The organism is Legionella norrlandica (assembly GCF_000770585.1).
Lineage (GTDB): Bacteria > Pseudomonadota > Gammaproteobacteria > Legionellales > Legionellaceae > Legionella > Legionella norrlandica.
Window position 1 is genome coordinate 1 of the sequence record NZ_JNCF01000019.1, and the last position, 52,410, is coordinate 52,410.

The window sequence follows — 52,410 nt, forward strand, 5'->3', positions numbered from 1 at the left end:
TCGGTCCAACAAGCAGCTTGAACTAATGCGTCGCCATCACGTTGGTGATATTGTATTGGTTGAAGAGCTCGAAGGAATCGGTTCCAATTGGATTGTAACTGATAGAGATCTGGTAGTAGAAGTCATGGCTTTAGGTGTTAATCCTGAAGCGTTAGCCGTTCGAGATATAGTTACTCGCTCCGTCTTAGTAGCTAGGGAAGATGATAGCCTCATTGGCTCTTTAGAATTAATGAAAGAAAAGGGCATTCGTCGTTTGCCTGTTGTAGATAATCATCATGTACTAATTGGCATCATTACTATGGATGATATAACAGAGTTGTTGGCAGAAATGTTGCACAAGGTAGTAGGGGTTGTTGATAATCAACAAAAAGTTGAAAAACAGCAGCGAGTTTGATGATTCATGAGGGGAATTCCTCTTTCATCGGAGTCTATTTTTTGGGGTCTCAATATTGTTTAAAAGAGATGTCAATAAAATGAAGGCTATACGAGCTTTTTTCGCTGTAGCATTACCGCAATCCATTCAGAAAAATATCTGGAGTGTTTTGGAACCCCTGCGGAATGCGACACCAGCTAATCTCATCAGATGGACAACCCCCACGTATTTCCATATTACCCTGCAATTTTTACAAAGGCTGGAAATAGATCATATACAAGCTTTAACGGATGGAGTGCATAAGGTATTTAAAAATAAAAATAAGTTTTATCTTGAATTGGGCACGTTAGAGTGGTTTCCTGCATCTAAAAAACCAAGGCTTATTTCTTTATCTGTAGGACCGCAAGATATCTTAAGAGACTTATCAGCAGGGATAGGGCAAGTGATTAGTGGATTAAATTATCCTGTGGAATCTCGACCCTTTCGAGGGCATTTGACTATTGGCCGAGTAGTGAATCACAACGTAATGCTTCAACAGTTGCTTCCTATGGAGTTACCCATTATTCCACCAGTTCTTATAGAGGAATTCTATTTGATTGAAAGCAAGCCGGGTAAGGAAGGAAGCAATTACTTTCCTCTAGCACAGTTTCCCTTACAATAACGTGGCTTGGATTAGGCAAAATCGTAATCTGGAAGTAGCTGCTCAAGCCTGGGCGCCTACGCATGAAAATTTAAATTGAATTTAATCTGGCTATATTTTCTGCATCCCGCGATATGTTCGTGGGATGCAGAATTGAGCAATGTCGCTAGATTCCTTGGAGAAACCGCGGAACGTAGAAGACAAATTTTTTTTTCACGCGTAGGCCTTGTGATTTGGAGTAGAAGCAATTGTTTCTTCCAACTTTTTAACCTTACTCCCACTGTCAGTGCAGCTAAAGAAAGTGTAATTACAAGTCATTCGCTTATTAATTAAAATAGCAGCAAGATAACCTACCCCAAGCAAAAGCACACCTAAGGTGACATTAGCCAGAATATATTTCCATTCCTCACGATGTTGGTTTAAAACCTTTTTTGATTTATCAATATGCACTTTAGTGTTTATTTTAAACGACTCTAAAGCTTTTGTTTCGTCCGGTTCCTTATTATCGAGGTAATTTTTTATCTCAGTATGAAGATTAATAGCGAGGATATTAGCTGCGTTATAGGCATCTTCTTCTTTCCTTGCTTTTAATTCTTTAGCTTTTTGTTCGATTAGTGTTATGTGCTGAAAAATGGGAGCTATTCTTTCCATGCGAGCAATGTATATCCCTTTTTGTTGCTGTAAAGCTGCTTCATAGCGTTTTTCAGCTTCTTTGTTTTGAGAAATTATAGATTGCAACTGGTTTATATTGAATTGTTGTTGTCTGATCTTCTCTTGCAAAATCTGAATTTCTTCTCGCATTCTGTTTTGAGCGAACTGCATTTCTTCATTATCTTCTATAGAGACTTTAATGAGTTCTTCTCTCAATTCCCTGACGGTTTGCTCTTTTTCACTTAACGCTTGTTGTAATTGCTCCAATTGGTCAGTTAATTGACTTAACTTCTTTTTAAGATCTTGAGTGTTATTTCTATTAAGGGAGTTTTCTTCACTTAAAATGTGTTTTTGGTTGCTAAGCTCCCGATTGTCGGAGAGGAGTTGTTGTAATCTTCCATTTAAATCTTCTAATTCTCTTGTTTGTTTTTGTACAAGCTCCTGTAGAACAGGGATTTGTTGGGATGGTTGACTTAGCGAATGGATGCGCATGTCTTTTTCTTGTAGGTTTCCCTGAAGTGTCTTTAATTGCGATTGTAATTTTTCAATTTCCTTGGTAAGAGAAGCAATCGAGAGTTGAGCAGAGGATGTCTCATGCTCACTAGTTTTGACTTTCCTTTGCAGATCCTGATTTTTTTCTTCTTTTTCTAATAGTTGTTGTTCTAATTGCTGAATTTTTGAAAGTTTTTCTTCAAGCTGCTGGCTGAGTGTGTTGATCTGTTTTGCTAGATGAGAGCGAACCTCTTCTGACTTTCCAGTGACTTGCTGGAGTTTTTCTTGCAGGGATGAAAGGGAAGACTCAGCTAAGGATTTTTCTTGAGTGACTTGTTTAGTCGTTTTTTGTAATTCCTCTAATTCCTCTGTTTGCTTTTGTACAAGTTCCTGAAGAGAAGAAATCTGTTGAGATGTCTGATTTAGCAAATATTTACTTATCTCAGACTCTTGCAGTTTTTCTTGAAGTTGTTTTAATTGGAATTTCAAATTTTTGACTTCTTCAGCCAGAGACGTAGTTAAATGTGTAGCAAAAGATTTTTCAGATTCACTGGTTTTGATTTTTTCTTGCAGTTCGTGATTTCTTTTTTCTTTTTCTGATAACTTTTGCTCTAATTGCTGAATTTTTATAAGTTTTTCTTCAAGCTGCTGGTTAACTGTGCTTATCTGGGTTGTTAGATAAGAGCGAGTCTGTTCTGATTCTTCAGTTAATTGTTGAAATTCTTTTCGCAAGGACGAAAGAGAGGATTCGGCCAAAGATTTTTCTTGAGTGATTTGAGTGATCGTTTTTTGTAGTTCCTCTAATTCTTTTGTTTGTGTTTGTACAAGTTTCTGAAGTACATTAGTTTGTCGGGATGATTGACTTAGCAAATAATTATTTATATTGGCTTGTTGTAGTTCTCCCTGAAGTTCCTTTAATTGTGCTTGTAATTTTTCGAGTTCCTTTTCAAGGGAATCAGCAGAATTTTGGGCAAGGGACTTTGCATCTTCACTTAATTTAGCTTTTCTTTGCAGTTCTTGGTTTTCTTTTTCATTTTCTGCTATTTGTTGTTCTAATTGCTGAATTTGTAGAAGTTTTTCTTCAAGCTGCAGGCTGAGCGAGTCAACCTGTTGGGTCAGGCGAGAATGAGTTGTCTTTGAATTTTGGGTTAATTGTTGCAACTCTTGCTCACTTAGCTCTGCTCTTTTTTGTTGTTCTTGATATTTTTCTGATATTTCTTTAGATTGTAAAAGTAATTCGGAGATTTCTGCTGTTCGTTGTTGCAGTAGTTGCTTGAGATCAATTATAGTCTCCTCCATTTCAGAAGTTCTTCTGGTGGAAAATTGTAATAATTGATGCCATTCGTTGATTTTGGCAATTTTGGCACTTGGATTATCCATCCTTCCTTTAAATACATCACTTGCAAAGGCCAGTTCGATGCGTTCCCATAGTTTGTTATTGCTCAGAATGCGTTCAATTAAAGGAGACGGTGTGGATTCGCTCAGCTCTTCCAAACAAATGGTTGCAAGTTGATACCCGCTCATTTTGTTCAACTCTTCTTCTGGTATAGGATAGAAGAAAGAACTTTCTTGATTAGGTAGGACGTTCTCAAGAGAGGGTTCAGTTAATGCGCCTAAATTGCGTTCTGCCTCTTGGAAAGCGCCTAACTGTACTTTTAATGATTTTATATTCTCGCTCACTGCATCATCCATACCAAATGCTTGAGCTTGTTTTATTACTTTAAGGGTATTAATAATGCCATTGCCTAAAGTCAACAAGGTTTGGGCTTTAACCCAAACGGAGTCTTGATGTTCCCGAGAGTAAAGTTGACAAGGCTTTTCAAAAGCAGCAAAGCGGGATAAATTTAAAGTCATGGGATCTATTGAAAATAGATGACGTAATACAACGCTTTCTTTATAGAATGGAACAAAAGCATGCCCATGAATCGCTTCACCACCACTATGGTCGTAAGGAGTAAACATATTTACATTGATCGATTCTTTGTTTTCCCAAATGTTGTTGGTTTCCCAGGTGGCGGCTAATTGATTGACGTAAAGATTAAATTGTGCACTTAACTTAGATAAATCCAATGAGTTGCCATCAAAAGGCGAATTTTCGATCATCGGAGTTTTTAGGATATCTGACCATTGCTTTACAGTTTCAGAGAAAGGCATTGAGGATTCAGTAGGTAATGTTAAGGGTTTTATTTCTATAATACTCTGATACATATTTTCGGATGGGGATATGTCTTTTAAAAGAGAAATTTTCCCTAAACGATCTTCTAATAGTTTTGCCATTTCAGCAGCGAATATCGCACAATGGCCTTCAGGGCCAAAAGTAATGCTTCCAAAGGAATCCATACACATATATTTCGCCAGTCTCTTTTGGGTTTCTTCGCTTATCATGTCAGTAGGGATGTTTTTGAGAGCGCTAGTTACAATTTCAGTCAGTAACTCATGATTTAGCTTGGATTGTAACTGCTGAGCTTTTTCGGCCATGGCAGGAAATAGGCCATTGATTTTTTTATAATTAAGAAAATAATCTTTGGTCAGTTTTTTGTAATTGAGCAATCCACGATTTTCATAAGCATAAAGGAGATTGTCGTTATTCTGGTGATGGGCAAAATAACGGAAGGCATCTCCCCAGTCTATTCGTCCAAATTGCTTGTTTTTTTCTTTTTCGCTGTCTTTAAGAACAACAATATTACCACTGTGAACGCTATGAGCCCCTAATAATAAAGAAAACATAAGGCCATAGAAAGACCGAAGTATTTGTTTTGTTTGGTAATTTCAGTGTAATAGCTTGGGCCAAATAAGGTTTCTTTCACTTCATCCCGGTCCTTGCCATCACTATAGCTTGTCCCAATAAGCTTATGTAATTCATCAAAAGAAACTAAGGGTTGTATCAGGCCATAGGAACCTTCTTTAAATTGAATAACATCAGCACAAATTAAGGAAGGGAAATAACGCTCATCAATTAATCCCCGTTTCATGAATTCTCTTAATAGCAAACCTGCAAATAATTCAGTAAATAATTCGCGTTGATCAGCTGGTTTTTTTATAAAAAATTCTTGACCAGTACCATCGGTGGTTCTGTAAAAACCGTCTACGTCGCTTTTATTTTTTCCGCCTTGCTTTTCTTTAAATCGAACTATCTCTTTACCTTGATAAATTAACATGTGTATTGATCCAAAATTAAACTTTACGTAATTATATCAATCAAAAACTAAAAAAACATTAAGAAAACATTAAGAAAACATTAAGAAAACCTTAAGAATTTTTTTGAGACTTGGGTTTGTATTGTGCGCTAATTCTTGCTTTGGTGGTTGTTTTTTTACGTCTCATTAAATAATAAAGACTGACAGCGCTAAAATAAGGAAATCCCAAGAGGGTAATAATATGTTTTATTGAGTTCGTTGTTGCCATATCAATAATTAATCCGGCTATAAAAAATAGCTGGAAAGCGCGATTTTTAGCAAAGTCAGGTATGAAAGGTTGGAACATTTTTAATCCATTAAATTTTATGTTAATTACACAGCCATTTATTTTCTGCAATAATGGAATAGACTTCATTATCACCAATTACAATATGATCGAGCAGACGAACATCTACTAATTCCAGGGCATTTCGGATGCGCTCTGTAATTTCTATATCTTGCTGACTGGCATCCGATACACCGGAAGGATGATTATGAGCCAAAATTAAAGCAGCAGCATTTAACTGGAGTACGCGTTCTACTATAGGTCTTGGGTGTACTGATGCTGAGTTTATAGTGCCAAAAAATAATTCCTCATAAGCGATGATACGATGTTGATTATCTAGAAAAAGAGCAGCGAAAGTTTCATTTTTGTAGTCTCTTAAGCGCCTTTTTAAGAAAATATAAGTCTGTTTGCTATTGGATAGCTGGATTTCCTTTTGCAAATGAATAAAATCACTACGACGGCATATTTCTTTTGCTGCTTGCAGTTGAGCATAACGCGCCGTACCCAATCCCTGGATTGATTTAAAATTTCGGAGATCAGCGTTAAGGATGTTACGTAAATTTCCCAAGTGCTTAGTTAGTTCGTAGGCTAATTGCAAACAAGATTTTTTATTGCTGCCAGAGCTTATAAAAACCGCTAATAGTTCAGTGTCAGAAAGGTTGTGTACTCCATTAGTGAGTAGTTTTTCGCGCAGGTCTAGCTGTCGCGCTGATTGGACAAATGTCATTTTGTATTCCTTTTATATTCCTTTATTGCGAAGTTTATGCTTTGATCAAGGTTATTCTTATCAAAAATGATTAGTCATGCAAGATTTTATTAATAAAAAAATTCTTCTTGGTGTTTGTGGTGGCATTGCTGCTTATAAATCAGCTCATCTGATTAGAGAATTGACTTATTTAGGTGCTGAGGTAAGGGTTGTCATGACTCAGGCGGCCCAACAATTCATTAGTCCTTTATTGTTGCAAGCATTATCAGGTCATGAAGTGAGAACGGATTTATTTGATACTCAGGCAGAACGAGCTATGGGACACATTGAATTAGCAAGATGGGCTGACTATTTATTAATTGCCCCTGCTTCAGCAAATTGTCTTGCTAAAATGGCGCAAGGTATTGCGGATGATTTACTTTCAACATTGTATCTTGTTGCAGAAACACCTGTTATCGTTTGTCCTGCCATGAATCGAAGTATGTGGGCACATCCAGCCACCAAGGCAAATTGTGAGCTATTAAAAGAAAGAAGTGTGATTTTTGTTGGTCCTGAAGAAGGTTCGCAGGCTTGTGGAGAGCATGGGTTAGGACGTGTTAGTGAGGCGGATCAGATTATTAATACTTTGCGATTACTGGATGTTAATCAATTATTATCAGGGAAAAGAATCGTGATTACTGCAGGCCCTACTCGCGAATTGATTGATCCAGTTCGCTATTTAAGTAATTACAGTTCTGGGAAGATGGGGTATGCAATGGCTGAAGCTGCAGTGATGGCAGGAGCGCAAGTCACATTAATTAGTGGTCCATGTAATTTGTCTGCTTTTGCGGGTATTGAGCTCATAAGGGTAGAATCAGCTCAATCCATGCTGGATGAGGTAAAAAAGCATTTAAAAAAAGGGGACCTGTTTATCGGTGCTGCTGCTGTGGCAGATTATCGAGTGGAAACACCTGCCTCAGAAAAAATGAAGAAAAGTGAGCATTCTGAATTAACGCTAAAGCTGATGAAGAATACTGATATTCTTTCTGAGGTGGCTGAAAGTGGTAAAGCTTCCTTCGTTGTTGGATTTGCAGCAGAGACAACAGATCTTATTCATTATGCGAAAGAAAAAATGAAGAATAAGAAACTTGATATGATAGTTGCAAACCAAGTGGGCAAAGGGATAGGCTTCGAAAATGATGTAAATCAAGTGACAGTAATCACAAAAAATAAACAGATAGAGTTGCCATTAGCTCATAAAACTCGTTTGGCGGGGCAAATTATTGCAATCCTTGCTGCAACTCTGCAAAATAGTGCCCGTTAGAATTACTAAGGGTCATTATGCATCAAGTTATTCAGCTAAAAATTCTCGATTCAAGGATTGGCGAGGCTATTCCTCTACCTGCTTATGCTACAGATGGAGCTGCGGGCCTTGATTTACGCGCATGTATTTCGGAGCCTATGCAGGTTGCACCTCAGCAAACTGTCTTGTTGCCTACCGGTATTTCTATTTATATTGCTGATCCAAAAATGGCAGCTGTAATTTTACCAAGATCAGGTTTGGGTCATAAAAATGGTATCGTTTTGGGTAATTTAGTGGGATTAATCGACTCGGATTATCAGGGAGAGCTCAAAATTTCCTGTTGGAACCGGAGTCAAGAGCCTTTTATAATTAACCCAGGGGATCGCATTGCACAATTGGTTTTCATTCCTGTCGTCCAGGCTACTTTTGAAGTAGTGAATCAATTTACAGAAAGTTCTAGGGGTGATGGTGGCTTTGGCAGCTCTGGGAGGAATTAAATGATCTATCAACAAAAACAAATTCCTCGCTTTGTTTTTCGTGCCTATGATATTAGAGGGATTATAGGTAAAGATTTGGATGAAAATTCTTTTTATTGTATAGGATTAGCAATTGCTTGTTATTTACAACAATTAAATCGTCAACAAATCTTTGTAGCTCGTGATGGACGTCTAACCAGTTTTGCTTTAGCTACTGCTTTAAAAAAAGGCTTATTGGATGGCGGAATAAACGTGGTTGATCTGGGGGCTGTGGCCACACCTGTTATGTATTATGCAACCCATACTCGTGGAATAGATTCTGGCTTGATGATTACTGGAAGCCATAATCCGGCTGACTATAATGGTATTAAGTTAGTATTAGCAGGTAAAACATTAACCCAGGAAGACATTGACGTACTTTATAGTTTGCTTGGTGAAAGCAAGCAACCATCCATTTCTGGTGAAGAAACGACTCTGGATGTGATAGAGGATTATATTCAACGTATCGTCAGTGATATCAAACTGAAACGTCCTTTAAAAGTAGTTATTGATTGTGGAAATGGTATAGCTGGCCCAATTATTCCTAGGGTGATTTCGGAATTAGGTTGTGAGGTTATTCCGTTGTATTGCGATGTGGATGGTCGCTTTCCCAACCATCACCCAGATCCCTCAATAGAAGCAAATTTGGTTGATTTAAAAGCCGCTGTCATAAATCATCAAGCAGACATTGGCCTGGGTTTCGATGGGGATGCCGATAGGCTTGGTTTAATTACTAATAAAGGAGAAGTGATTTGGCCTGATCGCTTAATGATGTTCTACTCAAGAGAAGTTTTAAGCCGCAATCCAGGATCTACTATAGTTTTTGATGTGAAGTGCTCAAGCCATTTGGCGAAGGAGATTCATACAGCTGGGGGGGTTGCGAAAATGTGTCCAACCGGTCATTCTATAGTGAAAGCAGTCATGAAAAAAGAACAGGCTATTTTAGCTGGTGAGATGAGTGGACATCTTTTTTTTAAAGATCGTTGGTATGGTTTTGATGATGCTTTGTACAGTGCATGTCGCTTATTGGAAATAATTAGTTCATCTCATTTGACAGTAAGTGAACAATTTGAATTAATTCCTAATAGTATAAATACCCCTGAAATAAAAATAGCTATTACTGATGAAGAAAAATTTCATTTTATTAGACGCTTTAGTGAAGTAGCTGATTTTCCAGATGGGAGGATTTTGGATATTGACGGTTTGCGCGTTGAATTTCCTAACGGCTGGGGCTTGTTACGAGCTTCTAATACTACCCCCTGTTTGGTTGCCCGCTTTGAAGCAAAAGATAAAGATAGTTTAGAGCAAATTCAGGGTTTATTTAGAAAGCAAATTCTATTATTGAATTCGGAATTAGATTTGCCTTTTTAAGTGTTATCTACGCCTGGTTACTAGATGCCAAACCTAGCATAGAATCTTGGCCTATTACGACTCAGGCAGCTTTCCATGTATAGGAGTAGGTCAAAATACCCCAACCGATTCCAGGCGATTCCAGTTTATGAAGTTGATTTTTGAATAGCGTATAGCATGATTTCCAGGACTTGCTTATTTTGGGTACGGCCCGGTATGTTTTCTTTTTCTACAAGCTGAAATTGATATTTATGTATTAATTCTTCGATATATTCAGGTAGATGGCTAAAGCGAGCGCTACTTTCCAATTTCCATGGTGTTGCAGCACTTATCTCAGTTGTGAAAATAAAAAAACCTTTTTGATTGAGTCGTTGTTGTAAATAGTTAAAAATATTTTCCAGATCCCCAAAATAAGGTAAAACATCGGCAGCAACTGCCAAGTCATAATATTTATTATCTTTCTTTAAAAAATCAATTAACTCGGAGCATACCAATAAATCATAAATACCCTTTTCTTTGGCTCGGGCGATCATTTTTTCCGATATATCAACTCCAGTTAAGTGCTTGCTTATTTCACGAAGCACCGTACCAGTTAGCCCTGTACCGCAACCTAAGTCGAGAACATTATTAACCTGCAATAGCTGAAATCGATGAACCAGACGGCCAATGTGGTGTGGAATAGTATAGTGTAATTGTCCTTGCATGTGTTGGTCATAATATAGAGCATAATTATTAAATAAATTTTGGGCATATTGCTCTGTGGTATCAGTGCAGGTTTCACCGGTAATTGCATTCAACATATGTTGACTGACCTTATCTTGAGGGTTAATTGCCAAAGCTTGTTTAAGGTAGTCACGCGCTGTATCGCGTTTCTCCATTCTTAAATAAATAGCAGCCAGGTTATTTAAGGAAGGGGCGTGATCTTTTTGTAAATGCAAGATTTGTTCAAATAAAATTATGGCTTCATTGAGATGCCCTAAAGCCATTTGAGCCACTCCAGAGTTATATAAGTACTCTATGTTATTGGGCTCTTTTTTAAGCAACACATCGTAGTGCATCAGAGCATTTTCAAATCTGTCATGATGCATAAATGTGGCAGCCAAATTATTGCGTGCGTCTATGTCCTCATTATCCAACGCTAAAGCCTTTGTGAAATAGTCAACTGCCAGTTGATTTTGCTCTCTTTTTAAGGCAACTACGCCCAAATTAATTAAGGATTGAACATGTTCACGATCATGTTCTAGTACTTTACGGAATGCTTGCTCTGCCTCTATGAGTAAGTTGTCTTCTAAATATAAAATACCTAAATAAAATTGTGCTTCGATGTGGTTGGGATTTAAGACAATCACATTATTAAATTGTGTTTTTGCAGCCGATAATTGGTTATTTTGAAGTAATAGTAGACCTAAATTAAAGTGTGCAGCACTAAAGTCAGGTTCTATATTCACCGCGGTAGCATAATGGTGCAATGCTTTTAGGTAATTGTTTTGCAGAGCATGGATGGTTGCCAAATTGTTATGTGCTTGAGCATATTTTGGGTTGATTTCAATCGCTTGTTGATAATATTTGATTGCTTCTTCCAATTGACCGCTTTTTTTATAGGCATTAGCAAGATTATTTAATAGTGCTGTGTCTTTGGAATTGAGCGTGCGAGCTTGCAAAAAATACAATATCGCATTTTCCATATCGCCAAGTTGAGCGTAGGTTAAGCCAAGAAAATGTAAACTGTCTATATGTTTCGGTGACCGGCTCAATATTTTTTCATACAAACTAATAGCTTGGGGAAGCTGGCCTTCGTATTGCAGTTTATAAGCTTGAGCAAAAAGAGTTTCTATTTCACCGTTCATATCGATCTGGAAGTAAAGCGCGTAATTGGCCTAAAGCTTTTGCGCGATGACTAATTCTATTTTTAATTTTAGCAGGTAATTCGGCAGCTGTGCATTGATATTCATTAACATAAAAGATGGGATCATAACCAAAGCCGTTTGTCCCGGACGGTTGTGTGCTAATAGCCCCATGGAATACACCAGTAGCGATTAATGGCGTTGGATCCTTAGCATGTTGTATTAGAGCTATAGCGCAATAGAAATAAGCATGTCTGTGTTCTTGGGGTAAACTAGATATTTTTCTTAATAATAATTGGATATTCTCTTCATCATTCGCTTTTATTCCAGCATATCGTGCCGAGTAGATACCTGGTTCTCCATTTAAAGCAGGCACCACCAAGCCAGAATCATCTGCCAAAGCAGGCTTATTAGCCAAAGCACTCACATGACGGGCTTTGAGAATAGCATTTTCTATAAAACTTAAGCCTGTTTCTTCTGCACTGGATATTCCTAATGCAGTTTGAGGAACGCATAAAATAGGTGTAAGTATTTGTTCCAATTCTTTGATTTTTCCAGGGTTGCTAGTAGCTAAAATAATTTCTTTCATTGTATTTCCGTGCTATTAATTTGGGGTGTTTCTTAGCTATTTTAAAATTTATAGGTTAAAATAGATACAATTTTAAATAAATTAAATAAATAATGCCTTTTACTCATCTTTTGTTAGCCTTATTAGTTGTCTTTGTGTGGGGAATTAATTTTATTTTTGTCAAGATTGGTCTTGAGGAAATTCCCCCACTGCTTCTTTGTGCACTGAGATTTCTCTTGGCCAGTATGCCAGCCGTATTGTTTATTAAACCTCCATCCGTGCCTTTCCGGATTATCGCTAGTTATGGCTTAATCATGTTTGGGTTACAGTTTGCTTTGCTTTTTATAGGCTTGCAAGTCGGTATGACTCCTGGGGTAGCGTCTTTGCTAATGCAAGTGCAAGTATTTTTCAGTATGTTTTTTGCAGGAATATTTCTGGGAGAGCAGCCACGAGCTGGACAGTTAATAGGGGCGTTGATTTCTTTCGCAGGCATAGGCGTAGTGGCTTTGCATTTTGATCATAATGTTTCTTTATTGGGTTTCTTAAGCATCCTTGCTTCGGCTGCTTCTTGGGGTTTTGGAAACCTTATTACAAAAAAAATTAATTCAGCCAATCTGATTGCAGTGATTGTTTGGAGCAGTTTTGTTGCATGTTTACCCATGTTTCTTCTTTCATTACTTTTTGAAGGACCATCAAGCTTGATAACCACTTATCAACACATTACTTGGAAAGGAATCCTTTCTTTATTGTATATCGTTTATATTTCAACATGGGTTGGCTATGGGGTATGGAATTGGTTGATAAGTCGTTACCCTGTTGGCATGATAGTACCTTTTACTTTACTAGTTCCTGTGGTAGGTATTTTGAGTTCTATTCTTATCCTGGGGGAGCCTTTTTATCTTTGGAAACTGGTCGCTGGATTGTTAGTTATTAGCGGGCTGTGTGTTAATTTACTAACTACGCTCTTCTTTCCAGCCAAAACTCAGCAACCTGAGGCGGTTTAGTGTGAGTGTTTTGAAAAATGTTTTTTTATGTGCAGATGATTTTGGCCTTAATAATGGCATCACCCTGGGTATTTTAAAGTTAGCTCGGTTACAGCGCTTATCCGCAGTAAGTTGTATAGTCAACGCCAAAGCTTTTCATACTCATGCGAAAGAATTACTCTCTTTAAAAAGTCAGCTCCAAACTGGATTGCATTTTAATCTTACGGAAGGCCATTTGTTATCTACTTCAAATAAACTTTGTTTTGGCTTAAAGGAATTATTAATGAAATCCCAGTTAAGGATTTTAAATACAAAATTAATCTCAGACGAATTTCATGCTCAATTAGATCACTATGTCGCTGTTATGGGCGAGTTACCAGATTTTATTGATGGGCATCAACATATTCATCAATTCCCTGTCATTCGACAGATTATTTTGGATATTTATCAGCAGAAATTAAAAGGGAAAGGGATTGCTATTCGTTCAACGTATCCTTCTATCCGTATTGCCTCTTATCAATCGAAATCGAAGATCCTGGCAATAACAGGCGGTAAAACATTCAGTAGCCAATTAAAAAAAATGAAAATTCCTCATAATCCGTATTTTGGGGGGATTTATGATTTCTCAGAAAGAGCGGATTATAGGTCATTGTTTAGACAATGGTTGCAAGAAGCTCCAAACAATAGCTTAATTATGTGTCATCCAGGTGAAGACGATTTGAGTTGCGACGCTATTGCTGCGGCCCGAACTAAAGAGTTAGATTATTTTTCAAGTGAAGGGTTTATAAAGGATTGTCAAAAATATCAAGTCCATTTAGCGACAGGCCCAAAATCTTGAAAGAATATAATTATATACAGCAACGAGACCCAAAACAAAAATAAGAGAAATAAGATAATTTAATGCTGTATAATGTAGCAGCAGGTAATATAAAGCTTCATTGAGGAGTCCAGCTGATGAGGCGACAAGAAAAAAATGGGGTAAGCTTAGTTGCTTTTCATCTTGCAATTGAGAAAAAGTCAAATAACGGTGCCCAAAATAGCTGATATTAAAGGCAACTAGAAACGCAATAACATTACTGACAATCGGCTGTATATTCAAAAAATGGACTAAATTGAATACTACCAATAAATGAACAAAGGCAGCACCAGCCCCAATTCCTATGAAGTAAATTAACCTATGAGGCAACTTAAGAGTGGCTGTCGTCAAAGCTGGATTCCTCATCAATAATATAATGAGGCCTACCCTTTACCTCATCAAAAACACGCCCTATGTATTCTCCAACTACCCCTATAGCAAATAATTGCAGCCCACCAAAAAAAGTTAACGCTGTAACTATTGTTGCCCAACCAGGAGTTTGAATACCAAAAATTAATGTGCTCAATACAATCCAGGCCGCATAGAGAAGTGCCATGGTGGCTACCCCAATTCCGCCTAATGCGATTAGTCGTAAGGGAAATGCGGTAAACGAAGTAATACCAGTAATAGCTAAATCCAGCAAGGAATAAAAATTCCATTGTGAAGAGCCAGATTTACGCGGTTGTACATCGAATGGAACATCAGTTTGTTTAAAACCAACCCAGCTATATAGTCCTTTCATGAATCGATTGCGCTCGGGAAGCTTTTGTAATGCACTAACAATTTTCCTATCGAGCAGTCTAAAGTCACCAGCGTTTGCAGGGATATTGACCCGGTTTATTTTTGAAGTTAAATGATAAAAAGTTTTGGCGCAAGTTCGCTTTAACCAGGATTCATCAGACCGATTTTGTCTTACTGCATAAACCATATCATAGCCTTCTTCCCATTTGGCTATAAATTGGCTTAACAGTTCCAGTGGATGCTGAAAATCACTATCCAATAGTATGACTGCATCTCCACGTGCGTGATCCAATCCGGCGCTCAATGCTTTTTCTTTACCAAAATTTCTACTAAAACGGATATATCGAATTGGAAATTTTTCTCTTAATTTTTGAATAATTGCAAAGGTATTATCATGACTTCCATCATCTACCAGCAGTACCTCATAGGGATAAGTCATTCCCTTAAGCGTTTTATCTAGCGCTGCTATAAATTCTGCAATGAGGCTCTCTTCATTGAAAATAGGGACAACGCAAGAGATTAGTTTTTTATGTTTTGCAATTTTAGACATAATGGGCGTATTTGGATACATTCGACATATAACTTTACATTTTACCTCAGATAGGGAAGCGACGTCCATTATATGGAGCCAGGTATCAGGTAAAATAGAGTAACTCCCCTATCAGTAACACGATCTCTAGCATTATGTTAAATATTATCGATGTTGCTTAAAATTACTAACCTTTATTTCATAAAAAGTCATCTCACGATAAACTTATACGATATTTTTTCCGACACGGTAGGGTTGAGATGATGAAAAATAGTGGAGATGAAGTAAACAAAGAGAAAATGGCTGAGCCGGGCCATACTATACCATCTCAACTGGGTAATTTCTCTGTGTTGCCCAGAGACATGTTACTTGAAATTAGCTCATTTCTGAGTAATAAATCCAAAGCCCAATGGTCACAAACTTCACACGGGTTTTATCAATTTTTTAAAAATGACCTAGAAAAAGAGGCGGTTACAGAATTAAATACCCATGTGCTCTTGGGTAATGAAAAAAAGGCCCTGGCTATGATAGCAAGCTGTCCTGAAAGACTCTGTGCCAGAGGCACAGCGGTTGATTACTCAGGCCGCACTTTCAAAAATGTTACCCCTTTTCAGGCCGCCTTACTTTCCCATGATGTCACTTTGTGGAAAAAAATGGAGCCTTATTTTGATGCGCTTCCTGACGGACAGGCAGAAAAAGCGAATCAGTTTAAAGAGCTATTTCCAGAAGGACTACCTAAGCAAGAATCCTATGATTTTAGTACGTTGATTCAAATTATCACCAAAAGTTCCAATGCGGAAACCCGAGCATCACTTGATAAGCCGCTTGACATCACAACCCCCCTTGGACTGGGAATCGATGCCTTTAGAAAAAAATTTACGAAACTCGCGATGGAAGAAACATTTTTTAATCCAATGCACTTAATTAAGGCCTTTAAAGTCTATGATCAGCAATATTCTCAGTGGAATGATAATCAATGTCGTTTATTCTTGTGCCAAGTAATTGGTTATGTACAACGCTTTCTCCCGGCTTGTTACGCCCAGGCTGTTTGTCAGGGTCTTTATCTTGTCGCAGGGGAAAATCAACCATTAAGGCGCTCATTAATATATAATAATTCTTTATTATTCTATCCTCTTTCTTACGAGTCTGGGCTTGGTTTCGATTTAGGCTTAAGCATTGAATGCCCGGGTAACCCCCATATTAGTGTTGGGTGGCTGAACAGCACCATGCTTGAAGAACTGTGTAGAGCAAATACCTCAGAGCTACTTAGACTCGAGCATCGTGTCGGACAGTCCAATACGGACAGTAACGCCTGGGCACCGTGGTCGTGGTGTACGATTTGTTAAGATTTTGAGATATTATCAATTATCTAATGCCTTGATGATAGATGGAATATTTGCAATGAAAGACTCAGGATGGTTTTTGATTTCAGCGGCGTTGTTACTGGGAGTTCGTCATGGTTTTGATTTGGATCATTTGGCAACCATTGATGCGATAACTCGTAGTATTCGCAATAAACGCTCTTTATCGCGTATGGTTGGATTATTGTTTTCATTGGGCCATGGGTTGGTTGTGATTGTTGTGAGTTTGATAATTGGGGGAGGGTTTATTTCTGCTGTTACTCCTGAGTGGTTAAAGGAAGTCGGGGATATTATTTCTATTACTTGTTTATTTTTATTTGGTTTTTTAACTTTATGGAATACCATTAATTATTCTGCACAATCCGATATTCCGATTGGGTTAAAGAAGTATTTATCTCTCAAGTTGACTCGTAACAATATCCATCCCGCGTTAATCCTTTTTATTGGCGCTCTGTTTGCATTATCCTTTGATACGATTAGTCAGGTGGCGCTATTTTCACTTTCTGCGAGCGCGTTATCGGGAGTTCTGTTTTCAGGACTGCTTGGTCTTGCTTTTATGCTGGGTATGATGCTTTCTGATGGACTGAATGGAGTATTTATTGCAAGCTTGATAAGACGTGCAGATGGAACGTCTTTATTCGTCTCGAGGTTAGCGGGATTTATCATTGCCTTTTTTAGTTTAAGTATTGGTATAATCAATTGTTACAAATTATTTTAACGGACCAACAATGCATGAATTATGGTTATGCAGAAGTCTTCTTGCCATTATTGAGGAACAGGCTAATAAGAGGAAATGCCAGAAAGTAAAAAAAATAATATTGGAGGCAGGTCAGTTAGCTGCAATTGATAAGGATGCCTTGAATTTTAGTTTCAGTGTGATAACTCAAGGAACAATTGCCCAAAATGCGGAATTACTATTTATAGAAATACCTGGTGAAGCAAAGTGTCATTCCTGTGAACAAGTTGTCCCAGTCAAACAGTATTATGAGGGATGCCAGGCTTGTGGGCATCATTCTTTAACACTGACACAGGGTAGTGAAGAACTAAAAATAAAATCAATGGTGGTGGAATAATGTGTGGAATATGCGGATGCTCAGAAGAAACTAATCAAACAATAAATCATGAACACCATCATAAACATGCCCATATAGGCGATGAATATTTGATAAATATTGAACAAAATATTTTAGCCAAGAATAATCAATTCGCATTTCATAACCAGCAATATTTCTTTAAGAATAAGATATTAGCTTTAAATTTGATGTCAAGCCCGGGATCTGGAAAGACAACCCTGCTTGCCAAAACAATTTCTGCTTTGAATAAGGAAATTGATATTGCAGTCATAGTAGGCGATCAACAAACTAATTATGATGCTGACATGATTGAATCCAGTGGAGGGCGCGCTTTGCAAATTAATACCGGGAAGGTCTGTCACTTGGATGCGCATAGGGTTAGTCATGGCATAGAAGAGCTTTCCTTAAAAAAGAAATCTCTTTTATTTATTGAGAATGTCGGTAATCTTGTTTGCCCATCATTATTCCATTTAGGAGAACAGTTTAAAGTGGTGCTCCTGTCTGTTACAGAAGGTGAGAATAAGCCGCTTAAATATCCTGATATGTTTCGTTTTGCGGATTTGCTTTTGATAACCAAAACGGATTTGTTACCTTATGTGAATTTTGATTTGGAGTGGTGTCAAGAATATGCTCGCCGTATCAATCCAGATTTAGATATTTTGACTTTGTCGGCAGTAAGTGGCAAGGGATTGGATGAGTGGTATGCTTGGCTGTTAAAAGCCATAGCAACTATTCGCCTCGAGTCCTCTCTCACTTGAGCTTGACGTCTATAGTTTTGCTTAAAAAGACAACAACCAATGAAATTAGAGCGACTGCAGATTAGCATTAAAGGACAAGTGCAAGGAGTTGGTTTTAGGCCATGTGTCTATAGATTAGCTAAGCAAATGGGATTCACTGGCTTTGTGCAAAATAATACATCGGGTGTGTTAATAGAAATCCAAGGTCAATATTTATCTGGATTTATACCGAAACTGAAAGAACAGCTGCCTCCTCTTGCAAAGATTAGTACCATTCAGAGCATTTCACTTCCAATCAATCCTGATGAATATTCTTTTACAATTCTTGATAGTGAACGAGGCAAAGCAGAAACCCTCATTACTCCAGATGTTTGTATTTGTTCAGAATGCCTTAGCGAATTATTTGATCCTCAAAGCCGATATTATCGCTATCCTTTCTTGAATTGTACTCATTGTGGCCCAAGATTTACTATTACCAGAAGTCTTCCCTATGATCGAAGTCAAACTTCAATGAGCCCATTTCCCCTCTGTCAATTTTGCAAGATCGATTATTCAGATCCAGAAAATCGTCGTTATCATGCTCAACCTACTGCTTGCAGTAGTTGTGGCCCACAACTCTCTATGCCGATTAATGAAATTGCAAAAAGTATTATTGGGGGAGAAATAATTGCTTTAAAAGGCTTAGGCGGATATCAATTAATTTGTGATGCTCGCAGTGAGGATGCTGTTCTAACATTGAGAGTAAGAAAAAACCGTGAGGCAAAGCCATTTGCTTTGATGGTTGCCAATATTGCGAGCGCGGAAAAAATTGTCGAAGTGAGTGCCCAGATCAGAACAATACTTGAAAGCAGGGAAAGGCCGATTGTATTGTTAAAAAGGAGAGGGATATTTTCCCATGATGCGATTGCACCTGGGTTAAATCACCTTGGGATCATGCTTCCGTCTACTCCGTTACATTATTTACTATTTAATGCTTTTGCTGGAAATCCTGATTATTACCAATGGTTGGACGAGTTTCACCCTGTGATATTAGTAGTAACGAGCGCCAATATTGGGGGAGAGCCTCTTATCGTTGATGATCAGGAAGCCAAGCAAAAATTAGCTTCCATTGCTGATAAAATCGTTTCCTATAACCGGGAAATTATCACGAGAGCTGATGATTCTGTTATGTGTCCAGCCAATAAAACTTCTCTATTAATACGCCGCTCCCGTGGGTATGTGCCCGAACCACTAAAATTACCTCATGAAATACCTCCTATCTTAGCAGTAGGAGGGCATCTTAAAAATACTTTTTGTATTACACGCAAAGAGGAAGCTTTTGTTTCACAGCATATTGGCAATTTAAATAATAAGAGGACTATTGAGTTTTTTCATGAGTCGTTGGAGCATTTATTGCGATTCCTTGCTGTGAAACCAGAGAGAATCGCTCATGATCTTCATCCAGATTTTTATACCACCCGATTAGCTGAGGAGTATGGGATCCCCGCTGTTGGAGTACAACATCATCATGCGCATCTTGCTTCTGTAGCAGCAGAATATGGCATTCAAAAGCCTGTATTGGGACTAGCTCTGGATGGTTATGGCTATGGTTTCAATGGAGAGGCTTGGGGTGGCGAATTGTTCTTATTAGAGAAAGCTTCCTTTCAGCGAGTTGGACATTTTTTTCCTTTTCCCCAACCTGGTGGAGAAACAGCAGCACGGGAGCCCTGGCGAATGGCAGCTAGTGTTTTATATTGTTTAGGAAGAGGTCATGAGATTTCCCGACGCTTTAAGGAACAGCCTGAATCTCTTTGGATACACCAATTATTAGAAAAGAGGGTAAACTGTCCGCCAACCAGCAGTTGTGGTCGTTTATTTGATGCTGTAAGTGCTCTTTTGGGGGTTCAACTGTTATCTTATTTTGAAGGACAGGCTGCTATGGCATTAGAGAGTAGGGTGACTCAACCCCAAGCCCTACCTAAAGGTTGGATGATAAAAGACGGGGTATTCGATATGCGGCCAACGTTGGAGTTTATACTGGATACCAAGGATCCAGAATTTGGGGCTAATCTATTTCATGGGTCTTTAATAGCAGGTCTTGCTGAATGGATCACGGGAACTTGTCGAGAAAAGAGAATTGACATGATACTATTGAGCGGTGGTTGTTTTTTAAATCAAATTCTGACAGAAGGATTACTGAGTTCATTACTTAAATCAGGGATTCAACCGCTGTTACCCAAATTATTACCCCCGAATGATGGCGGTATTTCATTGGGGCAAGCGTGGATTAGCGGAATAAACTAAAGGATGATTTATGTGCTTAGCTCTGCCAGCGCAAATCGAACAAATTCTGGGAAATAATAGAGCTGTCGTTAATATTGGCGGTATAACCAAAGAAATTTCTACAGTTTTATTAGAGCAAGTTTGTAAAGGGGAATACGTTGTTATTCATGCTGGATTTGCATTAACAAAACTAGATGAAAGGGAGGCTCAAAAAACGTTGAGTTTATTTGCTCGCATGTTAAAGGATAATAAGTGAAATACATAGAGGAATTTCGAAATGGTAGTTACGCTCAGGCCATTGCTAATAAAATTGCTGACGCAGTGGAGCCTGGCAGGCATTACCAGTTTATGGAATTTTGCGGTGGCCATACTCATGCTATTCATCGCTATGGGATTCCCAGTTTGCTCCCCAGTCATGTCGAAATGATTCATGGTCCTGGGTGCCCTGTTTGTGTATTACCTATAGCCAGAATTGATAAAGCCATAAGTCTTGCTTCATCTCCTAAGGTGATATTGTGCAGCTATGCGGATATGTTGCGGGTTCCAGGCACGGGACAAAAAAGTTTATTGACCGCTAAAGCCTCTGGTGCTGATGTCAGGATGATTTATTCTGCAGATGATGCCTTAAAAATTGCTCAGGAAAACCCTGATAGAGAGGTTGTATTCTTCGCCATAGGTTTTGAAACCACAACACCGCCTACTGCTTTTGTTATCAAGCAGGCAAAGAAATTAAACCTCACTAATTTTAGTGTATTTTGTAATCATGTCTTGACTCCTGTAGCCATGGAAAGTTTATTACAGACGAATGAAGTCACATTAGATGGGTTTGTTGGCCCTGCCCATGTCAGTATTGTTATAGGAAGTTACCCTTATGAGCAGGTATGTAATAAATACCAAAAACCTATTGTGATATCAGGGTTTGAGCCTTTGGATGTATTGCATTCTATTCTTATGCTTATTAAACAATTGAATGAGAAGCGTTGTGAAGTAGAAATTCAATATACTCGTGCTGTAAATCGTACAGGGAGTCTCTTATCGCAGGCATTGATGACTGAAGTACTGGAAATATGCGAGAGTTTTGAGTGGCGTGGCTTAGGTTTTATTCCTCACAGTGCATTAAAAATTAGAGAATTTTTTTCCGATTTTGATGCGGAGCAACGTTTTGTATTACCAGAAAGTACATCGCAAGAACATAAACAGTGTCTTTGTGGCGACGTATTAAGAGGGATAAAAAAGCCAATGGATTGCAAATTATTTGCCAAAGCCTGTTCGCCTGAAAGCCCTTTAGGAGCCTGTATGGTGTCGTCTGAGGGGGCTTGCGCTGCCGTATATGCCTATGGAAGAGGGAAAGCTTTATGACGGAAACTCTGATAACTAAGAAATTAAAAGGGCCAAAACTGAATTTCAAAGAAGGAACTATCAATTTGTCCCATGGTAGTGGTGGTCGTTCTATGGCCCAGTTAATTGATCAATTATTTTTAACAGCATTTGATAATGAATGGCTAGCTCAGAGAAATGACCAGGCTTGTTTTGTTGTTCCTTCCGGACGTATGGTGATGGCAACCGATTCCCATGTCATTTCCCCGCTTTTTTTTCCTGGTGGTGATATTGGCTCTTTGTCTATTCATGGAACCATCAATGATATTGCTATGTCAGGAGCTAAGCCTTTGTATTTGACTGCTGGTTTTATTTTGGAAGAAGGCTTTCCTCTTAGTGATTTGCAAAGAATAGTCTATTCGATGGCTCATGCTGCCAGGGAGGCTCACGTCGCTATCATTGCTGGTGATACAAAGGTGGTGGAGAGAGGAAAAGGGGATGGGATTTTTATCACTACCACAGGCGTTGGTATTGTTTCTGAATCAATTAATATTTCTGGTGATCGGGCAAAGCCTGGTGACAAAGTGATCGTCAGCGGATTTGTTGGTGATCATGGAGTGGCAATTATGGCTTATCGCAATAACTTACAATTCCAGACTAATGTGCAATCCGATACGGCATCGTTACATGATCTGGTAGCCTGCATGGTAAAGGCTGTCCCGGAGATCCATTGTTTGCGTGATCCTACTCGCGGAGGTATTGCAATAACGCTAAATGAATTGGCTTTACAATCGAAAGTTGGTTTGGTAATTGATGAAAGTACAATCCCGATTCGTACAGAGGTCGCTAGTGCCTGCGAATTATTAGGTCTGGATCCTCTTTATGTGGCAAATGAAGGTAAATTAATTGCAATTTGCCCATCGGAGAGAGCAAATGAGTTATTAGCGGTTATGAAGGCTCATCCGCAAGGTTTGCATGCTGAGATTATTGGTGAGGTGATTGAAGATCATCGGTATTTTGTTCAGTTGAAAACAAAATTGGGTGGAATGCGCATGGTGGATTGGTTGGCTGGAGAGCAATTACCGAGAATCTGTTAAATCTCGATTATCTGCTCCTTCACGGTCACTTGGATTATAGTGAGTAAACTGAGTATAGTGAGTAAACCGAGCTGCGACCGTTAGGGAGCGGACTTGCAATATAAAAGGATTAGCGGGATGAGTGAAAAGAGAAGCTATTTTCTACCTCATGAGACATTGCAAAATTTAATTGACTCCTTGCAAAATGCTGGTTTTTCCTGCGTGGGACCTCAAGTGCGGGATGGTGCAATAGTTTATGATCTCTTAACTAAGGTAGAGCAATTACCATGGGGAATTCGTGATCACCAATCTCCGGGAGAATATCGCCTAGAGCGCATCCCTGAGCGCAAGGCTTTTGCATTTGCGAATGGTCCTCAAGGAATAAAGCCCCTGTTATTCAAACCGCAAGAAACAGTGTGGCGAGTGGAACGGAATGAAGAAGGAAAATTGTGCTTTGTTCCTCACCAACCTGATGAACCCCCTATTGCCATTATTGGTTCTCGTTCCTGTGATCTGGTAGCCATGAGCATTCAGGATAAGGTTTTTGTAGAGAGTAAAAACCCTGATCCTCGTTATAAAAAAAGACGCGAGCAGTTATTTATAGTCGCAGTGAATTGTACTTATGCTTCTGAAAATTGTTTTTGTGTCTCTGCTGGGACTGGTCCAGAAGTGAGAAGCCCATTCGATATTCTTATGACAGAAATTGAGGGTGGATTTGTGGTGGAAACAGGGAGCGAGAGAGGAAAAGGAATTATTAATCAACTTCACTTAGAAAGTGCTACAAAAACCCAATGTGTTGATGCTGGTAATAATGCCCAACAGGCCGCTTCGTTGCAAAAGAAAAGAATACCTTTAGACAACAAACGTGAATTACGAGATTTACTTTTTTCCAATTTAAATCATTTACGTTGGGATGAGGTGGCTAATCGTTGTTTATCTTGTGGTAATTGTACTTTAGTATGCCCGACCTGTTTTTGTCATAGCGAAATCGAGAAACCAGGGTTAGATGGGGGGGCTAGTGAACATCAAAGAGAGTGGGATTCCTGCTTTACAACAGGACATACCTATTTGAATGGAAAAATTATTCGCGATGACACAAGAAAACAATACAGACAATGGTTAACTCATAAAGTTGGCAGTTGGTTTGATCAATTTGATACCAGCGGCTGTGTAGGTTGTGGCCGTTGCATCACTTGGTGCCCGGTTGGCATTGATATTACTGAAGAGCTGGCAGCTATTTCAGGGGAGTCTAATGTGAGGAAAATAGAAAGTGAATAAGTCAGATCCTGATCCCTATCTGCCAAAAGAAGTTGAAATTGTGAAGCGTACGCAGGAAAGTTCTTCTATTTTTACTCTTCATTTGCGTATTACTGATGAGGAACAACATAAACAATTTCAATTTTATCCCGGTCAATTCAATATGTTATATCTTTATGGGGTAGGTGAAGTCGCTATTTCAATTGTTTCAGATCCCAGAAGAAAGGCTACTCTAAGCCATACTATTCGGGCAGTGGGCCGAGTAACTAAGGCTATGCAGCAACTGCAGGTAGGTGATCGACTTGGCATGCGAGGACCTTTTGGAGTAGGTTGGCCGCTTGAAAAGGTAAAGGGAAAAGATGTCATCGTTTTAACCGGAGGCTTGGGTTGTGCTCCATCAGTTTCTATAATCAACTATGTCATAAGAAGACGAAATCATTATGGTAAGCTAAGTATTTTACAAGGAGTAAAGCACAGCGAAGATTTTATTTTCAGAAAACAATACGCTCAATGGCAAAAATCTCCTCATACTGAGGTTTATATAGCAGCCGATCAAGCGGGCCCTAAATGGCCTTGGAGTGTTGGCTATGTGACCGATATGATTGACAACATTACTATCCAACCAGAAAATTCAGTAGTCATGATGTGTGGACCAGAGATGATGATGAATACCGCGGTGAAAGTATTTACTGAAAAAGGAATTCCTGAGAGTAATATTTATCTCAGTATGGAGAGAAATATGGAGTGTGGCATTGGTCATTGCGGTCATTGTCAGTATGGTGGTTTGTTTGTATGCAAAGATGGCCCCGTCTTTGCTTATACCCAAGTTAAGGAACTGTTCAAAGTGCGAGGGTTTTAGAGTAATGAAACCACGTGTCGCTATATATAAACTAACATCATGTGATGGATGTCAATTAGCCTTTTTAAATTCGGGAGAATCCTTGCTTACCTTATCTAATTTGGTTGAAATAGTTCATTTTGCAGAAGCAGGTATGGTGGATATTGATATCAAAGTAGACATTGCCTTTGTTGAAGGCAGCGTTTCTACACCCGATGAAGTGCATCGCATAAGAAAAATTCGTGAAAACAGTAAATACCTTATTACTATAGGTGCTTGTGCTACGGCCGGTGGTATACAGGCGTTACGCAGTTTTTCAGATTCTGATGAATGGGTAGCAGGTGTTTATGCGTCACCTGATTATATAAAGACACTCACCACGTCTACTGCTATTTCGCATCATGTTAAAGTCGATTGGGAATTATGGGGTTGTCCGGTAAATAGTCGGCAAGTTTTGGAGGCTATTCGTTTTTTATTATTCGCTGCTACTCCCAAAATAAAAAAAGACTCGGAATGCATGGAGTGTAAACGAAAAGGAAATGTTTGTGTATTGGTAACGAAAAAACAACCGTGCATGGGACCAGTAACCCAGACAGGATGTGGTTCTCTTTGCCCTACCGTTGGACGGGGTTGTTATGCTTGTTATGGACCAAAAGAAAATGCCAATGCCAATTCTTTAGGGAGTTGGTTTTTATCTATGGGGTTAAGCAAAGAAGAGGTTGCCAGAAAATTTTTACATATTAACAATCAATCTCCATCGTTTAATAAGGCTGGAAACTATTTTAAAGGTATCAAAATCAGCAATGAATAAAGACATTTCAATTAATGTTCCAATCTTGGCACGAGTGGAAGGAGAGGGCGCTCTTGAACTTTGTATTCGGGATAGCAAAATTGAGACGTTAAGATTAAAAATTTATGAACCACCAAGATTATTTGAAAAATTCCTGGAAGGTCGTAGTTATACCGAAGTGTTAGATTTTGTGGCTCGTATTTGCGGCATATGTCCAGTTGCTTATCAAATGAGTGCCACTCAGGCTATTGAACAGTGTTTCAACATCAGTGTAACGCCATGGGTTCGCAATATGCGTCGTCTCTTTTATTGTGGGGAATGGTTGGAGAGTCACAGTCTGCATGTTCACTTTCTGGCTTTACCTGACTTTTTAGGGTTTCGCTCTGCTCCTGAAATGGCCAAGACATTTCCTGAAGAGGTCAAACGTGGATTGCGTCTTCAATCTTTTGGTAATGACTTGATTAAACTGTTGGGGGGACGTTCTGTCCATCCCGTGGGAGCTTGTGTTGGAGGTTTTTATAAAGCGCCAGCCTACTCGGAAATAAAGGTGCTATTAGAAAAAGCAAAAGAACGAGTTGCCGATTGTGAAGAATTGCTCTATTGGCTTGCAAAACTTTCTTTTCCTGATAATTCCCATGATTTTACTAATGTTTCTCTTTATCATCCTACTGAATACCCTATGAACGAAGGAAGAATTGTATCGAATCGAGGTCTCAACATAAACAAGGAAGAATTTGATTATTATTTTAAAGAACATCAGGTGAGTTATTCTACGGCATTGCATTGCTTATTACAAAATAAACCGTATTTGGTAGGACCTCTTGCTCGCGTTAACAATTGTTTTGGGCATTTACCTGTTCCAATTCATCTTCTTTTACAAGATTTAGGATTGCAATTTCCTTCAAGAAATATGTACTACAGCATCATCGCTCGTGCGATAGAAATATATTATTGTGTTTTGGAAGCCATTCGCATTATGGAACAATATGCATTACCAGAGCATTCTTATCCAGAAATTACACCTCAAGCTGGGGAAGGAATAGGTTGTACTGAAGCTCCCAGAGGAATATTATGGCAACATTATCTATTTGATGAGCATGGACGGGTTTTGACCGCTCGCATTATCCCTCCTACTAGTCAAAATCAGGCACGGATTGAGGAAGATTTGAGGTACTCCTTGGAACAGTTTGGTTTTGAGCAAGATGAGAAAGTCATACGACATTTTAGCGAAATGATTATCCGGAACTACGATCCTTGTATTTCTTGTTCAACTCATTTTTTAGATTTAAAAATCAATAGATTATGAGCTTTATAAAAATTTTAGGTATAGGTTCACCATTCGGTGATGATCAAGTGGGATGGTTGGTTGCTGAAGGGCTAAAAAAGGAATTGGACCTATCCCCGGATATCGATCGAAAAGTAAGCGTGGAATGTCACGATCGCCCTGGTCTGCGTTTAATTGAATTATTAGACTCTCAACAGGTTGTATTTTTAATTGATGCGGTAAAATCAGGGGGCACTATTGGAACTATTCACCATTTAAAAAATAGCGAAATTTATACTCTGAAAAATGCACTATCTACCCATGCTATAGGAGTAGTTCAAGCCTTGCAATTAGCGAATAGTTTAGATGTTTTACCTGAACACATTATTTTATACGGGATCGAGATTGGGGATGCCACTACCTTTCCTTCCACTTTATCAAAGTCAATTGAAAAAACAATTCCTCTGGTTATTGCCCAATTAAAAAGAGAACTAGACTGTTTTCTAGAACACTAAAGATAATAGAGTTCTTTCGAAACTCTACTGCCATGGAGAATTGCTTTGTCGATACGGTGCTCGAATCCTCATGTACTGACGTGTACACTCCGGTTCTCCATTCTGTGCCTCCTCGCACTTCACTCAAAGAAGCGAATTTCGAAAGAGATCTATTAAATTAAATATAGGCAAATGGTTATTGTGCAAAGGTATTGTATGTGCTTTCCTTGATTTTTAAAGCGCCAATGGTTTGATTTCCCCACCGTACTGTAAAGCTCGTTTCATCACTTTACGACCATAAAAATAGCGAGCAATGACATAAGTTACAAATTGATTAACCAATTTAGGTAAAAATGGCATAGGACGTAATACGTCAATAATTAAAACAACTCGATAATCGTCACTGGTATTTCTTACTTCATGTGGCCATGAATCATCGAAAAGTACTGCTTCACCCTCTCTCCATGTATAAGGTTGATTATTAACGAAAATTTGCGGCGGATTATTCTGGGGAACGTGAATTCCTAAATGGTATCTTAAATAACCTATATAAGGGCCTTCATGTAGTGGAATGGACTTCCCTGGTTCTAAAATTGAGAAGAAGGCTTGAATAAGGTGAGGTATTCCTTCCAGTAAATGGCAAAGTGTTGGGCATAGCAAACGAGCTTCTTTGAGTTGATAGCCAAGAAGATAGAGCATAAATACATTCCAGTTTTTTTCAGTAGTATTTGATATCGCTTCTTCCCCAGGATCGATGTCATGATAGCGTGGTAACTCTTTCACGTTAGCTTGTACGTTTTCAAACTCTTTTTTAATGTCTGAAAAATGATGGGTTATCTGATTCAAGGCTGGGAAAGTTTGATCAATATCAAAAAAAACTGGGCGTTGGTTGTATCCCACATACGGCTCATAAAAACGATTCAATTTGTTTTTAAAATAATGATAGTCTACCATTGTTTATTCCTTAGTGTATTTTTAACAATCATTAGGCGCCGAATGTTCGACTATCCTTGAGAAAGCAAGCTATTTTAGAATGAAGTCCCAAGAAATGGAAGTTCAATAGATAAGCCATAATCAACAAATCCTATTTTTCTGCTACAACTGTTGGAAAAATGTGAGCTTCATCATAGAGGAAATGAATATTTTTAAATCCTGCTGATTCGAGTTGTTCTTTGGTTTGTTGGGTTGAACGAAAACATTGGAATTTTGCATTGAGAACATCTGAAAAAATAATTTTTTGTAATGAAAGATCCTCTAAATTGATTTTATTAAGCTTCCATTCACATTGAGGACTTAAGTGGGGTGGGTAAGTTAAAAAACTGGTTACTAATTTCCCGCCTTTTTTGAGAGCGATATAGAATTGCTCATACAGTTTTGTAACCTTATCATTGTCTGGTTCATAAATATTTAACCCATTACTTGAAACGAGATCAAACTCCTCATAAATGTTAAGTGACCAGGCATTACCACAAACAAATTTTGTAAATTGATTTAAATTTTGCTTTTTTGCCAGGGCCTTAGCATCTTCTAGCGTGGCTGGGTCATAATCTATGCCAACTAATAGGATAGTATTGATATCACTAAAATCTAGATAAAGTAATTCTCCTAACATCCCGCAAGGGATACAAGCTAAAGTTGCTCCATGTAATACAGCTTTTTGATTTTCCCGCAAAAAAATCTCAAAACGTTGTTGGGTCGCTAGCATGGTTGGTGCTTTATCCAATATAAAGCGCTCCAAAGAAGATAATGGTTCCCCCTTATTGTTAAGACCGGTTTTTCTTCCAAACCAGGGGTGAGTCAACATGTAATGGGTCCAATATCCATTAATTCCCTGATTCTTTATTAAAAATTGGCCAAAATCAAATTGACTTAATTCTTGAAGGATTCTAAGTTGAGTTTCTACTGTAGTATGCGGTTTATTTCCTTCTTTTTTGATTCTTTCTTCTATTTGCTGCATTGCAGTATCGAGATTGGAGGAAGCGGGGTTATGAGAAATGATTTCATCTTGTTTTGGCATGCAAGTCCTCTTGATAGAATTCTGATTTGGTAGTATCTAAATACTAATTGGCATTATTATACTTAATATTTCTACAGTTCATAGGTTTTATATTATGCTTGAAAGAGTGAAGTTCAATATAAGGAAATGGAATTTTCTTATATCGAACTCCCTAATGAGTTGGTAGGTGTTATATTATCTCGTGAGGGGTTTCTCAAAATGACTATAAATATATCCAGATATTGGGTTTTCCGGGTCAGTAAATTCTGGGTATAATCTGCTCACTGTGTTATGTACTTTTCTTATATCACTTCTGAGTAAGCAACCCCCATTTTTTTCAAACATCTTCTCTGCAGTAAATGCCCTAACTTCATCCTTATAGCTGACTTGTTTTGAGTTTTCACTTTCCTTTTCCTTATCATAAAGTTCTGAGTTTAAAAAATGGCAGATTTCATGGATTAGGGTACTGGCAATTTCTTCAACGCTTTTTTTCGAATGGATATAAATGTATCGGTTATCATAAATAATCCCTTCTAATTCCTGTTCGATTTTGCGGACTGCAGAAGTGGTAGGTGGAAAGGTTTGGGGAAGTGTAATGTTATGCTCTTTTTTCATGTCGTTCTTCATTCTCATATAGTGATCTGGAGTCAGTTGAAAGAATGAGCCTACTGTGACTTGATTAGAATCAAGCGCTTGCACTACTATTTTTGCGACGAAGGATTGGTTCTGTTTAATCAGATGGATTGCTTTATATAATTTTTCTTCAAAATTGTTTTCATCAAAAGCCTGGTTTGTTTCAAAAAAATTGAATCGAGACATTCCTTTTCTCCTATTATCCAGTTTTAATGATTTTCCATACTATTTCATAGTACCTTTTTTCCAATTAGTGAACAATACTGTTTGTAATTTTTCAAAATGACCAGTTTTACCACTGCAATTTTTTAGACTTCCAGCATAATCTGTCCATTGTGTAAAGATAATTCTAATCAATTTGGGACTATACTTAAGGTATCCTTCTATTGATGCAGCGCTTTTGTTTATGAAAGGAATCATATTCAACGAATTTCTTAATTTCGTGGAAAAAACTGAATCTTATGCGATAGTTGATCAAATTATTATGGATAGTCATTTGAAATCTGAAGGTGCCTATACGACTATTGGTACCTATTCGCCAAAAGAGTTGTTTCAATTAGTTAAAGCATTAAGTGAAAAAAATGGCAAATCGGCTTCTATGATTTTACAGGAGTATGGTGAATATTTATTTGAAGTTTTTAGAAAAAAATACCCTCAATTTTTTAGGAGAAAAATATCAGTATTTCAATTCTTAGAGGAGTTGGAAACACGTGTTCATTTCGAAGTAAGGAAATTATATGACCATACCGAGCTGCCTTCTTTCGAGTGTAGGTATCTGAAGCCAACACAATTGGAAATGATTTACACTTCAAGCCGCCCTTTGGCCGATCTTGCAGAAGGCTTAATAAGAGGTTGTATCCATTATCTTAAGGAGAATATCGCTATTGTTCGTGAAAATCTACCTGCAAAAACAGGCTTCAGAGCAAAATTTTTATTGACGAAAGGCAACCCTGATGAGTGATTATGAAGTGTTATTGCGTCATCTTAAAAGAGAGATGCGCGCTCGAAAAGAAGCCGAAGAAATAAGCGAAAAAAAGATATCTCAATTATATCTTCTTAGTTGCCGCTTGGAAGAAAGTTTAAAAGCACAAAAAAGAATAAGTCAAAAATTAAAAGAGAAGACCAGAGCATTGAAACTTCAAGTAGCTAAAACAGAAGAAGAACGTCATGCTAAAAGTACCTTACAAACCATATTAGAAAGTTCCATTTATTATTCAATAATTGCAATTAACTTAAGAGGGGTTATTTTAGTTTGGAATGAAGGAGCTAGACGAAATTATGGTTACGAAGCACATGAATTGGTTAATAAGGAAAATATCCAAATTTTACATACTCCTGAAGACATTCAATCTGGGAAATTAATGAAATTTTTCCAAACTGTGCGCCGAGAGGGTAAGGCAGAAGAGGTATTTCAGAGGGTCCGAAAAGACGGGTCTCGTTTTACTGCTTCGGTTACCATGACCGTGCGTCGCGATTCCAAAGAAAAAAAAATAGGCTATGTTATTATTTCGAAAGATATTACAGAAATTAAAAAATATGAAGAGAAATTGATTAAAAGTAATCAAGAACTGGAAGAGTTTGCTTATATTACTTCACATGATTTAAAAGCGCCATTAAGAGCAATTGTTCAGTTGGCAACCTGGATAGAAGAAGATTGTGGGGATAAGTTGGACGCTGTTTCTAGAAAAAATCTAGCATTACTTAGAGACCGTGCTTACCGTATGAAAGGGATGATAGAAGCTCTCTTGCAATATGCTCGGGTAGACCGGCTTAATGTGGGGTTCGAATGGGTAGATACTAAAGAATTACTTCGAGAAATAGTTGATATTCTCAATCATGATAAGAAATTTATTATTGTAATTCATGAGCCTATGCCTTCATTATTCACTACTAAGATACTGCTAAATCAGGTTTTTTCTAACCTTATTTCTAATAGCATGAAACATCATCATCGAAAAAAAGGAACAATTGAGATTGGAACTCAAGATAAAGGAGCATTTTATGAGTTTTATGTCGCTGATGACGGGCCTGGCATTGAGTCTGAGTATTTTGAAAAAATATTTAAAATATTCCAAACATTACAATCTAAAGATGAATTGGAATCCACTGGCATAGGATTAAGTATTGTAAAAAAAATTGTAGAATCTCAAGGGGGGGATGTTTACGTGCAGTCCGAATTGGGCAAGGGGGCTAAATTTTTATTTACTTGGCCCAAACAGTCTTTCCAATAAAGGATTGGGTCTATAATTAGATTAAAAGATAGAATGTTTTCTTAGGGAGAAATTGCAATGGAATCCACTGCTGAAAAAATTGACATTTTGTACTTGGAAGACGATGAAGTTGACATTCAATCTGCTCAGCGTGCGTTTCAGAAAGTAAGTTCGTCGATTAAGATAGAAGTTGCAAAAAATGGAAATCAAGCATTAGACAAGCTTTATGGACGAAATAATGAAAAGAAAATTCATCCCAAAGTGATTCTTCTTGACATTAATTTGCCTAAAATGAATGGAATAGAGTTCTTAAAAGATTTACGTGCTGATCAGACATTTACCGATATTGAGGTATATGTCCTTACGGCAGCTTATACTAGCCAGGATAAGCTGGCTTTAGAGCCTTTAAATATTCGTGGTCATTTGATTAAGCCTCTTGATTATGGCGAAGCTATCAAGTTGTTTTGGGTATTACAATCCCTATAGGGTTTGTTGACAATTACGCTTCCTAAATTGTTCTAAAATTGCTTTGAGTTGTCTCTTTGGAAGACATGTGAACGCTAGACCCCTGTTGTAATGCCCTCTCTAATGGCTCTTTTAGTCTGGTATCTGCATTAGGGTGTTGTTTTAAATATTCTCGGGCCAAACTATTTAAATCCATATCGTGAGGATTTTCTTTAAGAGCCTTGGCCAATTCATTGACTTTTTCAATTCGCATATGGTTGGTAAATTGCTTATACTCTTTTTTCACTGCGTCCATATCCGCTTTAGTTAGTTTATCAAAACCGCCTACTTCTTTGGCTTTTAAACATAGCATGATGCCTTCAATGTTGGAACGCGAATTGGCTATAGTACAATTATCCTGCTTCTGTCCTTTTTGTTGGATATGATGAATTGGGTCTTTATTGCCTGAGGCCGCTTTAATTTGTGACGTAATTTCATTATGAGAAGTACCTTTAGAGTGCCCATTCATCATGTTATTGATAAATTGAGGAGTGATCGTACTGACCTCATCAACTCGGAATATATGGGTCCCATAATTGTTTGGGTTTGCTCCAAGACCTCGATTAGTATAGACCAAATAACCTGATTTGGAACCAGGACCGTCTGGTACATACGATAATCCCATCGCATGACCTGCGCAGCTTACTGGAATGGTAGTGAGCTTGCCATTTTGGATTCGCTCAGCCAGATCGTGACCAGCTTCAGGGTTTCTTTGTGGAGTGCTGAACTTAAATGCGGATGCCTTATTTGAAAATTGGTATGCGTCAGCAATTTCCTGAAAATTTTTCTTATCCGGATGGGCTCTGGCAAAATGACTAACCGAATCAGTCATCAGTTGGTAGGTTGGTGCTATATGGCCAAATTGGGAGTTAGTCCCATCGGCACTAGTCATTTTTATACCTAGAACCAGGCCAAAATTTTTGACAGGATGGAGCATTTCTTTGGCAGGTGGAGGGGGAGGAAAGCCAAATTCCTTAGCCGCTTTACTGTCCAGGGCAATCTCAAACACCGCTTTTTCCACAGGCCCTACTTTTGCCCCATTATTTAATAAGTGTCTTGCTAAAAAAAAGTCTTGTTTTTGCAATGCCAATTGTAATGGGCTTTGTCCATTCTCATTGACTGCTTGATTAAGTGCAGTTTCTATGTTTTTGTAACCGCTCTCTTGGACAATTTTGCTTAATTGCTCTTTGAATAATCCGGCTTCAAATTTTGAAGCCATAAGCTCACTTAACAAGCGGAAGAATAGCTCGCTATCCGCTTTGGCTTTATTGAGCATCTCCATTTGTAAGGACATTTTTTTCCGTAGTTCTTCAATTTGAGAATGTTCTTTTATAGATTCATTTATTGACTCATTAAATTTTTTTAATATATCTAACGCGCCATTGAGTTTGATAGATCTATCTATGTCAGGTGTATTTAGAGGGGCTGTCGGAGGCGTTAGCATAAACTATCTCTTTAAAGATGAGTATGTATAAAATTATACATAAAACAAAATAATTACACAATAAGTTCATGTAAAAATCATGATTTGCCTATTTAGGGTGTGTTGACAATTGCTCCTCACCCTAAAATTATATGAATTAATAGCATCAATCCTTATTATAGAATAGTTTTGAACCCAAATAGTATGACTTTGCCCTGACTCTTATTTTAAGATTTTAATTGTAAATGGATTTCATTGTAATAGATTTATTTCATTTTATGAAAGTTTTGACCCTAACGCGGTATTATATATTATAAGCATTTTGCTTTTTTGAGTTACAATGTGAAATTTTATTATTGAAGAGATAAGCCAATTGGCCTAATTTTTTTGGAGGCATCAATGAACAAGGACCTGAAGGGTACTCATCAGACAATGGCAGAGTGGTCAGAACTTGGGCAGGTTTCAAATTATGATAATCACTATAATCCTAAGCGATTATATCCTATTCCAGGGCCCCAAAACGTCAGGAAATCAATTTGGATCCTGATGCCATAATTTTCCATGGATTTGACAGTTGGAATCATTATGAGGTTTCCTGGCTCAATTCTAAAGGAAAGCCTGTGGTTGCCATGGCGGCTATTTCATATGATTGTCATTCTCCCTGTATTATTGAATCCAAGTCGTTAAAATTATATTTTAACTCGTTCAATAATACTCAATTCGCTAATGCTGAAGTGGTTGCTGAGACTATTAGGAAAGATTTAAGCGGCTGTATTGATGCAGATGTTTTTGTCGCGATTACTCCGCTAACAGAAATAAAAAATAATACTATGCGCACCTCATTTACAGGGGTTTGTCTTGATGAACTTGATGTAGAATGTTCTGTCTATCAAGTAAATCCAAGCTTTCTGTCGACATCACCCGAAGTGGTTGAAGAAGTGCTATATTCTGATTTGCTCAAGTCAAATTGCTTAGTCACAAATCAACCGGATTGGGGGAGTGTGCAAATTACATATCGAGGTAAAAAGATAAACCATGAGGGACTATTAAAATACTTGGTTTCTTTCCGTAATCATAATGAATTTCATGAACAATGTATTGAACGAATATTTGCTGATATTATGCGGCTTTGTCAACCTGAGTCGTTAACTGTATATGGGCGATATACAAGAAGAGGAGGGCTTGACATAAATCCTTTGAGGTCAACGGAGCCTTGTGTTTTGGATGAGCAAAACATCCGTTTAATACGTCAATAAAATAACTTTAACGTGAAGCACAGGGCAAGGATTTATCTCAGGATGATGACATTTTGTTTATATTTTAGATAGAGTATGATTTTGCCCTGAATGCATCGCAATTTTATTGTCTTAATGTTAAGATTGCCGCGAAATTTATACCCATCCAGATTTAATTCTTGCTTTGGTCATGATTTAAAACTTGGTTTACTTAGAACTCTTAAATTAAAAGCTTATCCGTTATTTATATAAATTATGTGTTATGGAGGATACATTGCTATATGAAAACACGTTATAAATTCCTTGCAGGAATTGCATTACAGCTTTTTGCAACGTTTGGTTATCCCGGTAGTTCAGGGCCTATTGAAAATGATGATCCTTTTAGGGTTTTCATTCCCAATCTAAAACCGGGCTATGAGTTCTCTGCTACGGCTTTTTATCTTCAACCTGGTGCAAACAATTTAGGTTGGGGTGTGATTACTACAGTACTTCCAATACCTTCCCCAAATTGGCAAGTCGTTACGTTCAATCCTAATTATCAAGCTGGTTTTAACTTGGGTGGTCGTTATGTGTTTGCTGACTCTGGGAGTGATGTGCAGTTCAATTGGTCGCATTTACGCACTAACGATACGAACAATGTATTTGTTAACCCCACATCGCAATGGATCTCTCCTTTTTCTCAAACAGGTACTCCGCCCACTCCTTCTGGGCAAATTACTGGAGTGGCATTATTAAAACTTGCTCATTCGAGCCTTAGCTTTAATTATGATGCAGTCAACCTAGACATAGGGAAATTTGTAAATTTTGGTTCTAAACTACAAACAAGACTGTTTACAGGATTAGGCAGCGCTTGGATTGAAGAAGAATTGATATCCACTTTTCGGGGATTTTCCCTTCCTATATTATCATTGAATAATACCTCTACTTATAAAGGGGTTGGTCCTAGGTTGGGATTCCACAATAGCTACAATATCAAGAATGGGTTTAATTTAGTGGGGCAACTTGCTGGAGCAGTTTTATATGGCAGAATGCAACCAGCTCAATATCAGTTTACAGGAACTTCAGAGCAATTAATTATCGCTAGAATTTTTGTAAATCGTGAAGGGCTTGCCAATCCTAGTGTGAATCAACTGGTACCTGCTCTTGATGCCAAACTTGGCCTAAGCTATCTTTATGCATTAAAACAAGGTTATGAATTGAATTTTGAAGCGGGGTATATGGGGGCTTTATATTTTAATCCTCTATCCAGCTATGAAACCAATACCAATGTTATTGCTTTGGATACAGGTTCTTTGTCTACATCAAGTGCGAAACACACACAGAGTGATTTCTCTATTGGGGGACCTTATATTACAGTAAGTTTAAGAACATAAAGTCCCTTATTCAATAAGTTGGGACGCTCAGCTAAGAACTATTGGAATTATTGGTATTTATATAATTTATCTACTATGCTTTATACACTTATTTCATAAGCTTTATAAGGTTGTACTAGTTGTTATGTAAGAGGTCTAATAAAAGTGTGTACCTAATCAGGAAGTTAGTTGTTTAAATGGGTTTCTCTTAAAAACTAAATAAAAGGAGCATTTTATGTCGCAAGGTACATTTGGGGAGTTTTGTTGGAATGAACTAGCTACTGCAGATGTTAACAAAGCGAAAGATTTTTATGGTAAAGTCTTTGGCTGGCAATTCAATGACATTGAATCAAAGGACATGACTTATACCATTATTAAGTGTAAAGATAAAGAAATGGCTGGAATATGGCAAATTCCTAAAGATCAACAAAGCCAAATTCCTCCCCACTGGATGGCTTATATTTATGTTAAGGATGTTTCTGAATCCTTAAATAAAGCAAAACAGCACGGTGCTCAGGAAGTGAAAGGAGTAACTCAAGTAGGAGAGATGGGACGTTTTGCTATCATAGTTGATCCTACTGGCGCCCATATCGCTTTATGGGAATCTTCTGGCCAAATGTGATCAATAAACGGTTATAATTTATTGCTTTAAATCAAAATAATTCAGTTCGATATAAGCAAAACCTCCGATTTTGGTTATATCGAACGTTCAGTAGTGATTCCCTATATCCTTTAAATGATGAAGCATTTTGGTCTTATAGTGAACCGTCGTCTTTAAAAAGGGTTAAAATGAATATCTTGATCGCCATTAGTTTTTGCTGGTTTGTTTGGAGCAGTCGCTAAGATTTTCTCTAATCCCCCATGTCGCTTAACAATGGTTCCTAATCGGCCATCCAAAAGGGCATTTCTCTCTGATGAGCTTAATCTGCATTGTTCATGACACTGCGGGTCAAGGATTTTATGGAGTTTGCCAGCAGCACAGAGTTTGATTTCACGAGCTTTGCTATTGAAATGATCAGTTCCCAGAATTAAATCCTGGATAAAATAAACCACTGCCATGAGTCCTAAAAAATTATAATGATAACCCCATTCATTTCTTCTTTCGCTCATGTATTGGGTTAACTCATTCAGAATAGGGTGAGGGGTGTTTATTTTCTCTTGACTTGGAGGAAAAAAACTGTTTTGTGGTAAGGGTATGTGTTGATCTGATTGTTCCTTTTTTTTGCGAGAATTCAATTCGTTTTTAATAAATGATTCTGTTTTCGGGCATGGTGAGTAACCTTGATATGCAATTTGTTCAAAAATTCTATTACATGTTTCATAAAGTTTTTTATAATTGTGTTGAGTGTCTTCCTCGTTTGAGCTTAAGTATTTAGAAGCAGCTCGAAATAATGTTAAGCTGGAGATGTATTTAAGGTCATCTGGAGAACCGCCCATCAGATGATATAATGGAATGGTTTTTAATTTTTTTTCAGTAAGTTGGAGTAAATTATAGTAACGATTGAAAAGTACAGGGTCTTTTAAATAATCACAAGCTTCATTTAAATCTGCAATTCCATATAGCTTAGACGAATTGCTTCTGCCGAGACTTTTTAGTTGAGGGAAAATATACCAAATCCAATGACTTTTTTTTCCCCCATTTTCTATTTCATCAAATGCTTTTTGATAACCCTCTGTTTTGTCTTCTTGAGCTTGGTGAAAATGTTGAAATTTTTTATTCTTGGGCATAAATTCAGTCTCTTAATTAGTTTTAATCGTGATTATTGAATGATAGCTTACCCATTCTTTATTTAGCGCCTGCGGCTTATTCTCAGTATTCCTGAATTCTGAGCAAATACAATAATAGTTCATTATTAAACTAATTATAGTTGACAATTGCTTCATATCGCCTATGTACCCCTAAAATTGGTTTGTGATATTATTTTTTATCAGCTGTAATAGTTAGTTCATAGCGCATGACAATTGCAATTCTGCAGCGGATAGAGTGTCTTGATCGACAGCTTTTATCTTTGGTAAGGGAGTTGCTTTTGTGAACTGAGACGTGGTTTCCAATTTCGAGGCAACATCGATTGTTAGGGAAGAGCCATTAGATACCTCATTCGTGTTGGCTGATAATAAATCTTTCATATATTTGGCATGGCTGGAGTCGGCTAAATTAGAGCCTAATTGTTGATCGTAAATATTTAGCGCTTCATCTAAAATATTTTCTTCGTGCAAGGCTGTCATCTGAGCTTTTAATTGAGACTCTTCCATTCCTGCGATTTCCTCAGCTGTCCATTTCATTAAACCAATAACGGCCAAGAGAGCTCCAAATCCTGTTATAATAGGTATCATAATCGGGGGAGCAGTAACGGCCCCGATTACTGTAAGTAATGCTAATACTGAAAATAAAGTTCCTGCTCCTGCGATAGCAAAGGTACTATAGCTTATGGCAATATCAGCATTAGCTTTCAAATTATCTTTTTCTATTTTATCAAGAGAGGGCGTGATTTTTTCTATATTGGTATCTGTTTTGGTTATTTCCTTTTGTAAAGATTTAATTTCCTCCGAGAGTAGCTTTTTTTCTTTGCCATCAGCAGTGATCGAATTAAACAAAGAAATTTTATCGACAAGTTTTTTTAGTTGCTTTTTGCGTTCTTTATAGAGTTGGTTAAGTTTAGATACGGTATTATTCTCGTTTTGTCCTGTAGTGATGCCTTTTTTCTTAAGTACGGTATGGATGAATTGTAATTCCTCATTCAACTGATCTTTCTTGGCGTGAGTTAGAGTAGTTTTTTCAAGTTCATGTTCGAGCTCAATGGCGCGAATCTCAAATAAATTATTATATTGAATCCCATCAGGCTCTATGCGGTTAGCCACCAATTCTGTAAATTCCTTTTTTATTTTGTAGGAATTGGCTAATCGATATTTTTCAGCATTTTTCCAAAAAAATTTATGCCTTCGACAATTGTTATTACAGAAGCGACTATTGTCCCAATAATTGCAGCTGCTACGGTACCAAGAGTTAGAGCGATAACAGAAAGAGTGACTAAAGTAGCTATTAAAAGAGAGGATATTATTTTTTCAGTAACAGATTTTTCAGGATCACTTATAATCGAGATCGATTTGGCAAGAACAGCTAAAAATTGAAGTACTCCACCAATAATTGGGATTCCTCGATATGAGGATAGGAGTGCAGAAAGTATATTAAAAAATTTGCTAATTCCTATTGTTATTGATGTGGCGGTAGAGATTCCTTCCTGAATTTTTTCCTTTAGTGTTTTAACGGGCAAGGTTTGAGCTTGAATTTTCTTTTTAAGTTGTAACATCTTGTTGGATAATATCGGTGAATCCTCACAATTATTGGCCATAAAAAGATCCTTGAATCTATTAAAACAACTATATGGATAATTTCGATCCACTATTTTACCCGGTAAATTTACTTTATGGAAGATTGATGATTAAAATTTATACATGATTTTGATGAGCAAATGTGTATCGGTATCTATACTAAATAATTCACAACAGTGTTTTAAAATAAACAGTGTATTTAGTCTGCCAGTGTGAGGAATGTGCTTGGCATGGAGTAATAGAAAAAGAGATAACTTTTTTACCCTCTAGATAATTATTTTGACTAAATAATAACCCAAATTCAGCACTACTCTCTATTAGGGGAGACAGCAGGAAGTCTGATTTTGCCATATTGGAAATGAGCCTGTATTGTTTAGAGCTGCCATTTTTAAGCTCGAAATTAGCTTGGAGTTGATCTGGTTTAAAGAGTGCTGTTGCTAACAATCCCCAAATAGTTGGTTGAATATCTATTTCAACAAAGAGCGGCTTGTTCGTATCGGGGATTTTAACCTGCTCTCCCAATGTGTGGGTTTCAATTCCTAATAACTTTAAAAGAACGGCCGATTTATTTCCTGATTTTTTTCTTAAGAATAAAAAATCTTTTTCCCAGTGTACTGGTTGGTAATGGTTAATTAGTGCAATCCAACTTTTCCCATCCTCCATAGAGGGGATTCTATTGTCAATCGGTTCCACTTTAAAAATGATGTTGTCAGGTTTATTAGTACTCAGCAGGTAACTCCGATTTCTTTCTGCCATCTCGGGAGTAAACACAGAATAACTCTGAAATACTGGTCTTGGTGACCATTTCATGCCAGAGGCAATTAATGAGGTTTGATTGTAAGAATAGATATCAGTGGTTCCAGGTAGTTCTGGGAAGGCGTCTCGTTCTTTTAAGTAGTTCATGGTTAATGCAAAATTTTCTTGTAACCAGTTTTTATTTTGAATTCTGTTTTTAAGGCCATAGTAGGCTGCGGTATAAGTGGACATGAAATTGTCTTGCAGTGAAATTTTAGTATAGTGTCCGTTAATATAGCTTGCTGTATATATTGATAGAACCAGTAAGGGTAGTATCATCTTGGAGGAATATAAATACGGCAATAAAATAGAAGCGATCAAAATGGATGTGCCTGCAATAAAGGCATGGCCAAAATGTCTTGTAAAACCAGTTTTATAAGACAAGAAAAGAAAAATAAAGAAAATACAAAATAGAAATACTTTAGAAAGAGAAGAAAACTGTTTTTGTACGACTATTGATAAAAGAATAAGAGAAGCAGCAATCCAAAAGAATATTAGCTCTTTGTTGTTGCCTTCAGTTGCCATAGCTTCAGTAAAACCACAGGCTAATAAGAACGTGCTTTCTAGGTAACTGGGTAGATAAGTCACAGATTGGCCGCAAACCACCCAAAAAAACAACATGGAACACAAAGGCGAGACTAGGCAGATCAACGCCAAAATGCGTTGTTTATAGAGGCTTACAACTAAGGAGCATAAGAGGGTCGTAATAATACATAATATTAGGAGTGAGCCTTGATTAGCGGAAGAAGGCCGAGAGGGGTAAAAAGCAAAGCAAATAATAGGGATGAATAGTTATCAGCTGCTTTTTGGCTAAGCACCTCTTTATGGATGAGCAAACCAACAATTAATGGATAAGAAAAAAATAAAGAATCGCGAGCGTAAATCATACCAAAAAGAAGTATTGCTAAAGCAATGCTCCATCGCCACTTAATGTCTCGCATTAAAAGAATAATAGTTATCCAGTAGAACACGGCCAAATACAAGCTTCCGCCGATCATCATGAAATCGGTAGCAGGGTGGTATGATTTTGTATAAATGGATGAATAGGGCCTAACGTAAAAAGTATGTCTTTCCCAAAAGCCAAGCCTTGAGCAATGGCTTGATTTAACCCAACAGCCCAGGAGGCATCTAGCCCAGGAGCAGGCATTTTAGGGGAAAAAGGAACAAAGACAGCGATAACTACAATGAGCAAAACAAATTTTAACACCCAGTTTATTATGTGATGAATTATTCCTAAATTGGTATGAAATGGTGATTTCTCAATGGGTGTTTGCGTCCTGGTCATTTTTATAGGTGATATTTGGTCAATCGCTTATAGTAGCATTTCCAGCTCCAGGATTAGTAATTACTTTGCATAAAATATTTTGTATTAAAGCAGTGTGGCTTGGTCAGTTTGCCAGATGAAGGTAATCTGATTTGTACCATACCGCACTCGTCGGTTCTATAGAAAGATATTCCTAATGCGTTCATGCTGTGCAACGTTTTGGCATGTGGGAAGTGAAAGCGATTATCAAATCCTAATGAAGCAACAGCGTAAAGTGGGTTTACTTCAAGCAAAAATCGGTAAGAAGAAGAGGTATTGCTGCCATGATGAGGAACAATTAAAACTTCAGAGGCCAGTTGGCTGCCGTAGGTTTTTATTAAATATTCTTCGGCCATCTTTTCAATATCTCCTGTTAACAAAATTTTGCCCGCAGAATTACTGGCTTGTAATACACATGAATTATTATTTTTTTTAGAGAAAGATTCCCTGATGGGTAAAAAACGGAACTCAATGCCGTCCCATTGCCATTGAGGTATAAATGGCAATTCGTTCCATGCGGGTAGTCGCGGGGCTCATTAACGATTAATTGTTTACTTCTCATTTCAGTTTCAATAGAGTTTAATCCTCCTCGGTGATCTCTATCTGGATGACTTATTACGATTTTATCAATAGTTTTGATTCCTAACGTTTTTAAAAAGGGCAATATCACCATTTTTCCTAAATCACTGCCTTGAAAATAAGAATCTCCTGTGTCGTAAAGTAAAATATGATGCTGCGTTTGTAAGGTGATAGCCAACCCTTGACCAACATCTAAAACACTAATTAATAATTCTCCTTGTCGAATTACGGGTCTGGGTGGAAATAGAGGAATGATCATCCAAAGGATGGCTAAATGTTTGAATGGTTTGACTGGTAATAAGACGACCAGTAAGAGGCTTCCCATCATAGCAAGCATCATTGCAACGGAAGTGATGGACCAGGTTATATTAACTCCTGCCAGCAGCTCAGTCCAGACTAGCCCTTGAAAGAGGAGGTCTACAAGCCAAGCTAAAGGTTTCATTAAAAGCCATGACCAATTAAATGGACTGATTATCAGTGTTATTAAGGCTAAGGGTACTATCAGGAATCCCACTAAAGGAATAGCAAATAAATTAGCAACAAAACCATTAAGTGAACCATAAGAGTACCAATAGAGAGTTAAAGGCATAAGCCCAACGAGGCAGCTTAATTGTAAAGCTATCTTCTTTTTGTATTGTTTCAGTTGCCAACGCTGATGAGTTAATAATAAACAGGCAACGGCAAGAAAGGAAAAGTAAAAACCTTGCATAAATACGGCATGAGGTTCGATGCACAAGACGGTAAACAACGCGTATCGCCATATTTGCCAGGGGGTGAAACGTTGTTTTCCAATCCAATAGATAGTGTAAAAAAAGCAGCCAATTAGGGCTCTTTGCACAGGAGGCTCGAATCCGCCAAAAAGGCATAAGGAAAAGCGGCTAATAATCCACCGATACTCGCAATGGTATTCGCTGGCAAGAATAGACAACATCGAGCGCTCTTAGACCAAATCCATCTTAGAAGCGCAAAAAAAACTCCTGAAATCAATGCGATATGCTCTCCAGATATACCAAATAAATGTATTGTTCCTGTTCTTCGAAATAAATTCCAATTTTCCTGGCTGATATGATGGGGCAAATTGAGGGTTAAGGCTTCTACAACACCGGCTGTTTCTATATTAGGCGCTAGTCTTGTCAAACGCATCCCCAGGTTTTCACGTAAAACTAACCAGTGAAATGAAGAAGAGGCGGCGTTGATTAGTCTATTTTCCCCAGAACGGATATAGCCTGTCCAATGAATATGGCGTGCTGCTAATGAGTTAACATAATTAAAACTTCCAGGATTTAAAAAGTTACGAGGCTTCTTTAATTTAACAACTAATTTCCAGCGTTGACCAGTATGCAATGGGGGTGGATTATTATACCAGTTTAATTGGATCAGGCCTTGGCAGGAATGTCATTTATTTTTTCAACTGCAAAATGCAATTGGATTTTATTTGCGCGTTGTATAGGGATAGAGGCGATTGTTCCTTCTACTCTTGCTAGGGCGATTACTTGGGTATTAGGCATACCTTTTGGAGATACCAGCCATTGGTGAATGGCAGCAATTCCGCATCCAGCAATGAAAAAAAGGATTATCGGATATCGAAGCGTTATATAAAAAAATAACGCGAGAACAAGGAACAGATAACTATTATGAGTATATATGTACAGTATTCCCATTAAAAAGCAAAAAATTTCCATTTAAAAATAAAGTTGGACTTCCATTGTTGGCAAAATGTACTAGAAACGATTTCTTTATGCAAAGAAATTTTTGAAAATAATTAAGGGTTCCAGCATTCTGTTTGAGCTGCTGAAGAGGAATCTACCGCTGTTTTTACATTGGCTTGGTTAATTGACATGCTGGCGCATTTTGTATCTTTGGCTTGAGTCCCAACTGGTGTTGCCGTTAAGGTATAAGTAGTAGCTGAAAGATTTGAAATGTTAATCGTATAATATCCTTGAGGGGAATTTTGGGGGAAAGAGGGTAAGGCACCACAAGCAGCAGCATAAGAAAAATTCTGGGAATAACAACGTTCCAAAATGATTTGATCCTGAGTTAGAGTACTATGAGCATCGGCACGGCGTGATTTTTGAATGTATTGCACGTAGGAGGGATAAGCAATTGAGACCAGAATTCCCATAATGACCAATGAAACCAAAAGTTCTACCAAGGTAAATCCTGTGGTGTTTTTATTAATAAGCATTGACATTCCCCTACTGTATTTGCCACCAACCTATTTTTCTTGGTGACGTGTTGGGTGCAATAATAGTTTTTTGCGATCCGTCAGATTGAGTGACAAGAATCACCAGATTATTATCTTTATTGGGTCCTAAAATAGTCGGTGAATTCGCATAATTGTTGGAGAGATCAATACCTACTGGATAGCTGCCATTATATTGATCGGCCACATCAAAGCCACCATCACCATTAATATCAAATCGAGCATATTGAAATGCGCCTCCATTTAAGAAATTAAGTTCCAGGAGCGTCGATGAAAATCCAAATCCGCACGAATTCAGTGGGGGCGTGTTTAAAGTTGCAATAAATGCTCCATTAATTAGTTCTGGAGTGGTTACTAATCTTTGTCCTGCAATAGGCAGATCGGCAAACCACCCCACTTTATTACTCCAATTTATGGTATTTGCCGTCGCTGTAATGATATTTGTGGATAAACCTGAAGTCGCTGAATTAACTAGAGTTAAAGTTTGCTGTTGGAGATTGTTACGAACATAGGTTGTTGAGGAGAATGGTTTATCCCAAACTCCATAAATAGTTTGAGTTTGAGTAGTGGCCAAGTCGGCTGTTGTGAGGAGCTGTCCAGTACCAAAGAGAACAAAAAGGCCTTGATTACGCGGATAATTTGGATTTAAGGTTACTAATGGGGGAGTCGTTATAGGTTGAGGTGTGCCGTTTGAGTCTCTTGCCTGAAATAATACTCGAGCGCTCCAGTTGGCAGGATCATTAGAAGAAACATCAATAGCCCAGAGATTCCCTTGCAGATCACCAGCATAGACTACTGTAATAGGATTAGCTTGTAAACCATCTTTTTGAGCCAAAGTAACTGTTGATAATCCCTGAGGCAAATTCGCATCGCAAGCTGAGGGTACCGCGGCGCAGAGATCTATTTTTCTTATTAATGCTCCAGTTTGAGGATTAACTGCATAAAATACTGAGGTATTGTTAGTGCTGTTATATCCATTGCCAAAAAAGACAGCAAAATTTAATGGGGATGAATTGGCGGCACCTATCCGCCCTATTTGTGGTTTGCTGTAAGTGAGACCTAAATCAGTATCAGTAAATTCCCACAAAACAGCATTTGCTACTAAGGATTCAGTACTCAGGTTTGTTGGATTTGTAATGTCCAAAGCATAAATACTATCACCACCCGCATTTTCTCCTCCAACTAGAATGGTATGCCATGAACCATCAGCAAACTGCACATCAGCGCTTTCTGGGGAACCATTGACGAAAAATAAATGATTTTGGTTATACAGGGTCGAGGTCAGTAGATAGAGATTATTAAAGACAGCATTGGGAATAAATGCAAAAAGTTCTGCACCAGTGGTGGCATTGAAAGCGTGGAGCATTCCATCATTTGCTCCCACATAAAGCACAGGTTGTCGATTGATGTTAGCTTTTACAAAATCAAGGTAACTCGTAGTTAAATAGGGTGCCCGGGGTGCACCGACATAGATCACTTGACTGTCAACGATATCTCCTAACACATGAGAACGATTACGGAATGTCCCCCCATTTCTTTTTTCCAATGCGGCATTCCCACGTAGATACTCCAGTCGTTGTTCTCCTAATTGATCATTAGGTTGTAGTTGTGATTTTTGGGTTGAATTGATATTAGCCCATTGGAAAGGAATACCATCTGCAGCGATAGGATCCCAAGTTGCTATTTTACGGTTTGTTGACCATCCTGTTCCTGATACTAAAGAGTCCAGTTGTGATTGTGCTGACCATATAATAGTATTGGTCGGTTCACCAGTGTCTTCATCGAGTTTTATTGCGGTCAGATTTCCTGTCCAATCCCGATATGGCGTGTCTCTGGTTATAAAATTAGCTTGATATTCCACTGTGCTGCTATCGATTCGAGTGGAGCTGATAGCTGCTGCTGAAGTTGAAAAAGAACCATCTTGAATATTGGATAAAATGCTATTCAAACTATTTACTAATGCTTCCGGATTTGTAGCAGGATAGTAGTCTTCTGAACCTCCTGCTACCGCCATGGCTTTTAGAGTAGCGGCTGCTTGGGGATTAACAGCCGGATCAACACCAGCCCCTAAACCTATGACGAAAGTAGTAACCCCATTGTTTTTTAAAGTAGTTATTTCATTAATTGCATCAGACAAAGCCCGATCATTAGTGCTGTTAAGCGAGCCGTCGGCATTGAAAGTTGCCGTAACACCATAGCCTATTGCTGCAGCACTGCCTAATGGAGGCCAAAATCTTGATTGGAGGTCTTGCGTTGGCAGACCATCTGAAATCAATATGATGTATTGTTTTTGTGGACAGTTGCCGCTGGTTGTTCCGACAGTCTTCATGAAATTCCGGGATCTGCTTAATAGTCCTGCAAGAGGAGATTGGACCGCTGCTGCTTTGATTTCGTTGGTGGACGTAGAGTTAGTTTCTGGGTTCAAGTAAGGTAAAAAGGAATTAATCGCATTTGCAACGCTTGTAGGGGTTGGATTTAATCCAACGCTTGTCATGTTCACCAGCATATTACCGGTGGCATAAGCTTGATTACTATAATAGCCAAAGCCACGTTGCACATACATAACCTGTTGTGAAAAAGGGACAAAGCCGGCATTAGTAGGGGAAGAAGAAAAATTTCCAATAGAAGGACGTGTACTGAGGTAGGAAATGTTTATATTCCCCTGGTTATAGTTGGATATAGTATAGTTAGGAGGATAAGGCTAGATGGTATTGGGCCGTTATAACTAACAAACACCCCAGGAAATCCGCCTGAAGTATAGAATACGTCATTAATAGTAGGATCATCGCTGGAATTGCTAATTTGTATATACTGACTTGAAGACACAACGGCAGCGCCGTATAGATTAGCTAGGGATGAGCAATTGCTCTGAACAGTTGATGATGCTGAGCTGTAATTATAGCAAGGGTTAATGACATATTTGTTACCTGCAATCTGGGTATTAGTGAAGATAAAATTACTACTTTGAGGTGACATATAATACACCCATGTATTATAAACTCTGATGTTGCTTGTGCTGTAGGTTCCCAATGCAAAATCTGTTGTGGGCATGTAATTTTCAATAATGGCTTTGACACCTGCTTTGGCCACATTTAATCGGCTAGGACTGTTATCAATTTTAACCCCTCCTTGCGTTACAGTATAAGGTGCTAACCCATTAGCATCTGGCCCTTGTACTGGCGGAGTGAAACCTGCGGGTACAGTATAATTTACGGGAGAACTTGAATTGTAAAGTGACGTCAATCCACTTGGTAAGGAACCTGAACCAGTCATAATTGCTCCGCTCAGATTACCGTCCATAGACTGAGAGTTTCCTATTAAAATTAATACTTGAGGATGGGTTGGACTAGCTATAATAAGTGGAATTTGGGGAATGGTTAACGGGGCGGCATATAACGATACCGAAGCACATAATAAAATCACTATGGGCACGTGCCAGTATTTTCGATGCTTGATGAATCGCCTAAATCTTAAAACGCCCATAATAATCAAATCCTATTGTTGAATTTGTATAGTACTTTGAATTAGTACTGATGTATTCCCACTGGTTCCTATTGAGCGCGCAGTGACCTGTATACATGACTTGGTGTTTTCATATTTTGTCCTGGCAAAATGACGGATGGCAGTTTTTCAAGAAAGTAACTGGCTTGTGACCTGTGTTTCCTTGAAAACTATTAATTACTGCCGAGCTGCTAGACCAGTTAATCGTTTTCCAAAGAGGCGCTGCATTCTGGTCGAATATATATAATCCATTGTTGCTCCCCAAGAAACTTTGAGGATTGTAAGTACTATTGATAATCCGATTAATTGCTTCGTTAATAGCGCCTTCCGTTTTTTCAAAACTAATTTCTGAATCGGTTGCATTAGTAGCTACTCGAGTTTGAGTAGTGTTTTGTGACACCTGAGCCAGAGCTAAAACGGTCAGCATTATCATAAGTATGAGAGTAGTTATGAGGATATAACCATTTTGTTTAGAATGAGGATTCGATCTTGGTGTGTTCATGATACAGCGTTCCTCAAGTTAATGGTTAATTCAAATACGTGTCTCAGCCTATTATCGTTCGGTACTGTTATCAGTGTATTCAAAACGTTATATTGTGTAGTAGTTAAACTTCCTGAACCCATTTGCCCTGCGATTAAAAATCCCAAGCGAACAGCATAGACTTGCGCCCAATTGGTTACAGCGTTTGCGGATACATAGCGAGTAATCACTCCATTGGCACCGATGCCATATTGAACTTTCATTATTTCCACACCGGGGACTAAGGGTTGCACGGACCAACTGTTCCCAACCAGGGAAGCACGCATCAAGGCGCTTTGTCCTCCTAGGCCTTGACCCACAAAGAATGCCGTTTGTTGAATAGGGACGAATTGGGATCCTATTTGAAAATCAACGGGGAAAGCACTGTTGGCATTCTGCAATGCACCAGTACCGGAATTGTGAGTGATTGTTGCTCCTGACGCTCCAGTAATTTGGAATACCACAGTTTTTCCACAATCAGATACTGCTCCAAACATGCCCGATGTAATAGTCATGCCAGACGTGCTTTGAACTGTAAAGGAACTGCTGCCTGGGTCGATGGTGGTTATTCCTGCTGGGTAACTGTCCGGGGTAGATCCTAAAATTACAAGGACATCACTGCCTTGTTGTACATTGCCTACAAGAGTAGAATCTAATGTAGGAGACCAGTTGCTTGCATTAGTGCTATTGGGAGGGTTACTTTGCGTTATAGTATAGCTTGCTCCGCTTCCATTATAGCCCATGATCAATGTGGGGGTTGTGCTTAATATTCCCAAAGGCCTTGGTCCTCCCGCATTTAAGTTAGAAACTCCCGTGGTAATTGAACCGCAGCCAGCGAATCCAGCGGATCTGATCATAGGAATGAGTAGATTGGTAATCGCATTTTCTATACTTTGAATCAGATCTTGGGAATTGGATGCTTTGTAAAGTTGGCTTTGAGCCAAGTATATTTGTAATACAGAATAAGTGAGTATGAGTCCTACTAATGTTGCTATCATCAATTCTACTAATGAAAATCCTTGTTGTAATCGCTTCCTGATTTTCATATTTGACTCTGCACTCTGAGTTGAACAAAATTAGCAGTCCCCGAAGGAGCGCTGCTTGCCCCTAATTCATTTTGCGCTTTACTATCGTCCCATTGCACAGTGACAGTAATCACGGTGTTTCCTGCGACACCAGAAAGAGCTGAAGTAATAGAACCACTGCCATTAGGTAATTGAGTCACCACTCTGGTAAGCCAATACCATTTATCGTATTGAGCCAGTTGCTCTTGGGTGCATGTGGAGGCATTGCATAAAACAGAAGGGGCGCTCACTGAGGTAGGATACCCATTACTGCCTATATTACTGGCATTATAGCTTCCATTAATTGCAGGTTGACGATTGGCGCGAATTCTATCAAATATGTCATATACAGCCTGTACTGCTTGCAGTTTGGCATAACTGGAGTTGTTAGCTTTGTTGCTTACCATCAGCATGCTGGCAATGCCTAACATGCCAATGGCGAGTATGACTACAGAAATTAATACTTCCAGTAGAGTCATACCTTGGTGTTTTGTTAACGTATGGAAATATATACTTCCTTTGATATTTGTCTTTCTTCGGACTTCCTGCTTTGTTGCGCGGTACAAAGGAGCTCCAATCTTAACTACCATAAAGTATCTCTCCATTAAGGGCAGTTTAACGTACCATTATTCCAAACAGCCTGCCCTGGTGTTGAGCTGGATTGAATAAAACCAGTCACTAAAACCATTGCTGATCGAGCAAAGGCTCCTCCTCGGCTATCACATATCGTGAAGTTACTTTGAGTAGTCGATAAACCGTGAGGATCAAATACAACACTGGATACATTAGAGGTTATTACAGGATCATTTACTGAAGTTTGATGGGTTTTTAAAAGGGTTGCGGTACCAGTCACAGGTTGAGTAACTACTATCCACCCTGAACTCCAATTAGTCCCACAAGACGTTGAGCCTAGTGAGCCTAAAGGGCATACAGCAACATTCAATGCTTGATCAAGTGCTACGCTGCGAGCATAGTTTAATGAGCTGACCAATGAATCAATGTTTGAAGTCAAACGGTTATTTAAAATGATTGTTCTTAGGGAAGGCATAATGAGAGTGAGAAGAATAGCGAAGACAGATAAAGTTACTAACAATTCGACCAATGTAAATGCGGCTATTATTGAAGTAGGAGGACTATTCTTGGCAATTAATTCAATATTGAGATACGGCTTATCTCTCTCATTATATATTATGCTTTTGGCATTTTTAGCTCTAGCGTGTGAAAACAACATATCTTTTTTTACGCAAAATAATAGTAAATTACTGGCGTTAGGTAGAGTGAATTTTTGTGATTCCATTCTCACCTTGTTCAAAGTTCTACCCCTATCGTTTAATTAAACCCATCTCATTGATAATTATAGTGCAGATTTGTCATATATTTATCAGATTAGTTTCGATCAAATTATTTACAATAAGGAGAGGCAAAAGGTTCTCGCCTGCATGGGGTTATCAAAATTGCCTTAGACTGACGCCCAATGAGCATTTTGACCCAATATAGGATGTTGGATAGAGCCTAATGTTGGGTCAGAATGCCCATAGGCGTCAAGGTGTTAAGTCTAAGGCATAATTGATATGTATGGCCGACATATTATTCCCTCTCCCACTTGTGGGAGAGGGCTAGGGAGAGGGTTGGAAAGTTTAATCCCAATCCATAAACGATTCTATGTTTAAACTTGCCTCTTGTTCGAGATTTTTCTTATCGGATGGACCTTTTTTAAAGATCTTATGACAATGATAATTGTCTTTAAAAGTTTTTAAGGCGTTTTCCAGGCTAACAAAAGTATAACCATTTTGTTTATACAAATTAATAATATCTGGCAAAACATAAGCATTGAGTAAATTAGCATGAATCAACAGGATTTGCGCTTGGTCCGAGTTGTGGTGATATTGCGAATGTTCTTCTGCTTTCAAAGTCTGTTGCCAGATAAAATCAAGATAAAAAGGCTTTAACTCATCCAGGTATGCTCGTCTGCCTAACTCAGGAACAGATAATAGGCGTTGGTTGAAGGCAAAGTCTTTACTATCTATAGTAATAGGAGCAACGCGATAGTTATTTTTTTCAAGGTAGCACAGTATCTTATTTTTTTTATTCCCTGTACTCATTGCCAGGTAGGGATATCGAAAGTATTTGGGTTCTGTCAATACAGGTGACAAGATAGAATCAGCTTCTTTTATCTCATGGATGTATTCTCTGGATTTGAGTTTATTTAGGTTGGCGTGAGAAAAAGTATGATTGCCTAAACCAAATCCTGCATCCCGGAATTTATGTAACATGTCCCAATTATCAGGACGTACTTCTTGG

General features: G+C 38.2%; 43 protein-coding genes and 6 pseudogenes. 26 read left to right on the forward strand and 23 right to left on the reverse strand.

What is annotated here, in order from left to right:
* The first annotated feature begins 25 nt into the window (after nt 1–25).
* Nucleotides 26–394 carry a CBS domain-containing protein gene (locus OK13_RS06445; RefSeq protein ID WP_081964884.1) on the forward strand — a complete coding sequence of 123 codons (369 nt, stop codon included), beginning with the start codon at nt 26–28 and terminating at the stop codon, nt 392–394.
* 79 nt (nt 395–473) lie between these two features.
* Nucleotides 474–1,034, forward strand: a complete 561-nt coding sequence (gene thpR / locus OK13_RS06450; protein ID WP_035889120.1) for an RNA 2',3'-cyclic phosphodiesterase — start codon at nt 474–476, stop codon at nt 1,032–1,034.
* Between the two features lie 192 nt (nt 1,035–1,226).
* Here thpR and OK13_RS06455 read toward each other — a convergent pair whose 3' ends face one another.
* The 4 genes from OK13_RS06455 to radC form a co-directional block, all read right to left on the reverse strand.
* Nucleotides 1,227–4,883, reverse strand: coding sequence for a LepB GTPase-activating domain-containing protein (locus tag OK13_RS06455; RefSeq protein WP_081964879.1), 3,657 nt, complete (start codon nt 4,881–4,883; stop codon nt 1,227–1,229).
* Nucleotides 4,865–5,314 carry a hypothetical protein gene (locus OK13_RS15825; RefSeq protein WP_081964880.1) on the reverse strand — a complete coding sequence of 150 codons (450 nt, stop codon included), beginning with the start codon at nt 5,312–5,314 and terminating at the stop codon, nt 4,865–4,867. Before OK13_RS15825 ends, OK13_RS06455 begins: the two co-directional genes overlap by 19 nt.
* A 91-nt stretch (nt 5,315–5,405) precedes the next feature.
* Nucleotides 5,406–5,639, reverse strand: coding sequence for a hypothetical protein (locus tag OK13_RS06460; RefSeq protein ID WP_035889060.1), 234 nt, complete (start codon nt 5,637–5,639; stop codon nt 5,406–5,408).
* Between the two features lie 22 nt (nt 5,640–5,661).
* Nucleotides 5,662–6,345, reverse strand: a complete 684-nt coding sequence (gene radC, locus OK13_RS06465) for a RadC family protein (protein ID WP_035889066.1) — start codon at nt 6,343–6,345, stop codon at nt 5,662–5,664.
* A gap of 76 nt (nt 6,346–6,421) precedes the next feature.
* Between radC and coaBC the strand changes: the two genes are divergently transcribed.
* From coaBC to OK13_RS06480, 3 genes are read left to right on the forward strand one after another with little or no spacing between them, the layout of a single operon-like run.
* Nucleotides 6,422–7,627, forward strand: coding sequence for a bifunctional phosphopantothenoylcysteine decarboxylase/phosphopantothenate--cysteine ligase CoaBC (gene coaBC / locus OK13_RS06470; protein ID WP_035889068.1), 1,206 nt, complete (start codon nt 6,422–6,424; stop codon nt 7,625–7,627).
* A 17-nt stretch (nt 7,628–7,644) separates the two neighbouring features.
* Nucleotides 7,645–8,103 carry a dUTP diphosphatase gene (dut, locus tag OK13_RS06475; RefSeq protein WP_035889070.1) on the forward strand — a complete coding sequence of 153 codons (459 nt, stop codon included), beginning with the start codon at nt 7,645–7,647 and terminating at the stop codon, nt 8,101–8,103.
* Nucleotides 8,104–9,492, forward strand: a complete 1,389-nt coding sequence (locus OK13_RS06480; protein WP_035889071.1) for a phosphomannomutase/phosphoglucomutase — start codon at nt 8,104–8,106, stop codon at nt 9,490–9,492.
* Between the two features lie 125 nt (nt 9,493–9,617).
* On the opposite strand, the gene OK13_RS06485 is transcribed toward OK13_RS06480, so the two are convergent.
* Entirely contained in the window at nt 9,618–11,318 is a 1,701-nt protein-coding gene (locus tag OK13_RS06485; RefSeq protein ID WP_035889073.1) for a tetratricopeptide repeat protein, read from the reverse strand.
* Nucleotides 11,308–11,904 carry an RdgB/HAM1 family non-canonical purine NTP pyrophosphatase gene (rdgB, locus tag OK13_RS06490; RefSeq protein ID WP_035889075.1) on the reverse strand — a complete coding sequence of 199 codons (597 nt, stop codon included), beginning with the start codon at nt 11,902–11,904 and terminating at the stop codon, nt 11,308–11,310. Before rdgB ends, OK13_RS06485 begins: the two co-directional genes overlap by 11 nt.
* Before the next feature lie 92 nt (nt 11,905–11,996).
* On the opposite strand from rdgB, the gene OK13_RS06495 reads away from it, so the two are divergent.
* Nucleotides 11,997–12,887 (forward strand): EamA family transporter, encoded by an 891-nt coding sequence (locus OK13_RS06495; RefSeq protein ID WP_035889077.1) that lies wholly within the window; start codon nt 11,997–11,999, stop codon nt 12,885–12,887.
* A 1-nt stretch (nt 12,888) separates the two neighbouring features.
* Complete coding sequence (locus OK13_RS06500) at nt 12,889–13,704, forward strand: ChbG/HpnK family deacetylase (protein ID WP_035889078.1); 816 nt, start codon at nt 12,889–12,891, stop codon at nt 13,702–13,704.
* Here the strand turns inward: OK13_RS06500 and OK13_RS06505 are convergent.
* Together OK13_RS06505 and OK13_RS06510 are read right to left on the reverse strand one after the other, a co-directional pair.
* Nucleotides 13,681–14,088: a GtrA family protein gene (locus OK13_RS06505; RefSeq protein WP_052117596.1), complete on the reverse strand. Its 408-nt coding sequence runs from the start codon at nt 14,086–14,088 to the stop codon at nt 13,681–13,683. The two genes, OK13_RS06500 and OK13_RS06505, sit on opposite strands and share 24 nt — an antisense overlap.
* Nucleotides 14,054–15,013 carry a glycosyltransferase family 2 protein gene (locus tag OK13_RS06510; RefSeq protein WP_035889121.1) on the reverse strand — a complete coding sequence of 320 codons (960 nt, stop codon included), beginning with the start codon at nt 15,011–15,013 and terminating at the stop codon, nt 14,054–14,056. Before OK13_RS06510 ends, OK13_RS06505 begins: the two co-directional genes overlap by 35 nt.
* A gap of 239 nt (nt 15,014–15,252) precedes the next feature.
* On the opposite strand from OK13_RS06510, the gene OK13_RS06515 reads away from it, so the two are divergent.
* The 13 genes from OK13_RS06515 (at nt 15,253) to OK13_RS06575 (ending at nt 27,482) form a co-directional block, all read left to right on the forward strand.
* Nucleotides 15,253–16,338, forward strand: coding sequence for a hypothetical protein (locus tag OK13_RS06515; RefSeq protein WP_152571609.1), 1,086 nt, complete (start codon nt 15,253–15,255; stop codon nt 16,336–16,338).
* 55 nt (nt 16,339–16,393) lie between these two features.
* Nucleotides 16,394–17,071 carry a HoxN/HupN/NixA family nickel/cobalt transporter gene (locus OK13_RS06520; protein WP_035889083.1) on the forward strand — a complete coding sequence of 226 codons (678 nt, stop codon included), beginning with the start codon at nt 16,394–16,396 and terminating at the stop codon, nt 17,069–17,071.
* A gap of 10 nt (nt 17,072–17,081) precedes the next feature.
* Nucleotides 17,082–17,426 carry a hydrogenase maturation nickel metallochaperone HypA gene (gene hypA, locus OK13_RS06525; RefSeq protein ID WP_035889084.1) on the forward strand — a complete coding sequence of 115 codons (345 nt, stop codon included), beginning with the start codon at nt 17,082–17,084 and terminating at the stop codon, nt 17,424–17,426.
* Nucleotides 17,426–18,184, forward strand: a complete 759-nt coding sequence (hypB, locus tag OK13_RS06530) for a hydrogenase nickel incorporation protein HypB (protein ID WP_052117597.1) — start codon at nt 17,426–17,428, stop codon at nt 18,182–18,184. The genes hypA and hypB overlap by 1 nt, the downstream gene beginning before the upstream one ends.
* A 39-nt stretch (nt 18,185–18,223) precedes the next feature.
* On the forward strand, nt 18,224–20,446 hold the full coding sequence (gene hypF, locus OK13_RS06535; RefSeq protein ID WP_035889086.1) for a carbamoyltransferase HypF: 2,223 nt from the start codon (nt 18,224–18,226) through the stop codon (nt 20,444–20,446).
* Nucleotides 20,447–20,456: 10 nt separating this feature from the next.
* Nucleotides 20,457–20,681: a HypC/HybG/HupF family hydrogenase formation chaperone gene (locus OK13_RS06540; protein ID WP_035889088.1), complete on the forward strand. Its 225-nt coding sequence runs from the start codon at nt 20,457–20,459 to the stop codon at nt 20,679–20,681.
* Nucleotides 20,678–21,784: a hydrogenase formation protein HypD gene (hypD, locus tag OK13_RS06545; protein WP_035889090.1), complete on the forward strand. Its 1,107-nt coding sequence runs from the start codon at nt 20,678–20,680 to the stop codon at nt 21,782–21,784. Before OK13_RS06540 ends, hypD begins: the two co-directional genes overlap by 4 nt.
* Nucleotides 21,781–22,839 (forward strand): hydrogenase expression/formation protein HypE, encoded by a 1,059-nt coding sequence (gene hypE / locus OK13_RS06550; protein ID WP_035889091.1) that lies wholly within the window; start codon nt 21,781–21,783, stop codon nt 22,837–22,839. The genes hypD and hypE overlap by 4 nt, the downstream gene beginning before the upstream one ends.
* 117 nt (nt 22,840–22,956) lie before the next feature.
* A complete protein-coding gene (locus OK13_RS06555; RefSeq protein WP_035889092.1) occupies nt 22,957–24,096 on the forward strand; it encodes a 4Fe-4S dicluster domain-containing protein in 1,140 nt (379 codons plus the stop codon).
* Nucleotides 24,089–24,934 (forward strand): FAD/NAD(P)-binding protein, encoded by an 846-nt coding sequence (locus tag OK13_RS06560; protein ID WP_035889093.1) that lies wholly within the window; start codon nt 24,089–24,091, stop codon nt 24,932–24,934. The genes OK13_RS06555 and OK13_RS06560 overlap by 8 nt, the downstream gene beginning before the upstream one ends.
* 4 nt (nt 24,935–24,938) lie before the next feature.
* Entirely contained in the window at nt 24,939–25,724 is a 786-nt protein-coding gene (locus OK13_RS06565; RefSeq protein WP_035889094.1) for an NADH-quinone oxidoreductase subunit B family protein, read from the forward strand.
* Nucleotides 25,717–27,009 (forward strand): Ni/Fe hydrogenase subunit alpha, encoded by a 1,293-nt coding sequence (locus tag OK13_RS06570; RefSeq protein WP_035889095.1) that lies wholly within the window; start codon nt 25,717–25,719, stop codon nt 27,007–27,009. Before OK13_RS06565 ends, OK13_RS06570 begins: the two co-directional genes overlap by 8 nt.
* On the forward strand, nt 27,006–27,482 hold the full coding sequence (locus OK13_RS06575; RefSeq protein ID WP_035889096.1) for a hydrogenase maturation protease: 477 nt from the start codon (nt 27,006–27,008) through the stop codon (nt 27,480–27,482). Before OK13_RS06570 ends, OK13_RS06575 begins: the two co-directional genes overlap by 4 nt.
* Before the next feature lie 213 nt (nt 27,483–27,695).
* Here the strand turns inward: OK13_RS06575 and OK13_RS06580 are convergent, their stop codons facing one another.
* The 3 genes from OK13_RS06580 to OK13_RS06590 all read right to left on the reverse strand — a co-directional run bounded on the left by OK13_RS06580 (nt 27,696) and on the right by OK13_RS06590 (nt 30,276).
* Complete coding sequence (locus tag OK13_RS06580; protein WP_035889097.1) at nt 27,696–28,415, reverse strand: aspartyl/asparaginyl beta-hydroxylase domain-containing protein; 720 nt, start codon at nt 28,413–28,415, stop codon at nt 27,696–27,698.
* A gap of 130 nt (nt 28,416–28,545) precedes the next feature.
* Nucleotides 28,546–29,478 (reverse strand): class I SAM-dependent methyltransferase, encoded by a 933-nt coding sequence (locus tag OK13_RS06585; protein WP_035889100.1) that lies wholly within the window; start codon nt 29,476–29,478, stop codon nt 28,546–28,548.
* Nucleotides 29,479–29,652: 174 nt separating this feature from the next.
* Nucleotides 29,653–30,276: an ImmA/IrrE family metallo-endopeptidase gene (locus OK13_RS06590; protein WP_035889102.1), complete on the reverse strand. Its 624-nt coding sequence runs from the start codon at nt 30,274–30,276 to the stop codon at nt 29,653–29,655.
* 220 nt (nt 30,277–30,496) lie between these two features.
* Between OK13_RS06590 and OK13_RS06600 the strand changes: the two genes are divergently transcribed.
* From OK13_RS06600 to OK13_RS06610, 3 genes are read left to right on the forward strand one after another with little or no spacing between them, the layout of a single operon-like run.
* Nucleotides 30,497–31,051: a heme NO-binding domain-containing protein gene (locus tag OK13_RS06600; RefSeq protein ID WP_035889106.1), complete on the forward strand. Its 555-nt coding sequence runs from the start codon at nt 30,497–30,499 to the stop codon at nt 31,049–31,051.
* On the forward strand, nt 31,044–32,321 hold the full coding sequence (locus OK13_RS06605; RefSeq protein ID WP_081964881.1) for a sensor histidine kinase: 1,278 nt from the start codon (nt 31,044–31,046) through the stop codon (nt 32,319–32,321). Before OK13_RS06600 ends, OK13_RS06605 begins: the two co-directional genes overlap by 8 nt.
* Before the next feature lie 57 nt (nt 32,322–32,378).
* On the forward strand, nt 32,379–32,786 hold the full coding sequence (locus OK13_RS06610; RefSeq protein ID WP_035889108.1) for a response regulator: 408 nt from the start codon (nt 32,379–32,381) through the stop codon (nt 32,784–32,786).
* A 22-nt stretch (nt 32,787–32,808) separates the two neighbouring features.
* Here OK13_RS06610 and ankD read toward each other — a convergent pair whose 3' ends face one another.
* Nucleotides 32,809–34,248, reverse strand: coding sequence for a Dot/Icm T4SS effector AnkD/LegA15 (gene ankD / locus OK13_RS06615; protein WP_035889110.1), 1,440 nt, complete (start codon nt 34,246–34,248; stop codon nt 32,809–32,811).
* Nucleotides 34,249–34,626: 378 nt separating this feature from the next.
* Here ankD and queF point away from each other — a divergent pair.
* From queF to OK13_RS06630, 3 genes and pseudogenes are all read left to right on the forward strand, one after another.
* Nucleotides 34,627–35,483, forward strand: a pseudogene (queF, locus tag OK13_RS06620) (NADPH-dependent 7-cyano-7-deazaguanine reductase QueF).
* Nucleotides 35,484–35,743: 260 nt separating this feature from the next.
* Complete coding sequence (locus OK13_RS06625) at nt 35,744–36,835, forward strand: Lpg1974 family pore-forming outer membrane protein (RefSeq protein WP_035889112.1); 1,092 nt, start codon at nt 35,744–35,746, stop codon at nt 36,833–36,835.
* 214 nt (nt 36,836–37,049) lie between these two features.
* The gene (locus OK13_RS06630) at nt 37,050–37,436 is read left to right on the forward strand and encodes a VOC family protein (RefSeq protein ID WP_035889114.1); all 387 of its coding nucleotides are present in this window, start codon (nt 37,050–37,052) and stop codon (nt 37,434–37,436) included.
* A gap of 152 nt (nt 37,437–37,588) precedes the next feature.
* Here OK13_RS06630 and OK13_RS06635 read toward each other — a convergent pair whose 3' ends face one another.
* From OK13_RS06635 to OK13_RS06685, 11 genes and pseudogenes are all read right to left on the reverse strand, one after another.
* On the reverse strand, nt 37,589–38,542 hold the full coding sequence (locus OK13_RS06635; protein ID WP_035889115.1) for a DUF1810 family protein: 954 nt from the start codon (nt 38,540–38,542) through the stop codon (nt 37,589–37,591).
* A 213-nt stretch (nt 38,543–38,755) separates the two neighbouring features.
* Nucleotides 38,756–40,164 (reverse strand): annotated as a pseudogene (locus OK13_RS13910) (T4SS effector SidA family protein).
* A 148-nt stretch (nt 40,165–40,312) separates the two neighbouring features.
* Nucleotides 40,313–42,224, reverse strand: a pseudogene (locus tag OK13_RS06645) (hypothetical protein).
* 53 nt (nt 42,225–42,277) lie between these two features.
* Nucleotides 42,278–44,503, reverse strand: a pseudogene (locus OK13_RS06650) (DNA internalization-related competence protein ComEC/Rec2).
* Between the two features lie 80 nt (nt 44,504–44,583).
* Entirely contained in the window at nt 44,584–45,006 is a 423-nt protein-coding gene (locus tag OK13_RS06655; protein ID WP_035889117.1) for a type IV pilin protein, read from the reverse strand.
* Nucleotides 45,007–45,016: 10 nt separating this feature from the next.
* Nucleotides 45,017–48,507: pseudogene (locus OK13_RS06660) on the reverse strand (pilus assembly protein).
* Between the two features lie 12 nt (nt 48,508–48,519).
* Nucleotides 48,520–49,027 (reverse strand): annotated as a pseudogene (locus OK13_RS06665) (pilus assembly PilX family protein).
* Entirely contained in the window at nt 49,024–50,091 is a 1,068-nt protein-coding gene (locus OK13_RS06670; RefSeq protein ID WP_035889118.1) for a PilW family protein, read from the reverse strand. Before OK13_RS06670 ends, OK13_RS06665 begins: the two are co-directional and overlap by 4 nt.
* A complete protein-coding gene (gene pilV, locus OK13_RS06675) occupies nt 50,088–50,699 on the reverse strand; it encodes a type IV pilus modification protein PilV (protein WP_081964882.1) in 612 nt (203 codons plus the stop codon). Before pilV ends, OK13_RS06670 begins: the two co-directional genes overlap by 4 nt.
* Before the next feature lie 14 nt (nt 50,700–50,713).
* A complete protein-coding gene (locus OK13_RS06680; RefSeq protein WP_081964883.1) occupies nt 50,714–51,421 on the reverse strand; it encodes a GspH/FimT family pseudopilin in 708 nt (235 codons plus the stop codon).
* Nucleotides 51,422–51,746: 325 nt separating this feature from the next.
* The coding region (locus OK13_RS06685; protein ID WP_035889131.1) for a polysaccharide deacetylase family protein at nt 51,747–52,410 on the reverse strand (664 nt) is incomplete at its 5' end.

What these genes read in the sequence shown, in the direction of transcription:
- OK13_RS06445 (WP_081964884.1), top strand. Translation starts at nt 26, where the DNA reads ATGCGTCGCCATCACGTTGGTGATATTGTATTGGTTGAAGAGCTCGAA.
- thpR (WP_035889120.1), top strand. Translation starts at nt 474, where the DNA reads ATGAAGGCTATACGAGCTTTTTTCGCTGTAGCATTACCGCAATCCATT.
- OK13_RS06455 (WP_081964879.1), bottom strand. Translation starts at nt 4,883, where the DNA reads ATGTTTTCTTTATTATTAGGGGCTCATAGCGTTCACAGTGGTAATATT.
- OK13_RS15825 (WP_081964880.1), bottom strand. Translation starts at nt 5,314, where the DNA reads ATGTTAATTTATCAAGGTAAAGAGATAGTTCGATTTAAAGAAAAGCAA.
- OK13_RS06460 (WP_035889060.1), bottom strand. Translation starts at nt 5,639, where the DNA reads ATGTTCCAACCTTTCATACCTGACTTTGCTAAAAATCGCGCTTTCCAG.
- radC (WP_035889066.1), bottom strand. Translation starts at nt 6,345, where the DNA reads ATGACATTTGTCCAATCAGCGCGACAGCTAGACCTGCGCGAAAAACTA.
- coaBC (WP_035889068.1), top strand. Translation starts at nt 6,422, where the DNA reads ATGCAAGATTTTATTAATAAAAAAATTCTTCTTGGTGTTTGTGGTGGC.
- dut (WP_035889070.1), top strand. Translation starts at nt 7,645, where the DNA reads ATGCATCAAGTTATTCAGCTAAAAATTCTCGATTCAAGGATTGGCGAG.
- OK13_RS06480 (WP_035889071.1), top strand. Translation starts at nt 8,104, where the DNA reads ATGATCTATCAACAAAAACAAATTCCTCGCTTTGTTTTTCGTGCCTAT.
- OK13_RS06485 (WP_035889073.1), bottom strand. Translation starts at nt 11,318, where the DNA reads ATGAACGGTGAAATAGAAACTCTTTTTGCTCAAGCTTATAAACTGCAA.
- rdgB (WP_035889075.1), bottom strand. Translation starts at nt 11,904, where the DNA reads ATGAAAGAAATTATTTTAGCTACTAGCAACCCTGGAAAAATCAAAGAA.
- OK13_RS06495 (WP_035889077.1), top strand. Translation starts at nt 11,997, where the DNA reads ATGCCTTTTACTCATCTTTTGTTAGCCTTATTAGTTGTCTTTGTGTGG.
- OK13_RS06505 (WP_052117596.1), bottom strand. Translation starts at nt 14,088, where the DNA reads ATGAGGAATCCAGCTTTGACGACAGCCACTCTTAAGTTGCCTCATAGG.
- OK13_RS06510 (WP_035889121.1), bottom strand. Translation starts at nt 15,013, where the DNA reads ATGTCTAAAATTGCAAAACATAAAAAACTAATCTCTTGCGTTGTCCCT.
- OK13_RS06515 (WP_152571609.1), top strand. Translation starts at nt 15,253, where the DNA reads ATGATGAAAAATAGTGGAGATGAAGTAAACAAAGAGAAAATGGCTGAG.
- OK13_RS06520 (WP_035889083.1), top strand. Translation starts at nt 16,394, where the DNA reads ATGAAAGACTCAGGATGGTTTTTGATTTCAGCGGCGTTGTTACTGGGA.
- hypA (WP_035889084.1), top strand. Translation starts at nt 17,082, where the DNA reads ATGCATGAATTATGGTTATGCAGAAGTCTTCTTGCCATTATTGAGGAA.
- hypB (WP_052117597.1), top strand. Translation starts at nt 17,426, where the DNA reads ATGTGTGGAATATGCGGATGCTCAGAAGAAACTAATCAAACAATAAAT.
- hypF (WP_035889086.1), top strand. Translation starts at nt 18,224, where the DNA reads ATGAAATTAGAGCGACTGCAGATTAGCATTAAAGGACAAGTGCAAGGA.
- OK13_RS06540 (WP_035889088.1), top strand. Translation starts at nt 20,457, where the DNA reads ATGTGCTTAGCTCTGCCAGCGCAAATCGAACAAATTCTGGGAAATAAT.
- hypE (WP_035889091.1), top strand. Translation starts at nt 21,781, where the DNA reads ATGACGGAAACTCTGATAACTAAGAAATTAAAAGGGCCAAAACTGAAT.
- OK13_RS06555 (WP_035889092.1), top strand. Translation starts at nt 22,957, where the DNA reads ATGAGTGAAAAGAGAAGCTATTTTCTACCTCATGAGACATTGCAAAAT.
- OK13_RS06565 (WP_035889094.1), top strand. Translation starts at nt 24,939, where the DNA reads ATGAAACCACGTGTCGCTATATATAAACTAACATCATGTGATGGATGT.
- OK13_RS06570 (WP_035889095.1), top strand. Translation starts at nt 25,717, where the DNA reads ATGAATAAAGACATTTCAATTAATGTTCCAATCTTGGCACGAGTGGAA.
- OK13_RS06575 (WP_035889096.1), top strand. Translation starts at nt 27,006, where the DNA reads ATGAGCTTTATAAAAATTTTAGGTATAGGTTCACCATTCGGTGATGAT.
- OK13_RS06580 (WP_035889097.1), bottom strand. Translation starts at nt 28,415, where the DNA reads ATGGTAGACTATCATTATTTTAAAAACAAATTGAATCGTTTTTATGAG.
- OK13_RS06585 (WP_035889100.1), bottom strand. Translation starts at nt 29,478, where the DNA reads ATGCCAAAACAAGATGAAATCATTTCTCATAACCCCGCTTCCTCCAAT.
- OK13_RS06590 (WP_035889102.1), bottom strand. Translation starts at nt 30,276, where the DNA reads ATGTCTCGATTCAATTTTTTTGAAACAAACCAGGCTTTTGATGAAAAC.
- OK13_RS06600 (WP_035889106.1), top strand. Translation starts at nt 30,497, where the DNA reads ATGAAAGGAATCATATTCAACGAATTTCTTAATTTCGTGGAAAAAACT.
- OK13_RS06605 (WP_081964881.1), top strand. Translation starts at nt 31,044, where the DNA reads ATGAGTGATTATGAAGTGTTATTGCGTCATCTTAAAAGAGAGATGCGC.
- OK13_RS06610 (WP_035889108.1), top strand. Translation starts at nt 32,379, where the DNA reads ATGGAATCCACTGCTGAAAAAATTGACATTTTGTACTTGGAAGACGAT.
- ankD (WP_035889110.1), bottom strand. Translation starts at nt 34,248, where the DNA reads ATGCTAACGCCTCCGACAGCCCCTCTAAATACACCTGACATAGATAGA.
- OK13_RS06625 (WP_035889112.1), top strand. Translation starts at nt 35,744, where the DNA reads ATGAAAACACGTTATAAATTCCTTGCAGGAATTGCATTACAGCTTTTT.
- OK13_RS06630 (WP_035889114.1), top strand. Translation starts at nt 37,050, where the DNA reads ATGTCGCAAGGTACATTTGGGGAGTTTTGTTGGAATGAACTAGCTACT.
- OK13_RS06635 (WP_035889115.1), bottom strand. Translation starts at nt 38,542, where the DNA reads ATGCCCAAGAATAAAAAATTTCAACATTTTCACCAAGCTCAAGAAGAC.
- OK13_RS06655 (WP_035889117.1), bottom strand. Translation starts at nt 45,006, where the DNA reads ATGCTTATTAATAAAAACACCACAGGATTTACCTTGGTAGAACTTTTG.
- OK13_RS06670 (WP_035889118.1), bottom strand. Translation starts at nt 50,091, where the DNA reads ATGAAAATCAGGAAGCGATTACAACAAGGATTTTCATTAGTAGAATTG.
- pilV (WP_081964882.1), bottom strand. Translation starts at nt 50,699, where the DNA reads ATGGTAGTTAAGATTGGAGCTCCTTTGTACCGCGCAACAAAGCAGGAA.